The following is a 57,671-nucleotide window of genomic DNA, read 5'->3' as shown; positions in this document are numbered from 1 at the left end:
CGCCCAGCTGGAGGGCGCGCTTGAGGGCGGCCGCGGCGTCCGCGGGGCCGACGGTGAGGGCGAGGACCCGGTGACCGGCCTCCGCCCCGCCGGAGGCCTCGACGAGCTGGAGGGCGGCCTCGAGCGCGTACTCGTCGAGCTCGGAGAGGATCCCGGGGCCGCGCTCGAGCACGGGCGGGTCGCCGCTGAGGACGCGCTCGCCCTGGGCGTCGGGGACGTGCTTGACGGGGACGACGAGGGTCAGGGGCCGGTTCATGGTCTCCTCCGGACGGGGTGGGCGGGACACGGGCACGGGGGCTCAGCCGCCGGCGCGGCGCACGAGCCGCTCGGCGTGGCGGAGCAGGGGCTCGTCGACCATCCGCCCGCGGAACGTGAAGACGCCGGCGGCGTCCCGGGCGGCCGCGAGCAGCTCCCGGGCGGCGGCGACCTCCTCCTCGGCGGGGCGGTAGGCGGCGCGGACGGTCTCCACCTGGCCGGGGTGGATGCAGGCGGTGGCCGCGAAGCCGGAGGCCACGGCGTCGAGGGCCTCCTCGCGCAGCCCGTCGAGGTCGGCGATGTCGAGGTGCACGGCGTCGACGGCGGGCTTGCCGGCGGCGCCGGCGGCCAGCAGCACCGCGGAGCGGGCGTGCCGGGCGACGTCCCGGTAGGCGCCGTCCGGGTGGCGGGACGAGCTGCCGCCCAGGGAGGCGACCAGGTCCTCGGCGCCCCACATCAGCGCCACCACGTTGGGGGCGCGGGCGATCCCGGCCGCGTGCACCACGCCCTCGGCGGTCTCGCACAGGGCGATCACCCGGTCCAGGCCCAGCTCCGCGGCGACGGCGAGCCGTTCGGCGGAGGCGGCCTTGGGCAGCATCACGGTGGTGTACGCGGTGTGCCGCAGGGCGACGAGGTCGTGGGCGAAGTCCTCGGTGTCCTGGGCGTTGACCCGCACGACGGTGCGGGCCGGGTCCAGGGGCGTGGCCACGAGGGCGTCCCGGGCGGCGGGCTTGTCCGGCCCGGCCACGGCGTCCTCGAGGTCGAGGATCACGGTGTCGGCCCGCGCGGCGGCCTTGGCGTAGCGGTCGGGGCGGTCGGCCGGGCAGAACAGCAGGGCCGGGCCGAGGGCGGGGTCGTCGGTCACGGGCGGCTCCTTCGGTCGGGTGGCGCGGCGGGCGCGGGAGGGGTCTCGGGCGCCGGGGTCACTGCGGGGCGGCGTCGCGGGACCACATGAGCACGGAGCGGGTGCACTCGGCGACCACCACGCCGTCCTGGTTGCGCCCGACGTGCTTGAGGCGCACGATGCCCTGTCCGGGCCGGGAGGAGGACGGGCGGGCGCCGAGGATCTCGGAGGACGAGTACAGGGTGTCCCCGTGGTGCAGCGGGTGCGGGAACCGCACCTCCTCGAAGCCGAGGTTGGCGACGATGGTGCCCTGGGTCAGCTGCGCCACGGAGGCCCCCACGAGGGTGGAGAGCGTGAACATCGAGTTCACCAGCCGCTGCCCGAAGGGCTGGCGCCCGGCCCACGCGGCGTCGAGGTGCAGGGACTGGGTGTTCATGGTGAGGGTGGTGAACAGGACGTTGTCCGCCTCGGTCACCGTGCGGCCCGGGGCGTGCTCGTAGACGGTGCCCTCCTCGAACTCCTCGAACCACAGCCCGCGCTGGCGGACCACCTTGCGCGGTGCGCTCACGGCCGCCCCCTCACAGTCCCAGCTCGCGGGCGACGAGCATCAGCTGCACCTCGGTGGTGCCCTCGCCGACCTCGAGGATCTTGGAGTCGCGGTAGTGGCGGGCCACCCGGGACTCGTTGATGAACCCGTAGCCGCCGAAGACCTGGGTGGCGTCCCGGGCGTTGTCCATCGCGGCCTCCCCGGCCACGAGCTTGGCGATCGCGGCCTGCGTCTTGAACGGCCGGCCGGCGAGCATCCGGGACGCGGCGTCGTAGTAGGCCAGGCGGGCGGTGTGCGCGCGGGCCTGCATGCGGGCGATCTTGAAGGAGATCGCCTGGTTCTCCCCGATGGGCCGGCCGAAGGAGGTGCGCTCGCCCGCGTAGCGCACCGACTCCTCGACGCAGCCCTGGGCCGCGCCGGCGGCCAGGGCCGCGATGGCGATGCGGCCCTCGTCGAGGATGGACAGGAAGTTGGCGTAGCCGCGCCCCTCCTCGCCCAGCAGGTGGTCCTCCGGGACCCGCACGTCCTGCAGGGACAGCGGGTGGGTGTCCGAGGCGTTCCAGCCGACCTTGTCGTAGGCCTTCTCGGCGCGGAAGCCGGGGGTGTCCGTGGGGACGATGATCGTGGAGATCTCCTTCTTGACCCGCCCGTCCGGCAGCTGCGTGGTGCCGGTGACCGCGGTGACGTTGACCAGGCGGGTGATGTCCGTGCCGGAGTTGGTGATGAACTCCTTGGCGCCGTCGACCACCCACTGCCCGTCCTGCCGCCTCGCGGTGGTTCGGGTGCCGCCGGCGTCGGAGCCGGCCTCCGGCTCGGTGAGCCCGAAGCCGGCGAGCGCCCGGCCCGTCGCGAGGTCGGGCAGCCACTGCTGCTTCTGCTCCTCGGTGCCGAAGCGGAAGATCGGCATGGCGCCCAGCGACACCCCGGCCTCGAGGGTGATGGCCACGGACTGGTCCACCCGGGCGATCTGCTCCAGCGCCAGGCACAGGGCGAAGTAGTCCCCGCCCATCCCGCCGTACTCCTCGGGGAAGGGCAGGCCGAACAGGCCCAGCTCGCCCATCTGCGCCACGATGTCGTAGGGGAACGCGTGGTCCCGGTCGTAGCGGGCCGAGACGGGGGCGATCACCTCGTCGGCGAACTCCCGGACGGTGTCGGAGAGGTCCTGGTACTCCTCGTCGAGCTCGAAGTTCATGCGCTGTGCTCCTGACTGGTCGGATCGGTGGCCGGCGGGGTCCCGGGCCCGGGCGCCGCCGGGTCGGCACCGGGTGCGGCGGCGGGGGCGTCGGGCACCACGCGGGCGAGCAGCTGGTGCAGCGTGACCTGCTCCCCGGCCCGCACGGACAGCTCGACGGTCCCGGCGGTGGGGGCGGTCAGCCGGTGCTCCATCTTCATGGCCTCGACGACCACCACGGTCTGCCCCTCCGCGACCCGCTCCCCCTCCGCCGCGGGGACCGCGACGACGGTGCCGGGCATGGGCGAGTGCAGCTCGGGCGCGGCGGGCCCCGCCGTGCGCTCCAGGGCCGCCAGCGCCCGCTCGAGCCGCTCCTCGCGGGTCAGCACGTGGAGCTCGACGGCGAACCCGTCCTCGCCCACCCAGACGCTGCCCGCCCCGGCCGCGACGTGGACGACGCGGGCGGCCCCGCCGGCCTCCAGCAGGTGCGCGGCCGTCCGGCCGGGCAGGGGCACCAGGCGCACGCCGTCGTCGACGACGGTGCGGCGGGGCTGCTCCAGCCCGTGGGCGAGGTCCACGGCGGGCCGGGCCCGGCCGGTGGGCCGCCAGCCCTCGGCGCGGGCCCAGGGCCCGGAACCGGGCTCGGGCCCGGACTCAGGCGCGCCGGCCCGGGCCCGCAGGAAGGCGGCCGCGGCGGCGAAGTGGGTCTCGTCCGGGGCGGCGAACTCCAGCTCCGGCAGGCGCCGCTCGATGAGGGTGGTGTCCAGCGCCCCGGCGCGCACGGCGGGATCGGCGAGCAGGGCGCGCAGGTACTCGGTGTTCGTGCCCACCCCCAGCACCACGGTGTCCGCCAGGGCGGAGTCCAGCCGGTCCAGGGCCTGCTCGCGGTCCTCGCCCCAGGCGATCACCTTGGCCAGCAGGGGGTCGTAGTCGGAGCCCACCGTGAGGCCCTGGGCCAGCGAGGAGTCCACGCGGATCCCGGGGCCGGAGGGCTCCTCGAGCGCCAGCACGGTGCCGGCGGTGGGCAGGAAGCCGCGCGCGGGGTCCTCGGCGTAGACCCGCGCCTCCACCGCGTGGCCGGTGAGCACCACGTCCTGCTGGGCCAGCGCGAGCGGCTCCCCCGCGGCGACGCGGAGCTGGTGCGCCACGAGATCCACGCCGGTGACCAGCTCGGTCACCGGGTGCTCGACCTGCAGGCGGGTGTTCATCTCCATGAAGAAGAACTCCTCCGGCCGGTCCGCGGCCACGAGGAACTCCACGGTCCCGGCGCCCGCGTAGCCCACCGAGCGGGCCACCTGGCAGGCGGCCTGCCCGATCCGCTCCCGGGTGGCGGGGTCCAGCAGCGGCGAGGGCGCCTCCTCGATCACCTTCTGGTGCCGGCGCTGCAGCGAGCACTCGCGCTCGCCCAGGTGCACCACGGTCCCGTGCGTGTCGGCGAGGACCTGGACCTCGATGTGCCGGGGGGACTCGATGAGCCGTTCCAGGAACAGGGTGTCGTCCCCGAACGCGGCGGCCGCGACCCGGCGGGCCGTGGCGAGGGCCTCGGGCAGCCGCTCGGGGGCCTCGACCACGTGCATGCCCTTGCCGCCGCCCCCGGCCGAGGGCTTGATCAGCAGCGGGTAGTCCATGCCGGCGGCGGCGGCCACCAGGGCGTCGTCGTCGAGGCCCGGGTCCGAGACCCCGGCCACGGTGGGCACCCCGGCGGCGGCCACGTGCCGCTTGGCGCGGATCTTGTCCCCCATGATCTCCAGGGCCTCGGCGCCGGGGCCGACGAAGGCGATGCCGGCCGCGGCGCACGCGCGGGCCAGGCCGGCGTTCTCGGAGAGGAACCCGTAGCCGGGGTGGACCGCCTGCGCCCCGGTGGCGCGGGCGGCCTCGACCACGGCGTCGATGCGCAGGTAGCTCTGCGCCGGGGCGGCCGGGCCCACGCACACGGCCACGTCGGCCTCGCGCACGTGCACCGCGTCGCGGTCGGCCTCGCTGTAGATCGCGACCGAGCGGATGCCCAGCGCCTTGAGGGTGCGCAGGATCCGGCGGGCGATCTCGCCGCGGTTGGCGACGAGGACGACGTCGAAGCGGCGCGGGGGCGTGCTGGGAGTCACGGGGCTCACATCCTGAAGAGGCCGAAGCCGGGCTCGGGCAGCGGGGCGCGGGAGCAGACCTCGAGGGCCAGCCCGAGCACCTCGCGGGTGTCGGAGGGGGCGATCACGCCGTCGTCCCACAGCCGGGCGGTGGAGTACCAGGGGTTGCCCTGCTCCTCGTACTGCCGGCGGATGGGCGCCATGAACGCCTCGCGCTCCTCCGCGCCCCAGTCCTGCCCGCGGGCGGCCAGCTGATCGGCCTTGACGGTGGCCAGCACCGAGGCGGCCTGGGCGCCGCCCATCACCGAGATCCGCGCCTGTGGCCACAGGAACAGGAACCGCGGGGAGTAGGCGCGCCCGCACATGGAGTAGTTGCCGGCCCCGAAGGACCCGCCGATCACCACGGTCAGCTTCGGGACCCGGGTGGTGGCCACGGCGGTGACCATCTTGGCGCCGTGCTTGGCGATGCCGCCGGCCTCGTAGTCGCGGCCCACCATGAAGCCGGTGATGTTCTGCAGGAACAGCAGCGGGATCCCCCGCTGGTCGCACAGCTCGACGAAGTGGGCGCCCTTCATCGCCGACTCGGCGAAGAGCACCCCGTTGTTGGCCACGACCCCCACCGGGTGGCCGTGCAGGTGGGCGAAGCCGGTGACGAGCGTGGTGCCGTACTCCGCCTTGAACTCGGCGAAGCGGGACCCGTCCACGAGCCGGGCGATCACCTCGTGCACGTCGTAGCCGGCGTTGGGGTCCACCGGGACCGCGCCGGGCAGCTCGTCCTCGGCCACGGCCGGGGGCTCCGCCGGCCGGACCGGCCAGGCGCGGGGGGCGGGCGGGGGCAGGGTCGTGACGATGTCGCGGACGATCTCCAGGGCGTGCTCGTCGTTCTCCGCGAGGTGGTCGACCACCCCCGAGACGGCCGCGTGCAGCTCGCCGCCGCCCAGCTCCTCCGCGGTGACCTCCTCGCCGGTGGCGGCCTTCACCAGCGGCGGACCGCCGAGGAAGATCGTGCCCTGTCCGCGCACGATCACGGTCTCGTCGCTCATCGCCGGCACGTAGGCGCCGCCGGCGGTGCACGAGCCCAGCACCGCGGCGATCTGGGCGACGCCGGCGGCCGAGAGGTTCGCCTGGTTGTAGAAGATCCGCCCGAAGTGCTCGCGGTCCGGGAAGACCTCGTCCTGCATCGGCAGGAACGCCCCGCCGGAGTCCACCAGGTAGACGCAGGGCAGCCGGTTCTCGAGGGCGATCTCCTGGGCGCGCAGGTGCTTCTTGACCGTCATGGGGTAGTACGTGCCGCCCTTGACCGTGGCGTCGTTGCACACGACCATCACCTGCCGGCCGTGCACGAGCCCGATGCCGGCGATCAGCCCGGCCGCGGGGCACTCGTCGTCGTACATCCCCTCGGCCGCCAGGGCGCCGACCTCCAGGAACGGGCTGCCGGGGTCGAGCAGGTGGTCCACCCGCTCGCGCGGCAGCAGCTTGCCGCGGCCCACGTGCCGCGCCCGCGAGGCCGCCGGCCCGCCCTGCGCCACCCGGTCCAGGCGCTGCCCGAGCTCCGCGACGAGCCGGTGCTGGGCGGCCGCGTTGGCGCCGAAGTCCGGGCTGCCCGGATCCACCTGGCTGCTCAGCGCGCGCATCCGTTCCTCCGTCCCGATCCGGCCCCGGGTCCGGGATGCCATTTCGGTTAGTCTCGACTAACTTGGTCGTCAGGTTAGTGGCGACTCACTAAAATGTCCAGGAACGCCCCGCCCCGTCGCCGGAAGAAGGACCGCATGCCGCAGACCGACCGCAGACCGAGCCCGCCGCCCACCACGGTGCGCGGGCAGGCGAAGGCCCGGCGCCGGCAGGACCTGCTCGCCGCCTCCGCCACGCTCTTCGCCGAGCGGGGCTTCGCCGGGGTCTCGATCGACGACATCGGCGCGGCCGCGGGCGTCAGCGGCCCCGCGGTCTACCGGCACTTCGCGAGCAAGCAGGCCGTCCTGGGCGCGGTGCTGCTCGAGGTCAGCCACGACCTGCTCGAGCGCGGCCGCGAGGTGGCCCGGCACGCCCCGGACCCGCAGCGGCGGCTGCGGGACCTGATCCGCTTCCAGGTCGACTTCGCCCTGCACCGCCCCGCCGTGATCGTGGTGCAGGACCGGGAGCTGCCCAACCTCACGGCCGAGGACCGCCGCACGGTGCGCGTGCTCCAGCGCGGCTACGTGACCCTGTGGGTCGAGGCCCTGCGCGAGTTCGCCCCCGCGCGCGAGGTCGCCGACCTCACCCTGCGCGCCCAGGCCGCCTTCGGGCTGATCAACTCCACCCCGCACTCCCTGCGGGCCGCGCAGCGGCTGCGCACCCCGCAGGAGGCGGAGCGGCTCGACGCCGCCCGGGCCGCCCTCGAGGAGATGGCCTGGGCCGCGCTGCGCACCGCGTTCCACCCGGACCCCACCGGCGACCCAGGCCCCACCGGCGACCCGGATCCCACCAGCACAGGAGGCACCCCGTGACCCCCACCCCGGCCGTCCAGCCCTTCTTCGAGGAGGAGCACGAGGAGTTCCGCGACGTCGCCCGCGAGTTCGTGGCGCGCGAGGTCGCCCCCCACTACGCGCAGTGGGACGCCGAGCACCTGATGCCGCGCAGCATGTGGCGCGCCGCCGGCGAGGCGGGCCTGCTCGGCCTCGCCGTGCCGGAGGAGCACGGCGGCATGGGCCTGACCGACTACCGGTTCCGCGCCGTGCTCGACGAGGAGCTGGTCCGCGGCGGAGCCCTCGGCGTGGCCCTGGCGCTGCACCTCGGCGACGACTGGGTGCTGCCCCACCTGCTGGCCCACGGCACCGCGGAGCAGCAGCAGCGGTGGCTGCCGCGGATCCTCACCGGAGAGCTGGTCACCTCGGTGGCCTGGACCGAGCCGGGCGCCGGGTCCGACCTGCGCGGGGTGCGCACGAGGGCCGTGCGCGACGGCGAGGACTGGGTGCTCAACGGCCAGAAGACCTTCATCGGCAACGGGATCAGCGGGGACGCCGCCCTGGTGCTGGCCCGCACGGACGGACGCGCCGAGCGCGCCGGGGAGGACAGCTTCAGCCTCTTCCTGGTGCACAAGGCGGACTCCCCCGGCTACGCGGTCGGCAAGCAGCTGGACAAGATGGGCGTGCGGGCCTCGGACACCGCCGAGCTGTTCTTCGAGGACGTCCGCGTCCCCGGTGCGAACCTGGTCGGCGCCGAGGGCGGTGGGCTGCGGCAGATCCAGCAGCTGCTGCCCCAGGGGCGGCTGGCGGTCGCCGTGGCCGCGAGCGCCGTGGCGCGCGCGACGCTGGAGTCCACCCTGGACTACACCCGGGAGCGCACGGCCTTCGGCTCCCGGGTGCTGGACTTCCAGCACTCCCGGTTCGAGGTCGCGGAGCTGACGGTCGAGGTGGAGGTCACCGAGGCCTACGTCCAGCGGGCCGTGCACGCCTTCAACGCCGGGACGCTCGACGTCGTCGGGGCCTCCAAGGCCAAGTACTGGGCGAGCGAGCGGGCCAAGGCCGTCACGGACCGGTGCCTGCAGCTGCACGGCGGCTACGGCTACATCCTCGACTACCCGGTGGCCCAGGCCTACCTCGCCTCCCGGCTGCTGACGATCTTCGGGGGCACGAGCGAGATCCTGCGGGAGACGATCGGGCGGGACGCGGCCTCCACCGGGTGACGTCCGCGGCCGACCGTCCCGGTGGCCGCGGACGGCAGCGACGACGCCGACCGCGCCCACCGACGTCCGGCCGCAGTCGGCGTCCTCTCGTCGGCGGCCCGCCGCAGGGACTCCCCCTCGGCGCCGACGCCCGCTGCGGAGGGGCCCGGCCTGTCGAAGATCGCGGACCGCAGCACCGCCCGCGCCCGGGGCGGGAACAACGCCGTAAAACGCTTCCGCATTGCGTATATAGGTGATATATCTGTTGACGACAACGACGCAGCAGCTTCACGGGCCCCAGGAGCCATGAACCCAGGGCGGACCGTGGCGATCCAGGACCGGATCCGGCGGCCGTGCTCCGGCGGCAGCTCTCCTGATCCGCAGCGACGCCGATCGGATCGGCGCCGATCAGCAGATCGCCCCACCCATCGACAACGCCGACGCCACACCTCACGCGCCGGGTCCGGCCGATCGTGGCCCCTGCCCGCCTCGGGCCCCGCAGGATCCAGCACCCAGCTCCCGCAACGACACGACCGACCTCCGACCCAGCGCAGCCTAGGTGTTGTGGGGCATGAGGTTCTTGCCACGGGTGTGCCGGTGAGATGAGGAACGGGCTCCTCGCCACAGGATGGAAGTTCCTACACCGTCCGTCCGCAGCAAGAGAGCCCGTTCATGCCCCACGTTAACGCACCCCTGACCCCGACCGGCCGGCTGCGCATGGTCCTGCGCCACCTCGACGACGGGATCCCCAAGGCCCACGTGGCCACCGAGTTCCGCGTCAGCCGACCCACGGTGGCCACGTGGGTGGCCCGCTACCTCGAATCCGGCGAAGCTGGGTTGGCCGACCGGCCCTCGACTCCCCGGCGCAGCCCTCAGCGCACCCCGGCGGCCGTCGTGGAGCTCATCGAGTCCCTCCGGCGAGACCGGAAATGGTCCGCCCGACGCATCCACCGCCACCTGCTCGGTCTCGGCCATGAAATGCACCTGCGCACGGTCGGTCGCTGGCTGGCCCGCCTGGGCATCTCCCGGCTGCGCGACCTCACCCCGGCGGGGGACGACCTGCGACGCCCACCCCAGCGGATCCGTGCCGCCTGGCCCGGGCACATGGTCCACCTGGATGTGAAGAAGGTCGGGCGGATCCCCGACGGCGGCGGCTGGCGCGCCCACGGCCGCGGCAGTACGGCGGCGAAGGCGGCCAAGCGCGGACCCGGGGCGAAGGTCGGCTACACCTACCTGCACTCGGCCGTGGACGGCTTCTCGAGGCTGGCCTACACCGAGGCTCTGGCCGATGAGAAGGCGGTGACGACGATCGGATTCTTCTGCCGAGCCCGGGCGTTCTTCGCCGCCCACGGCATCACCCGGCTGCACCGGGTGGTCACCGACAACGGCGCCAACTACAAGGCCCGCGACTTCACCCGCACCGTGGAGGCCCTCGCCGGCCGGCACCAGCGCATCCGCCCCTACACGCCCCGGCACAACGGGAAGGTCGAACGGTTCAACCGGCTGCTGGCCGACGAGGTGCTCTACGTCCGCCCCTACGCCAGCGAGCAGGCCCGCCGGGACGCCATCGCGGTCTGGGTGAATCACTTCAATTACCATCGGCCCCACACCGCCTGCGGCGATCAGCCCCCGGCCTCACGCACCCCGGCCCGAGTCAATAACGTCACGCCCTCTTACACCTAGGAGCACGATTCCGATGACCCATGTTCTTCCGTTCACCGAGATCGACCTGTCCGACCTCCCGGAGGTGGGGGGCAAGAACGCCTCCCTGGGCGAGCTGATCCGCAGTCTGAGCAGCGCCGGGGTGGAGGTGCCCGGCGGCTTCGCCACCACGGCCACGGCCTTCCGGGAGTTCCTGGCGGCTTCCGGGCTGGAGACGCGGATCGCCGAGGTCCTGGAGGGCCTCGACGCCGGCGACGTGAGCGCCCTGGCCGCCGCCGGCGGCCGGATCCGTGCGCTGATCCGGTCCGCGCCGCTGCCGTCCGCCCTGGAGGAGGCGATCCGCACCGCGTACGAGCAGCTGTCCGCCGCCCAGCCCGACGGGGTGGAGGTGTCCTGGGCGGTGCGCTCCAGCGCCACGGCGGAGGACCTGCCGGACGCTTCCTTCGCCGGCCAGCAGGAGACGTACTTGAACGTGCGGGGGGTGGAGAACGTCCTGGCCGCGGTCAAGGACGTCTTCGCGTCCCTGTACAACGACCGGGCGATCGCCTACCGGGTCCACCACGGCTTCACCCACGCCGAGGTGGCGCTGTCGGTGGGGGTGCAGAAGATGGTGCGTTCCGACGTGGGCGCCTCGGGGGTGATGTTCACCATGGACACCGAGTCCGGCTTCACCGACGCGGTGTTCATCACCTCCTCCTACGGGCTGGGCGAGGCCGTGGTGCAGGGGGCGGTGAACCCGGACGAGTTCTACGTCCACAAGCCGGCCCTGGCCGCCGGCCGCCCGGCCGTGCTCAAGCGCGGGCTGGGGGAGAAGGCCCTGCAGATGACCTACACGGCCTCCCGGGAGCTGGGGGCCACGGTGGGCTTCGTGCCCGTGCCGGCGAAGCTGCGGGCCCGCTTCAGCCTCACCGACGCGCAGGTCGAGCAGCTGGCCCGCTACGCGGTGGCCATCGAGGCCCACTACGGCCGCCCGATGGACATCGAGTGGGGCCTGGACGGGACCGACGGGCGCCTCTACATCCTCCAGGCCCGCCCGGAGACCGTCGTCTCCCGCCGGGCGGCCGGTGCGGTCTCCCGCTACCGGCTCGAGGGCCACGGCACGGTGCTGGCCCAGGGCCGGGCGATCGGCCAGCGCATCGGCGCCGGACAGGTCCGCGTCCTGGGCTCCCACCAGGAGATGGCCTCCTTCCAGGCCGGGGACGTGCTGGTGGCCTCGATGACGGACCCGGACTGGGAGCCGATCATGAAGAAGGCCGCCGCGATCGTCACCGACCGCGGCGGCCGCACCTGCCACGCGGCGATCATCGCCCGGGAGCTGGGCATCCCCGCCGTGGTCGGGGCCGGGGACGCCACCGCGGTGCTGGCCGACGGGGACCCGGTGACGGTCTCCTGCGCCGAGGGCGAGGCCGGCCTGGTCTATGCGGGCCTGCTGGACTACACCGTGGAGGAGACCTCCCTGGAGGCGATGCCGGCCGCGCCGCTGAAGATCATGATGAACGTCGGCACCCCCGAGCAGGCCTTCGCCTTCGCTCAGCTGCCGAACCACGGAGTGGGACTGGCCCGGCTGGAGTTCATCATCAACCGCCAGATCGGCATCCACCCGCTGGCGCTGCTGGCCCTGGAGCGCGACGAGGCGAGCCTGCCGGCCGAGGTGGCGGGACAGATCCGGGAGCGGATCGCCGCCTACGACGGGCCGCGGGAGTACTACGTGCAGCGCCTGGCCGAGGGCATCGCCACGATCGCGGCGGCCTTCGCCCCCGAACCGGTGATCATCCGGCTGTCGGACTTCAAGTCCAACGAGTACGCCAACCTGCTCGGCGGCCCGATCTTCGAGCCGGACGAGGAGAACCCCATGATCGGGTTCCGCGGCGCCTCCCGCTACCTCTCCCCGGCCTTCCGGGCGGCCTTCGAGCTCGAGTGCGCAGCGGTGCGGCACGCGCGCACCGCCATGGGCCTGACCAACATCAAGCTCATGGTCCCGTTCGTGCGCACCGTGGCCGAGGCCCGGGGCGTGGTGGAGCTGCTGGCCGCCAACGGGCTGGCGCGCGGGGAGGACGGCCTGGAGATCGTCATGATGTGCGAGCTGCCCGCCAACGCGCTGCTGGCCGAGGCGTTCCTGGAGCACTTCGACGGGTTCTCCATCGGCTCCAACGACCTCACCCAGCTCACCCTGGGCCTGGACCGCGACTCCGCCCTGGTCGCCTCCTCCTTCGACGAGCGCGACCCGGCGGTCAAGAAGCTGCTGGGCCTGGCCATCTCCGCCTGCCGGGCGCAGGGCAAGTACGTCGGGATCTGCGGACAGGGCCCCAGCGACCACCCCGACCTGGCCGTCTGGCTGCTGGAGCAGGGCATCGACTCGGTCTCCCTGAACCCCGACGCCGTCGTGGACACCTGGCTGTCCCTGGCCCGCACCGCACCCCAGCCCAGCACCTGAGACGTCCCGTCCCGGCGCCCCGCGCGCCGGGACGGGACCGCGGTGCGCACGACGAGAGACAGGTACGCAAGCGCATGACCGACACCTGCCCCGTGGCGTTCTTCGTCTCGGACAGCACCGGCATCACCGCCGAGACCCTGGGCAGCACCCTGATCACGCAGTTCCCGGACCAGCCCTTCGAGCGCCACACCGTGCCGTTCGTCGTCACCGTGGAGCGTGCCCGGCAGGTGGCGGCCCGCATCGACGCCGTGGCCGCCACCGGGCGGGTGCCGGTGGTGTTCTCCACCGTCGTCGACCCGGACATCCGTGGCGTCCTCGCCGGCAGCCGCGGCTTCTTCGTGGACCTGTTCGGCACCCACATCCCCCAGCTCGAGACCGCGCTGCACGCCACGGCCAGCCTGCAGCCGGGCAGAGCCCACGGCCTGGGCGACGCCATCCACTACCAGAGGCGGATGTCGGCGGTGGAGTACGCCATGGAGCACGACGACGGCCAGTCCATCCGGGCCCTCGAGCGGGCGGACCTGATCCTCATCGCCCCGTCGCGCTGCGGCAAGACCCCCACCAGCATGTACCTGGCCCTGCAGCACGGCATCCGCGCCGCCAACTTCCCCCTGGTGGACGAGGACTTCGAGCAGCACTCCCTGCCCGCACCCGTTGCGCCCTACGCCGGCAAGTGCTTCGGGCTCACCTCCTCCCCGATGCGGTTGAGCCAGGTCCGCCAGGAACGACGACCCGCAACGGTCTACGCCTCCCTCGCGCAGTGCTCGTACGAGCTGCGCAACGCCGAGGAGATGTACGTCCTGAACGGCATCCCGCACGTCAGCTCCGCCTCCATGTCCGTCGAGGAGATCTCGGCCATGATCCTGCAGCAGATGCAGTTCGACGAGACCGGCCACGAGGAGAGCCGCCGTCACCGGTGACGCCGAGGCCGTCGCGCCTTCCGCGGGGCGGGCTGTCCGGACGCGGGCGGACCGGGCGCGGCGGCGGGCGCACCCGGAGGGGGCACGCCGACGCCGTCCCTTGACAGGAGGGGTCCTCTCGCGGAGACTTTCCCCACCCATGACGTTGCGTAATGCGCTACGTGTTGCAGAGGGTGAGCAGGTCGGAGCTTCCGGCCGATGCTCCTCGGCCACCGATGGCAGTGGCCGCCACCCAGGCAGAGAGGAAGACGCGATGCGCCGAGTCGACCGCGCGGTGTCCCCGGACAGGAGTCGGAGGTGGCGCAGGCAGACAGCCCCCGCGCCGGTTCCCGTGGCCGGCCGGCCCCAGGAGGCAGCACGATGAGCGCCGGCTGCGTGTCCGGGCAGCTTCCGGTGCCGGGCGCGGGCCGCGAGGAGCAGGGACCGGCCGCCACCCCTCCGGGCGGTGCGGCCGACTCCGCCGGGCGGACCCGGGTCGAGCGCCTGGTGACCTCCGGGACCTTCTCCCTGGACGGAGGCACGTGGCAGGTGGAGAACAACGTGTGGATCGTCGGCGACGACGAGCAGTGCGTCGTCATCGACCCCGCCCACGACGCCGACGCCGTGACCGCGGCCGTGGGGGCCCGTGACACCCGCGCCGTCCTCCTGACCCACGGCCACGACGACCACATCCGCTCCGTGCTCGAGGTGGCCGAGGCCCTCCGCGCGCCCGTGCACCTGCATCCGGCGGACGCGATGCTCTGGGAACAGGTCCACCCGGGCACCGGCTTCGACACCGAGATCGCCGACGGCGACTGCATCACGGTGGCCGGCACACGCCTGGTGGCCCTCCACACCCCCGGGCACTCCCCCGGCTCGGTGTGCTTCTCCGCCCCGGAGCTCGGGGGACACGGAGTGCTGTTCTCCGGCGACACCCTGTTCCGGGGCGGACCCGGAGCCACCGGACGGTCCTACTCCGACTTCGGCACCATCATCGAGTCCATCCGCACCCGGCTGCTCACCCTCCCGCCGGCCACCGAGGTCCTCACCGGCCACGGGGACCCCACCACGATCGGCGCCGAGGCCCCCCACCTGCAGGAGTGGATCGACCGCGGCCACTGACGCCCCGGGGCCGGCGCGACCCGCGGCGGCCCCCGGGGCGCACATCACCACGTCACCCGCCCCTCACCCCCACACCCCGAGAGGTCGGCCGCACGCCGCCACGGCGGCTGCGTCCGGCCTCACGACGAAGGAGAATCGTGTCCCACCATCCGATCCGAGTGGCCGTGGCCGGTGTCGGCAACTGCGCCTCGTCCCTGATCCAGGGCGTGCACTTCTACGCCGACGCCGACCCGGGCGAGACCGTGCCCGGGCTGATGCACGTGGTCTTCGGCGACTACCACGTCTCCGACGTGCAGTTCGTGGCCGCCTTCGACGTCGACGCCGCCAAGGTCGGGGTCGATCTGTGCGAGGCGATCACCGCCGGGCAGAACAACACCATGGTCTTCGCCCCGGTCCCGCACACCGGGGTGACCGTCCAGCGCGGGCCGACCCTGGACGGGCTGGGGGCCTACTACCGGGAGATGGTCCAGGAGTCGGACGCCGAGCCGGTGGACGTCGCGCAGGCGCTGCGGGAGGCGCAGGTGGACGTGCTGGTGTCCTATCTGCCGGTGGGCTCCGAGGCCGCCGACCGGTTCTACGCCCAGGCCGCCCTGGACGCGGGGGTGGCCTTCGTCAACGCCCTGCCGGTGTTCATCGCCTCCACCGAGGAGTGGGCGGAGAAGTTCACGGCCGCGGGGGTGCCGATCGTGGGGGACGACATCAAGTCCCAGATCGGGGCGACGATCACCCACCGGGTGCTGGCCAAGCTCTTCGAGGACCGCGGCTACGTGCTGGACCGGACCTATCAGCTCAACGTGGGCGGGAACATGGACTTCATGAACATGCTCGAGCGCACCCGGCTGGAGTCCAAGAAGATCTCCAAGACCCAGGCGGTGACCTCCAACGTGGTGCGGGAGTTCGGCACCCAGGACGTGCACATCGGCCCCTCCGACCACGTGCCGTGGCTGGATGACCGCAAGTTCGCCTTCGTGCGGCTGGAGGGCCACGGCTTCGGCAACGCCCCGATCTCCTTGGAGTACAAGCTGGAGGTGTGGGACTCCCCGAACTCGGCCGGGGTGATCATCGACGCGATCCGGGCGGCGAAGATCGGCCTGGACCGCGGGATCGGCGGGCCGCTGACCTCGGCGGCGGCGTACTTCATGAAGTTCCCGCCCGAGCAGCAGGCCGACGACACCGCCCGGGCGAACCTGGAGGCCTTCATCCGCGGCGACCTCGAACGCTGAGCACCCCTCCCGGGCCCGCGGATCACCTCACGGAGCACCTCGCGGAGCACCGCCGCACCGGTGACATGAGGTCCTCCTCGAGCTCCGTCGGCGTGCACCCGCTCATGCCGTCGACGCCGCCTTCCTGGGCCAGTGTGCTTCGCGCCCTCGACGCCGGAAGGAGCCGGGGAACGGGCAGACGTCCTGCCCTGTGCAACGTGGGTCACAGTGCGCAACATTGTCCGGCGGGTCCGCCGTGCTGTCGGGAATCGCGGCCTCCCCGGGACGCGCGCAGGAAAAGTCGACCGGAATGCTTGACAGGCCAATGTGGGACGCATCACGCTGAACCTCACAATATGAAGCACGTTGCGCAGTACGCGGCAACGAGCCGAGAGGTCCACCCGCCCGGCGCCGCACTGCTGTTCCCGCACCCACTGATCTGAAAGGGGTCCTTCATGGAGTCCCTCGTCATTGTCGGAGCCTCGCTGGCCGGTCTGTCGGCCGCGCGGGCGGCTCGCAGCCTCGGGTTCGGCGGGCGTGTGGTGATCATCGGTGATGAGCTGCAGCGTCCCTACGACCGTCCGCCGCTGTCCAAGGACTTCCTGGCCGGGCGGATCGAGGTTGCGGATCTGACCCTGGAGACCGACACGGAGGCCCTGGACGCGGAGTGGATTCTCGGGACCCGGGCGGTCTCCTTCGATCCGTCCACCCGCACGGTCCACCTGGCCGACGGCACCACCGTGCACGCCCCCGCCCTGGTGATCGCCACCGGCGCCTCCCCCCGGACCCTGCCCCAGATCGCCGACGCGACCAACGTGGTGAGCCTGCGCACCATCGCCGATGCGCAGAAGCTGCGCGAGCTGGTGCGCGCGGGTGGCCGGATGGTGGTGATCGGGGCCGGGTTCATCGGCGCCGAGGTCGCCTCCACCGCCCACGCGCTGGGCATGGAGGTCACCGTGCTGGAGAAGTCCCCCACCCCGCTGTGCGGGCCGCTGGGGGCCCAGCTGGGCGCGGTCGTCGCCGGGCTGCACGAGGCCGCCGGGGTCGAGCTGATCTGCGGGGCCGACATCGCCGACTTCACCCGCACCGACAGATCCGTCAGCGCGGTGCACCTGGCCGACGGGCGGGTGCTGCCCGCCGATGTCGTGGTCGTGGGCATCGGGGCGATCCCCAACACCGGGTGGCTGGAAGGCTCCGGGATCGAGCTGGGCAACGGTGTGGTCTGCGACGCGGTCGGGGGCACCAGCCTCCCGGGGGTCGTCGCGGTCGGTGACTGCGCCGCCTGGTGGGAGCCGGTCACCGGGCGCCACCAGCGGGTGGAGCACTGGACGGGGGCCGCCCAGCGCCCGGGCGTGGCCGTGTCCGCGTTGCTGGGCGCCGACCCGGCGACCCTGCCGGCGGTGAAGCCTCCCTACTTCTGGTCCGACCAGTACGGCACCCGCCTGCAGTTCGCCGGCGACGCCTCCCGCGCCGATCGGGTGGCCTACGAGCACGGCGGCCCCGGCGAGGACTCCCTGCTGGCCGTCTACTACGCCGGGGAGGAACCGGTCGCGGTGCTGGGCTGGAACCAGATCAAGCTCTTCGGCCGCTGGCGCAAGACCCTGGAGAAGATCTCCGCTGCCGCCCGCACCCCTGCCCCGCCGCACGAGGCTGCCCAGTCCGTGGCCGCCGCTGTCGCCGCCGCGTCCCCGGCCGCCGCCGCCGCCACCGCCACCGCCGCCTCCCCGACCGCGGCGGTCGCCGCGGCCGGGGCATGAAACCGTTCCACCCGCCCCACCCGTTCCGCAGTACGTCGTAAGGAGTACGAATTGTCGACCAATGTTGTCTCGGAGTCCCTGATCTCCACCCTGCCCGGATCCAGCTACGTGGACGAGGCCGTCTTCCGCGCCGAGCAGGAACGGATCTTCGAGCAGATGTGGTTCTGCGCCGTGCGCGCGGCCGACCTCGACAAGCCCGGAGCCTTCCGCACCGTGCAGATCGGCCGGGAATCGATCATCATCACCCGCAACCGCAAGCACGGCATCCGCGCCTTCTACAACATCTGCCGCCACCGCGGCGTGAAACTGTGCATGGAGGACACCGGACAGGCCAACCGCTCCTTCCAGTGCCCCTACCACGCCTGGACCTACGACCTCGACGGCAAGCTCATCGCCGCCCCCAACCTCACCAAGATGCCCGACATCGACCGCCAGGAATACGGGCTGGTCACCATCCCGGTGCGCGAGTACCTCGGCTACGTCTGGGTCTGCCTGGCCGAGAACCCCCCCTCCTTCGAGGACGACGTGATGGGCGACATCGAAGAACGCCTCGGCGACACCCAGGCCATCGAGGGCTACGACATCGCCAACCTCGCCCTGGGCCGGCGGATCACCTACGACGTGAAGGCCAACTGGAAGCTCATCATCGAGAACTTCATGGAGTGCTACCACTGCGCCACCATCCACCCCGAACTCACCGAGGTCCTCCCCGAGTTCGCCGACGGCCTCGCCGCCCAGTACTTCGTCGGCCACGGCGCCGAGTTCGGCGAGAACGTCGCCGGCTTCACCGTCGACGGCTCCGAAGGCCTCGACAAGCTCCCCGGCGTCGACGAGGACCACGACCGCCGCTACTACGCGATCACCATCAAACCCACCGTGTTCGTCAACCTCGTCCCCGACCACGTGATCATCCACCGCATGTTCCCGATGGCCGCCGACCACACCATCGTCGAGTGCGACTGGCTCTACCTGCCCTCGGTCGTGGAATCCGGCAAGGACGTCTCCGCCTCCGTGGAACTGTTCCACCGCGTCAACCAGCAGGACTTCGACGCCTGCGAACGCTGCCAACCCGCCATGGCCTCCAAGATCTACGCCACCGGCGGCGTCCTCGTCCCCTCCGAACACCACATCGGCGCCTTCCACGACTGGATCACCGAAAAAGTCGGCGACACCCTCCCGACCCAGTCCGCGCTGCAGAGCCAAGGGGGAGTCCGTTGAGCCACGACGACCACCACATCGATCCTTCGTCCGCCACCGGGGCCACGACCCCGCCAGGGGAGCCGCCCGCGATGCCGCCGGTGGACGACACGACGATGCTGCACGAGGCGGAGGCCGAGGAGACGAAGATCCTCGGGGAGCTCCGAGAGGGCGTGATCGAACGGCGAGGGTCCTTCCCCGCGGCCCTGCACGGGCTGAAGGGCTTGGACAAGGGCATCATGGTCGTGACCGGCGCCCTGGTCGTCGCCTTCGTGATCTGGGGCTTCGTCGGCACCGAGAACCTGTCCGCCGTCTCGACGACGGCCCTGGGCTGGGTGCTGGAGAACACCGGGTGGATCTTCGTGCTGCTGTCCTCCCTGTTCGTGGTCTACGTCCTGTGGCTTGCCCTGGGCCGCTTCGGCACCATCCCGCTGGGCAAGGACGGGGAGCGGCCCGAGTTCAGGACCGCCTCGTGGATCTCGATGATGTTCGCCTGCGGCATGGGGATCGGCCTGATGTTCTACGGAGTGGCCGAGCCCCTGTTCCACTACATCTCCCCACCCCCGTCCACGGTGGACGCCAGCACCGCCGAAGCCATCGAGACCGCGATGGCCACGTCCCTGTTCCACTGGACCCTGCACCCGTGGGCCATGTACGCGGTGCTGGGCATCGCCATCGCCTACAGCACGTTCCGGCTGGGCCGCAAGAACCTGCTCTCGGAGGCGTTCGTGTCGCTCTTCGGGCGCCGTGCGGTCGACGGGATCGGGGGGAAGGTCATCAACATCCTCGCCATCTTCGCCACCCTCTTCGGCTCCGCCGCCTCGCTGGGGCTCGGCGCCCTGCAGATCGGCAGCGGCCTGCAGTTCAACGGGGTCGTGGGACAGGTCGCCACCCCGATGCTGGTGCTGATCATCGCGGTGCTCACGTTCTGCTTCGTGGCCTCGGCGGTGTCCGGGATCGAGCGCGGCATCCAGTTCCTGGCCAACACGAACATGGTGCTGGCCGTGCTCCTGGCCGTGGTGATCTTCGTGGTGGGTCCGACCCTGTTCATCCTCAACCTCATCCCCTCGGCGATCGGCTCCTACTTCCAGCAGCTGCCGGAGATGGCGGCCCGCACCGAGGCGGTCGGCGACGAGTCGATGCGGGCGTGGCTGTCCAGCTGGACGGTCTTCTACTGGGCGTGGTGGATCTCCTGGACCCCGTTCGTGGGCATGTTCATCGCCCGCATCAGCCGCGGCCGCACCATCCGCCAGTTCGTCACCGGGGTGCTGCTCGTACCCTCCCTGGTGTCCCTGCTGTGGTTCGCCGTGTTCGGCGGCACCGCCATCCACATCCAGCAGACCGCGGAGGCCACCCCCGACACCGGGGACGGGATCGCGACCCTCGTGGACGGCGTTCCCACCATCTCCTTCGACGGGGCCATCTACGACATGTTCAACGGCCTCGGCGCCCCGCAGTTCCTCACCGTCGGGCTGGCCGTGCTGGCGATGGTCCTGACCGCGATCTTCTTCGTCACCGGCGCCGACTCCGCGTCCATCGTGATGGGCTCGCTCAGCTCCCGCGGCAGCCTGGAGCCGTCCAAGCCCGTCGTGATCTTCTGGGGCGTGCTGATGGGCGGGGTCGCGGCCGTGATGCTGCTGGCCGGCGGGAACACGCCTGCCGAGGCGCTGGGCGGACTGCAGCGGATGACCATCGTGGCCGCCCTGCCGTTCGTGCTGGTGATGTTCCTGCTCTGCATCGCCCTGACCCGCGATCTGGCCGCCGACCCGATGTGGCTGCGCCAGCGCCTGTCGGACTCCGTCATGCGGCGCACCGTGCGGACGGCCGTGGACCGGTACGGGCACCAGAAGTTCACCCTGGCCACCCAGGAGAGCACGGATCCGCCCACGGCCCAGTTCCGGGCCGTGGACGCCACCGCCGCCGGTCAGCCGATCTACGCCCCCCAGAACGGGCAGAACGGGCACACCAGCCGGGGCCGGAAGAAGGAGAGCAACCCGTCCTGACCATGTGCCGGCCCGGGGCACCAGACCGGCCCGGCAGCTCCTCGCACGACTCCGGCCGCCGAGACCGCTCGGCGGCCGGAGTCGCGCCCGGAGCGTGACATCTGCTATTGGCTACCATGGAGTCATGTCCTCCTCCGATCCCAGACCTCTGATCGCGTCCGATGCCTCGAAGGAGCAGACCACCACCGACGGGGTGACCCCGGGCGGTGTCCAGTCCGTCGACCGCGCCATCACGGTGCTCGAGGTCCTCGCCCGCACCGGCGGCTCCACGGTGACCGAGGTGGCCGCGGAGCTGGGCGTGCACAAGTCCACGGCGTCCCGGCTGCTCGGTGCGCTGGAGGCCCGGGGCCTGGTGCACCACCCCAGCGACGGCAGCCGGTACGAGCTCGGCTTCGGCATCCTGCGGCTGGCCCACGCGATTCCCGGCCGTCTGAGCGTGGTCGCCGAGGCACGCGACGAGATCCGCCGCCTCGCGAGAACCCACTCCGAGACGGTCAACCTGGCGGTGCTGCGCGAGGGCCAGGCCGTCAACGTGGACCAGGAGATGGGCCCCTCCTCGATCGCGACCCACGACTGGATCGGCAGCCTGACCCCGTTGCACGCCACAGCCAGCGGGAAGGTCCTGCTGGCCGGCCTGTCGTCCGACGAGCGAGCCCGTGTCCTCCGCACCCGGGGGCTGCCGGCCCTCACCGCCCGCACGATCACGTCGCGGAAGCAGCTGGAGCGGCAGCTGATCGATGTGGCCGCGCAGGGCTACGCCACCGTGTGCGAGGAGTTCGAGATCGGGCTGAACTCCGTCGCCGTGCCCGTGCGCGACCATCTGGGCACGGTCATCGCCTCGATCAGCGTCTCGGGTCCGGCGTTCCGGTTCACCGAGGAGAAGATGACCGACCTCGTCGAGGAGCTCAGGGAGGCCGGCGAGCGGGTCAGCGGGCGCATGGGCTACGTGCCCGTCGACAAGCCCGAGTAGGAGGGCCCGCGCCGTCGTCGTCAGGACGCCGGGGCGGGACCGCTCACCGGGTAGTCGAGCACCACGGCCCCGCCCGTGGCGTAGTGGGGCACGTCCGCGCCGACGGCGGCGCCCTCCGGCGAGGCCAGGGCCGCGCGCATGGCCTCGGCGTCCTCGAAGTCGGCCTCGAACACCGCGAAGTACGGTGAGCGGCCGCCGGCGGCGTCGACCTCCACGCTGTAGCGCCAGTCCAGCAGCCCGGGCAGCTGCTGGACCAGGGGCAGGTGGGTGGACTCGTAGTAGCTCACGAACGCCGCCCGGTCCTCGGGCTCGGGGTAGAGAACGATCATCTTGTGCACGGGAGGGCCTCTCGGGTCACGGGTGGCTGCGGTGCCACCGCCTGACCAGTGACCCTAGGCCATCCCGGGCCACGAGGTGTCGGTGCACGCCGGTCGCGGACCGGGTGCACGGGCCGATCCGGCCCGCAGGTCTCGCCCCGGCCCCGTCCATCGGTCCCGCGCTCCGGCGGCGCCCCCGGGCTCAGGCGCGGAACGAGGCGATCATCGCCTGGACCTGCCGGTGCTCCTCCGTCGCGGCGTACGCCTCGGCCGCCGCAACGGTGGGGAAGTCGTGGACGGAGCTGAAGATGACCGTGCGGTACGTGATGCCGTTGGGCGCGACCACCCCGGTCTCGACCAGCCCCAGGCCGTACAGGACGTGCGGGAGCATGGTGGTGGGCGGTGGGACGTCGGCGTCGGTCAGCGAGGTCGTCAGCCGCACGTGGTCCTGCCAGCCGTTGATCTCGCGCAGCCGGGGTGAGCCGGTCAGGTCCATGGCCACGGAGCGCACCACGAACGGCCCGCTGCTGGACAGCGGCACGGTGCCCGGGACGTCGCCGAGGTGGACCACAGCCGGCTGGGTGCAGTCGGGCCCGCACTCGGCGCCCCAGGCGACGAGGACCGACAGCTGGCCGACCGGGGTCCCGTCCGGTCCGAGCACCGTCACCGTGCCGCCGACGTCCGAGAACTGCCCGTCCACCGTCCAGGTCGCGGGCAGCTCGAAGGCGAACGCCGCGTCGGCGGCCGTGCCCGCGTACGTCACCAGCTCCCCCGGAGCGGCCGGTCCACCCGTGGGGCTGCCGGCCGTGGGGGTCTCGACCGGGGTCGCCGAGGCCGTCGGGCCTCCGGTGGGCGCCTCCGTCCCCGGGTCGGCCGGGGACCCTGACGCCGCGGGACTCTCCGCCGGGCCGGTCGTGGGGCCCTCCGAGGCGGGGCCCGGACCCGCCGGGGACTCTGCCGCGGTGGCCGTCACGCCGGCGGCCGGACCCGCGCCCTCCCCCGCCGGCTCCTCCCCCGCGGGGGCCCCGCAGGAGGCCAGGAGCAGGAGGGCCGCCGCGGCGCTCAGCGCCCGGGCCGGTCGTGGCGTTCTCGAGGACATCTGCCGAACCCCCGTTCGTGGAGCGCGTGCACCGCGGACGGTCTCGCCCGGCACGGCTCCGAGGACCGCAATCTACGCAGGCCCGGACACCGACGGCAACGGCTCGGCGGATGTCGTCGCCACATCGTTGTCGAATGCACATCCGGCACGGGCGCGACGACGACAAGGCCGGGCCCTGGGCGGTGTCGGGGCGGATCGGTACGCTCGGGGTCACGGCCCCGGCCCGGGCCCCTCGAGAGGGCAGGAGAACGACCATGGACCTGAACGGCGCACGGATCCTCGTGGTGGGCGCGACCGGCGTCCTGGGACAGCGGCTGTGCGAGCGGCTGAGCGAGCACACCGGCAATCTCGTGGTGACGGGCCGCTCCGCCGCCGACGCGGAGCAGCTGCGTGCCCGGCTCGGGGCACGCGCCGCCCACGCCCTGGACCTCGTGGACCACGACGCGGCCGCCGCGGTGGTGCGCACGGCGGCGGAGGAGCTCGGCGGGCTCGACGCCGTGGTGATCGCCACGGGCGTCGCCGCGTTCGGCCCGGCCGCCGAGGAGGACGAGGCGGTCGTGGAGGAGCTCTTCGAGGTCAACGCCCTCGGCCCGATGGCCGTGGTCCGCGCCGCGCTGCCGCACCTCGTGGACGGCGGCGCGGTGGCGGTCCTCACCGGCGTGGTCGCGGAGCTGCCGCTGGCCGGGATGGGCGCCTACGCCGCGAGCAAGGCCGCCATGGCCTCGTGGCTGGGCTCCCTGCGGCGGGAGCTGCGGTCCCGCCGGATCGCCGTGGTGGACGCCCGCCTGCCCCACATGGACACCGGCCTCGTGGACCGGGCGCTGGCCGGGCTCCCGCCCGCGCTGCCCCCCGGGCACAACATCGACGACGTCATCGCAGCCCTGGAGCGCGGTCTCGAGCGCGGGGCGCGCGAGGTCCGGATCGACTGACCCCCCCTCGTCACCCCGCCCCCTCATCACCCAGTCGTCCGCCACCCCCACCACCCACTCCGCACTCGGCCGTCGACGCCCCACCACCCCACCGCCGAGTCCCCCATGTGGCCGCCCAATCCCCCATCCCACGTCAATTCCCCCGGAACAATCAGGGGGAACCGACGCGGGACGGGGGACTCGGCGCATTGAGACCACGGGACTGGGGGACTCGGCGCATGCAGACCACAGGACCGGGAGGCTCGGCGGCTTCAGGTCACAGCACCAGGCGCGGCCAGTCCTTGGTGTCCCGCAGGAGCTGCCGGTCGTGGGTGGTCAGCACCACCGCGGCGGCCGTCGCGGCGAGCGCCGCGGTGAGCTCGTCCACCAGGGCCATCGAGAGGTGGTTCGTGGGCTCGTCCAGCAGCAGCAGGTGGGGCCGGGCGGCGAGCACTCGGGCGAGGTCCAGGCGCCGCCGCTGCCCGGCGGAGAGCTCGGCCGCCGGGCGCTGCCGGTCCCGGGCGTCGAGCAGCCCGAGCTCGGACAGCGGCAGCACCTCGGACTCGGCCAGCCGGCCGGCGAGCACGAGCCGGACGAGCTCCTGCTCGTACACCTCCTGCGCGGGCCGGGGGTCGGGCCGCGGGCCCTCCTGGTCGAGCAGGCCGATGCGCAGCCCGGGGGCGGCCGTGCGGGAGCCGGCGTCGGGCACCAGGTCACCGGCGAGGACCTGCAGCAGGGTGGACTTGCCGGCGCCGTTGGGGCCCCGGACCACCAGCCGGTCCCCGGAGCCCAGCCCCACGTCCACGGGCCGGGGCAGCCGCCCCGCCACCGTGACGCCCTGGGCCCGCACCAGCTCGGCGCCGGGCAGGGCCGGCAGCGCGGGCACGGACAGCGCCAGGGGCGGCTCCGGGACGTCCACGCGGTGCCGGTCGAGGTCCTCCTGCCGGCGGTGCACCGAGCGCACCAGCCCGGGGGCCCGGGTGGCGCGGGTGTGCTTGCCCGTGCCCTTCTCCGGTCGCCACCCGTCGACCAGCCGGGACCGGGCGCGGGCGAGGTCGGCGCCGAGCCGGGCGTGCTCGGCCAGCTGCTCCTGGTGGTCGCGCAGCCACCGCGAGCGCTCGGCGGTCCGCCCGGCCCGCCAGCCGGCCAGCCCGCCGCCGTACCAGCGCGGGCGGCCGTCCCGGCTGGGGTCGAGGTCCAGGACGGTGTCCACCACCTGGCCCAGCAGCTTGCGGCCGTGGCTGACCAGGACCACGCCGCCGCGGAACTCCCGCAGCGCCGCGCCCAGGTGCGCCAGTCCCGCGGCGTCGAGGTGGTTGGTGGGCTCGTCGAGCAGCAGGAGGTCGTGGACGGTGCCCAGCAGGCAGGCCAGGCGCACGCGGTAGCGCTGGCCCACGGAGAGGGTGGCGAGCACCCGGGAGCGGTCGGTCACCGCCCCCAGGGCCTGGAGGGCGAGGTCCACCCGCCGGTCGGCGTCCCAGGCGTCGAGGGCCTGGGCGTCCGCCAGGGCCCGGGCGTAGGCCTGGTCGGCGCCGGGGGCCCCGGCGGCCAGGGCGCGGGCGGCGTCCTGCACCTGGGCCACCGCGGCGTGCTCGGCGGCGAGCTCGAGGTCGAGGAGGTCGCCCACGGTGGCCTCGACGGGCACGGGCAGCTCCTGGTCCACCACCGCCAGCGTCCCGGTGCGGCGCACCGTGCCGGCGTCCGGGGCGAGGGCGCCGGAGAGCACGCCGAGCAGCGAGGTCTTGCCGCGGCCGTTCTCCCCCACCACCCCCAGCCGGGTGGTGGGGGTGACGGTGAGGTCGAGCCCGTCGAGCACGACCCGGGGGCCGCGGCGCAGGCGGACGCCCGTGGCGACCAGCTGGGCCTGCTCGCCCGCGGGCAGGGGAGGACGGTGGACGGGGGTGGCGGACATGCTTCCTCCGGGTGGCGGAGCCGCGCGGCCGGACGGGCCGGGCTCCTCAGGACGGGGACGGGTGGGCAGGGCGAGAGCCCGCCGCGGCGGGTGCGGCGGCGGGCACGCGGGACCCGTCAGCGGAAGAAGTGGTGGTGCCTGGTGCAGCCAGGATAGGCCCCCGATCAGTCCCGGGGCGAGGCCGCCGGCCCGTCGCGCAGCACCCCGGCCGTCAGCGCCGCGACGAGGGCGAAGACCGGCACCACCACGAGGGCGGCCCGCAGCCCCACGGCGTCGGAGAGCACCCCGATGGCCGGGGACAGGCTCAGGAAGCTGATCCGCATCAGCCAGCTGACCAGCGCCAGGCCCGTCCCGGTGCGCAGGCCCGGGATGTCGTCGGCGGCGTGGAAGGCGGCGGGCACGAGGGTCGCGCAGCCGAAGCCGGCCACCGCGAAGCCGGCCACCGCCACGGCCGGGACCGGGGCGAGGACCACCAGGAGCAGGCCGAGCGCGCTCAGGGCGGCGCCGGCCCGGGCCACGGCGACCCGGCCCCAGCGGTCGGTCAGGGGGTCCCCGAGCATCCGGCCCACGAACTGGGCGGCCATCAGCGCCACCAGGCCCAGCCCGGCGGTGGCCAGCGGGGCGCCGAGCTCGGCGTTGAGGTAGACCGCCGACCAGTTCATCCCCGCGTCCTCCACCATGACCCCGGCCATCGCGATCACGGCCACGGGCAGGAGGCTGACGACGACGATGCGCCCCGCCGACCGGTGCCCGGTCCCGGCGCGCCGCTGCTGCCGGTGGGGCGCGGCGTCCGCCGGGTCCCCGGTCTCCGGCTCCGCCGGGAGGTCCACCGTGCGCAGGGCCGTGCCCTCGGCTGGGGTCAGGGCGGAGCGCAGCGCCACCAGGGCGACCGCGCTCCAGACGAGCCCGCTCACCGGGAGGTGCCACCCGAGCGGGACGCCGAGGGCCAGCGCGGCGGCGCCCATCAGCCCGCCGAGCACCGCGCCCAGGCTCCAGAGGGCGTGCAGGGAGTTGATGATCGAGCGGCCCCGGGCCCGCTGCACCTCCATCCCCTGGGCGTTCTGGGCGGTGTCCACGTGGGCGTCCAGCGCCCCGCCCAGGAACATGGCCGCGAGGAACACGACCACCCCGGCCTGCGTTCCGGCGCCCAGGCCGGCGCCGGCCCCGGCGGCGGCCAGGCACACGGAGAGCAGCACGGTGCCCAGCGCCGCGACGTGCCCGGAGCCGAAGCGGCGGATGGCCCGGGCCGGGAGGGCGCCCACCAGGATCGCCCCGAGGGGGAACGCCACCACGAGGAACCCGTACAGGGTGTTGGAGAGGCCGAACGCCTCCTTGACCTCCGGCAGGCGGGGCAGGAGGTTCGCGTAGAGGGCGCCGTTGGTGAGGAAGAAGGCGGACACCGCGATCCGGGCGCGCCGGACCCGCGCGGGGTCGAAGGTGGTGGTCTGGAGGGTCACGCCCTGAACTCTATGGGCTGTCCGCCCCGGTGCGGCCACCATCCGGCCGGAAAGCCTTCTACCGTGGACCCATGAGCACCCCACCCATCATCAGCGCCCGGGGGCTGAGCAAGAGCTTCCGCGGGCCCGGCGGCCGGATCGTCGACGCGGTGCGCGACCTGACCATGGACGTGGCGCCCGGAACGCTGACCGCGTTCCTGGGGCCCAACGGGGCGGGCAAGTCCACGTCCCTGCGCATGCTCACCACGCTGCTGCGGCCCACCGGCGGCACCGCCACCGTCTGCGGGTTCGACGTCGCCCGGCAACCGGCGGAGGTGCGCGCCCGCATCGGCTACATCGGGCAGAAGAACGGGGCCGGGCAGTACCAGCGGGTGGGCGACGAGCTGCTCAGCCAGGGCGCGTTCTACGGGCTGGGCCGGGCGGAGACCCGGCGCCGCGTGGACGAGCTCGTGGAGGTGCTCGGCCTCGGGGAGCTCGTCCGCCGGCCCACCATGAAGCTCTCCGGCGGCCAGCGCCGGCGCGTGGACATCGCCCTGGGCCTGATCCCCGGCCCCCAGCTGCTCTTCCTCGACGAGCCCACGACCGGGCTGGACCCGCAGTCGCGGGCGAACCTGTGGGAGCACATCCTCGAGCTGCGCCGGCGCTACGGCTCCACCCTGTTCCTCACGACCCACTACCTGGACGAGGCGGACCAGTTCGCCGAGCGGGTCATGGTCGTGGACCGGGGCCGGATCATTGCCGACGACACCGCGTCCCGGCTGAAGAGCGACCTCGCCGGCGACCGGATCACCCTGACCGTGGACGCCGCCCCGGACGCGGCGACGGCGGTGGTCCGGGCCGCGGCCCGCGCCGCCGGGGCCGCCGCCGCCGAGCCGGAGGCGACCGCGTCCGGGGCGGGCACGCGCGTCGTCGTCGCCGTCGACCACGGCGAGCGCGTGCTGCCGGGCCTGCTGCGCGAGCTCGACCGCAACGGCCACCCGGCGCGGACCGCGGAGCTGGCCCGTCCCACCCTCGACGACGTCTTCCTGCGGCTCACCGGCCGGAGCCTGCGCGAGGAGGACCCGAGCCCGCCCGAGGCCGACCCGGCCGCCGAGGCCCCGAGCGTGGGAGCGACCCCGTGACCGCCGTTCCGCCTCCCCGCGAGCCGTCCGCCGGCGCCTCCGCCGGCGTCACCGGCGGCACCGCCCAGGCCCGCCCGGCCGGGGTGCTGCACGACTCCGTCAGCGTCTTCGTCCGCGAGCTGCGCCCGGTGGTCCGCGACCCCTTCAGCGTGGTCTTCTCGCTCGTGCAGCCGCTGATGTTCCTGGCCCTCTTCGGCCCGCTCCTGGGCGGGATGACCGGGCTGCCCCTCGACCAGGCGTTCCAGTGGTTCGTGCCGGGCATCGTGGTGATGATCGCGCTGTTCGGCACCGCGATGACCGGATCGAACCTGCTGTTCGAGATCCAGTCCGGGGCGCACGAACGGATGCTCGTGGCCCCGGTGACCCGCTCGTCCCTCATGGTGGGGCGGGCGTGCAAGGAGATGGTGCCGCTGGTGCTGCAGGCCCTGGTGCTCTGCGGGGTGGCCGCGCTCTTCGGCTTCCGCCCGTCCCTGCCCGGGATGATGGTCGGCCTGGCGATCCTCGCGGTCTTCGGGGTGGGGCTGGGCGCGCTGAGCTACGCCCTGGCCATCGTCTCCAGGAACCGGGACTGGATGTTCTGGACCGTGCAGCAGGGGCTGCTGTTCCCGCTCATGCTGCTCTCCGGGATGCTCCTGCCGCTCGAGGCCGGCCCGCGCTGGATGCAGGTGCTCTCCCGGTTCAACCCGCTCACCTACATGGTCGACGCCGAGCGGGCCCTGTTCAACGGCCGGTTCGCCGACCCCGCCGTGGCGGCGGGCGCGCTCGCGGCGGCCGCGCTGGCCGCCCTGGGGCTGGCCGTGGGGATCCGCGCGATGCGCCACAGCATCTGAGGCCCGCCGTGCGCGCGCCGGGACGGTCCCCCGGCGCCGTTCACAGCCACTTCTTCCACTTGAACACCCCGTAGAGCGCCACGCCCATGCCGAGCATGGCCAGCAGCGCGAACGGATAGCCCAGCGGCCACGCGAGCTCCGGCATGTGCTCGAAGTTCATGCCGTACACCGTGCCCACCAGGGTGGGGGCGAAGAGGATGGCCGCCCAGGAGGAGATCCGCTTGACCTCCTCGCTCTGCGCCAGGGCGGACTCGGTGAGCCGCTGCATCTCGTCGTTCTGCCGCTGCCCCACCAGGGTGGCGTGCACCGTGAGGGCGTTCTGCAGCAGCGCACGGAACGAGTCGGCGCGGTCCGCGGCGCGGATGGCGTGGTCCTGCACGTCCCGCAGCCGGGTCTGCAGCTCCGCGTCCAGGCCGTACTTCTCGGAGCCGCGCTGCAGGGCGTCGAGCATGTGCACCAGCGGGTGCACGGCGCGCTGGAACTCGATCACCTCGCGGGAGAGCTCGTAGATGCGGCGGGAGACGTCCTGGTCCGCGGCGAAGATCTCGTCCTCGATCTCGTCGATGTCGTTCTCCAGCCCCGCCAGGACGGGCAGGTAGCGGTCGACCACCTCGTCGAGGATCCCGTACAGCACCGCCTGCGGCCCCATCCGCAGCAGCTCCGGCGAGGTCTCCAGCCGGTGGCGCACCGCGGCCAGGTCGGGGGACTCGGCGTGCCGGACGGTGACCACGAAGTCGGCGCCCACGAAGACGTGCAGCTCCCCGAACTCCACCTTCTCCACGTCGTCCAGGTAGCGGGCCGGGCGCAGCACCACGAAGAGGGTGTCCCCGAAGCGCTCCAGCTTGGCGCGCTGGTGGCCCTTGAGGGCGTCCTCGACGGCGAGGGGGTGCAGGCCGAACTCCTGGGCCACGGACTGCACCTCGGCGGTCCCGGGGCGGTAGAGACCGATCCACGCCATGCCGCCGCGGGCGCGCAGGGCCGCGTAGGTCGCGTCGAGGTCGCGCGGGCTGGAGGTCCGCACCCCGCCCACGTACACCGCGTTGTCCACCAGCGTCACCGCGCACCGCCTTCCGTCCGTTCCGGGTCCCGCCCCATCATGGCAGGGTCCGGGCTCAGCCCTTCACGGCGCCGCCGGTGAGCCCGGAGACGATGTAGCGCTGCAGGAACAGGAACAGCACGACCACCGGGATCGCCGCCAGGATCGCCCCGGCGGTGAACACGCCCCAGTTCTCCCCGAACTGCACGGAGACGAACTGGTAGAGCCCCACGGCCAGCGTGTACTTCTCCGGGTCCTGCAGCACGATCTGGGCGAGCAGGAAGTCCGAGAAGGACGCGATGAAGGACAGCATCCCGACCACCACGAGGATGGGGGTGACCAGCGGCAGGATCATGGTCCAGTAGATCTGGGCGTGGGAGGCGCCGTCGAGCTCCGCGGCCTCGTCCAGGTCCCTGGGGATCGTGTTGAAGAAGCCGTACATGAGGAACGTGTTGGCCCCCAGCGCCCCGCCCAGGTAGACGGCGACCAGGCCCAGCCGGGAGTTCAGGCCCAGGACCGGGTAGACCTCGGAGATCGCGAACAGCAGCAGGAAGATGGCCACGAACGCCAGCAGCTGCGGGAACATCTGGATCACCAGCAGGGCCAGCAGCCCGCCCCGGCGGGAGCGGAAGCGGAAGCGGGAGAACGCGTAGGCCGCGGCCGCGCCCATCAGCACCGTGCCCACGGCCGTGCTGACCGAGACGAACAGCGAGTTCCCGAACCAGGTCAGGTAGGGGTTCTGCGGGTCGCTGAGCAGGTTGGCGTAGTTGGCCCCCGTGATGTCCGAGAACAGCTGGTTGGACCCCAGCAGGGACCCCGAGGCGGACAGCGACGCGGAGAAGGCGTAGACCAGCGGGAAGAGGGCGAAGACGCACGCGGCGACCGCGGCCAGGTGCTTCCACCCGCCGCGGGCGAAGCGCCGGCCCGCGGAGAGCTTCGGGCGCGGGGGCGTGGTGGGTGTGGTGGGTGTGGTGGGGATGGGCATGTCAGCTGATCTCCTCGAGAGCCTTGCTGCGGCGGAACGTCAGCGCGGAGACGACGGCCACCATGATGAAGATGAGGATGGACAGGGCCGAGGCCAGACCGTAGTCGTTGGTGCCCCCGGCGAACGCGATCTTGTAGACGAACGAGATGAGGATGTCCGTGGCGCCCACCCCGGTGGTGGACTCCAGGTCCTGCGGGCCGCCGCCGGTGAGCAGGTAGATCACGTTGAAGTTGTTGAAGTTCATGGCGAAGGACGCGATGAGCAGCGGACCCACGGCCACCATGAGCATCGGCAGGGTGATCGAGCCGAACTGGCGCACCGGGCCGGCCCCGTCCATCTCCGCCGACTCGTAGAGCTCCCCGGGGATGGCCTGCAGGGCCCCGGTGGTCACGAGGAACATGTACGGGAAGCCCAGCCACAGGTTGACCAGCAGCAGCGAGAGCTTGGCCAGCCAGGGGTTCTCCAACCAGGGCACCCCCGTCCCGCCCAGCAGGACCTCGTTGACGAAGCCGAAGTCCGTGTTGAGCAGGCCGGCCCAGATGAGGATGGACAGGAACGCGGGGAAGGCGTACGGCAGGAAGACGATCGCGCGGTAGACGTTGCGGAACCTCAGCTTCTCGTCGTTGAACAGGATCGCCAGGAGCAGGCCCAGGAAGAAGGTCAGCGCCACCGAGAGGACGGCGAAGGCGAAGGTCCACAGGGTCACGGCGACGAACGGCCCGCCCAGGACGGCCGGGTCGAAGATCGCCCCGAAGTTGTCCAGGCCCACGAACACCCGCCAGCCGGGGCGCAGGGCCTCGCCGTCGGGACCGGCGAACGCGCCCTCGCCGTTGTCGGCGTAGACGGTGCCGTCCGCGGCGACCATCGCGTCGGCGGCCTCGTCGTAGGTGAGCGTGGGCTCGTAGGCGTAGGCGGTGCGGCCGTCGTCGGTGCGCAGCGCACCGTCCTCGGCCTGCCCGCTCACCGGGACCCGCAGCTCCCCGAGCTCGTCCTGGGCGCCGACGACCTCCCCGTAGGAGAGCACCTCGTAGCCGGGCGCCTCGACGACGCGCCCGTCCGTGACCGCGGCCCCCTCGAGCGGGGCCAGTGGCCGGTCCGCCGCGCCCACGAGCACCCGGTCGTCCTGCACGGCGGCCAGCGCCAGCCCGTCGGGGCCCTCGAGCACCGTGACGGCGTACGCCTCCGAGCCCTCGACCCGCTGCTCGTACGTGGTGGTGAGCTGGGTGATCGCCGCGTCCTTGGTGGCGTTGTGCCCGTCCCCGTAGTTCGTGAACGCCGTGGCGGCGGTGTAGACCAGCACGAAGACCTGGAAGACCAGCAGGAAGACGAGCCCGGGGAACAGGTACTTGGCGGGCAGCAGCTTCCGGGCCGGCAGGAAGTACACGAGATCGGCGGCGAGGAGGGCCGCGACGAGGAACACCAGGATGCCCCAGCTGCCGGCGGCCCAGGCCGCCAGGATGCCGAAGAGGCCGATGGCGTTGATCAGCGCCATCAGGACCAGCTTGACCACGAAGCCCGGGCCGAACCCCCGGGAGTGGGCGTGCCGGCGCTCGCGGGGGGCGCCGGGCCCGGTGTCCCCGCCGGTCGTCCCGGCGGCGGCCGTCCCGTCCCGGGTGGTGGTGCTCGTGCTCATGAGATCTGTCCTTCGATGTTGTCGATCATGCGGTCCCACAGCTGCACGGGGTCCCCGCGCCCGTCCACGACGGCGTTCTCGGTGGTGCCCCAGAAGCTCCACACGGCGCCCATCTCGGGAATGGCCGGCATGGGCAGGCCCGACTCGGCGATCCGCGCGTAGGCCGAGCGCAGGGGGTCGCCCTGCATCCGGTCGACGGCCACCTGGCTGGCCGGCGGCCGGCCCGTGCTCTCGTACAGGGCCGTCTGGGCCTCGGGGCGGGTGAGGTAGTTGGCGGCGAAGTCCTGGGCGGCGACCGGGTTGGCGGCGTGGGCGTTGACGAAGAACGCCTGGACGCCCACGAACGGGCGGGACTGCTCGTCCCCGGCCGGGGGCACGGGCAGGACGCTCACGTCCATCCCGGCGGCCTCGACGTCGGTCAGCTCCCAGGGCCCGCCCAGGTGGAAGGCGGACTCCCCGGTGAGGAAGGACTCCTTGGCGATGTCCGGGCTCATGGACGTGCGCAGGTCCCCGGTCTCCCCGAGGTCCTGCAGGTAGCGGGCGAAGGCGTGCCCGTCCGCGCCGCCCATGGTCAGGGTGCCGGTGTACTCCCCCTCCTCGGTGCGCTCGAACACCTCGGCGCCGAAGGAGGTCTGCAGGGCGTACAGGTGGTACGGGTCCCCGGCCTCCGCGGACTGGCTGACCGTGAACGGGTACTCGATGCCCTGCTCGTCCATGAGCCGGTGGCCGACGGCCCGCAGCTCGTCGAAGCTGGCCGGGTCCTCGGTGGTGAGCGCGTTGTTGCGCAGCAGCGCCACGTTCTCGATCGCGTAGGGCACCCCGTAGCTGACGCCGTCGTAGACCACGGCGTCGCGGGCGTTCGCCGAGAAGTCCCCGGCGCGCTCGCCCAGCTCCACCGGGACCACCACGCCGTTGGAGGCCAGCTGGCCGAGGTTGTCGTGCGGCGAGACGATGATGTCCGGGGCCTGCCCCGTGGGCGACTGGGAGATGAAGTTGGAGATCGCCTGCGCGTTGACCTCCCGCTGGACGAACTCCACCTCCACCCCGGAGTCCGCGGTGAAGTCCGCGGCGATCTCGCGCAGGGCCGGGATCTCGTCGTCGCCGGCCTGGATCCTGATGCTGCCGGGCCCGCCGGCCAGACCGGCGACTCCGGCCGTGGGCGCGGAGGAGCACCCGGCGAGCAGGAGCACGGCCGCGGCCGCGACGGCCGTCCGGGGGATGCGTTTCATGGTGGGGGTTCCTCGGGGTCGGGCGCGATCGGGGCGTCCGGTCGGCGACGGGGCGGCGCGGGCCGGGAGCTGCCGGTCACCGGGGCTCCGGTGCGGCGCTCGCACCGCGCTGAGTGAGACAGGTCACTACTGTAAGCGATATCACGATCTCTGTCCACAGCACTCGGTCCCGCCACTGGCCAGCACAGAACGTGTGCAAGCGTTTCCACAACGGCGCTCCGGACCGTAAGATGCCTCACATGCTGACGACCTCAGGTGCGCTGCCGTCCCTGCGCCTCACCCCTCTCCACGACCGCGACCGGGAGCCGAAGTGGTGGCGCTCCTCGGTGATCTACCAGGTGTACCCGCGCTCCTTCCGGGACCTCGACGGGGACGGCCTCGGCGACCTCGCCGGCATCACCGCCGAGCTGGGGCAGCTGGCCGAGCTCGACATCGACGCCCTGTGGCTCTCGCCCTTCTACCCGTCCCCGCAGCGCGACGGCGGCTACGACGTGAGCGACTACTGCGACGTCGACCCCGCCCTCGGGACCCTGGCCGACTTCGACGCCCTGGTGGCCGCGGCGGACGCGCTGTCCGTGAAGGTGATCGTCGACCTGGTCCCCAACCACTGCTCCACCGAGCACGTGCTGTTCCAGCGGGCCCTGGCGGCGGGGCCGGGCAGCCCCGAGCGCGGACTGTTCGTCTTCCGGGACGGCCGGGGCGCGTCCGGGGAGCTGCCCCCGAACAACTGGCAGTCCCACTTCGGGGGCCCGGCCTGGACCCGGGTGACGGAGCCCGGCGGAGCCCCCGGACAGTGGTACCTGCACCTGTTCGACTCCTCCCAGCCGGACTTCGACTGGGACAGCGAGCTCGTCCGGCAGGAGTTCGAGCGGATCCTGCGCTTCTGGCTCGACCGCGGTGTCGCCGGCTTCCGGGTGGACGTGGCCCACGCGCTGATCAAGGCGAAGGGCCTGCCCGACTGGGGCGGGCGCGCCGACGGCGGCAGCGTCCCCGGCTACCCCTTCACCGACGCCCCGATGTTCGGCCAGCCGCAGATCCACGACATCTACCGCCGCTGGCGCGAGGTGCTGGCGGAGTACGACGGCGAGCGGATCCTCTGCGCCGAGGCCAGTGTGGAGCCGCTGAGCCGGCTGGCCGACTGGGTGCGCCCGGACCAGATGCACCAGACCTTCAACTTCTCCTACCTGGCCGCGCCCTGGGACACGGCGCAGCTGCGGCGGATCATCACCTCCTCCCTCGAGGCCTTCGACGCCGTCGGGGCCCCGACCACCTGGGTGCTGTCCAACCACGACGTGGTGCGCCACGCGACCCGTCTCGGTCTGGGCGGGAACCCGGCCCGGCCCGGCGACGGCATCGGCCCCGAGGACGAGCAGCCGGACCACGCCCGCGGTGCCCGGCGGGCGGACGCCGCCTCCCTGCTCATGCTCGGGCTGCCGGGCGGCGTCTACCTGTACCAGGGGGAGGAGCTCGGGCTGCCGGACCACACGGGCCTGCCCGCCGAGGTCCGCCAGGACCCCACCTACCACCGCACCGGCGGGGCGCGGCTCGGCCGCGACGGCTGCCGGGTGCCGCTGCCGTGGACCCGCTCCGGCGCGTCCCTGGGCTACAGTGCCAACGGCAGGTCCTGGCTCCCGCAGCCCGAGGGCTGGGCGGAGCTCTCGCGCGAGGCGCAGCGGGAGGACCCGGCCTCCACGCTGTCCCTCTACCGCGCCGCCCTGGCGCTGCGGCGGGCGCACGGGCTCGGGTCGGGCTCGCTGGCCTGGGTGGAGGACCTCGGCGGGCCGGGCTGCCTCGGCCTGGTCAACAACGACGTCCTGGTGATGCTGAACACCGGGGCCACCGCGGTGGAGCTGCCGGACCTGCCGGTGCTGCTGCGCAGCCGTCCCGGGACGTCCGCGCCCCACGTCCTGAACCCGGAGGAGTGCATATGGCTGCAGACGGAGGACCACGGCACGACGGGTCCGTGAGCCCCCCGCGGCTCCAGGACGTCGCCGCCCGGGCCGGGGTGTCCACGGCCACGGTCTCCCGCGCCCTCAGCGGCAAGGGCCACGTGTCCTCCCGGGCCCGGGCGCGGGTGCAGCAGGCCGCCCACGAGCTGGGCTTCGTGGTGTCCTACCACGCCTCCAGCCTGGCCAGCGGGCGCAGCCGCAACATCGGGGTGGTGCTGCCCTACGTGGACCGGTGGTACTTCTCCACGGTGCTCGAGGGCGTGGCCGGGGCGCTCATGGAAGCCGGGTACGACCTGTCCCTCTACAACTTCGAGGGCGACCGCTACCGGGAGACGGTGCTGACCGACTTCCTGCTGCGCAAGCGGCTCGACGCCGCCGTGGCGATCTCCCTGCACCTGAACCCGGCCGAGACGCGGCAGCTGTTCGCCGCCGGGATCCCCGTGCTCGGCGTGGGCGGGCCCCTGGTGGGCGCGCCCACCATCAGCATCGACGACCACGACGTCGGGCGCCGCGCGACCGAGCACCTGATCGCGCTCGGCCACCGCCGGATCGCCCACCTCGGCGGCGCCGAGGAGTTCGGCAGCCACTTCCCCATGTCCAGCGACCGCCGCGCCGGTTGGGAGGGGGCCATGGCCGCCGCCGGGCTGGCGGTCGACCCGGCCTGGTCCGTCGTCGCGGACTACACCTTCACCGACGCCTACCAGCGGGCCAAGAACCTGCTGGCCGACCCCGCCGACCGCCCCACCGCGATCTTCGCGGCCTCCGACGAGATGGCCGCCGGGACGATCCTGGCGGCGCGCGACCTCGGCCTGACCGTGCCCGGGGAGCTGTCCGTGATCGGCGTCGACGCCCACCCCATCGGGGAGGCCTTCGGGCTGACCACCATCGACCAGCACGCCCGGGAGCAGGGGGTGCACGCCGTCGAGCGGCTGCTGGAGCACCTGGGCGGGACGAACCGCGAGCCGGTGCACGAGGTGCTCCCGGCGCACTTCGTCGTGCGCTCCTCCACCGGTCCGGTCCCCGGCTCCGCCGGCCCCTGACCCCGGCCCGGCAACGCCCCGGCGGGTCCCCCGGGGCGCCGGGGCGCTCGGCCCGGACGGGCCGGGGGACGGTCAGGCCACCGTGAACGTCCGCTCGTGCCACCCGGAGGCCCCGTCCGGGGCCGGCGGGGGCCTGCTCGGCGGTCTGGACGGTCCCGTCCCGGTCCACCGCCCGCACCCGCGCGGTGTGCCGGCCGCCGGGCAGCCCGGTGCGCAGCACCCACTGCCGCCAGGTGTCGTCGGAGGGCACCTCGCCCAGGTCCGCCTCCTGCCAGGGTCCGCCGTCCACGCTGACCTGCACGGCGGCGATCCCGGTGTCCTGGGCCCAGGCCGTGCCGGCGAGGACGACCTCCCCGGCGTCCACGCGGTCCCCGTCCCGGGGCACCTCGATCCGGGAGGCGGTCTTGATCGGCCCGCGCGCCGACCAGCCGCGCGGGGTCCAGTAGCCCTCGTCGCGGTCGAAGCGGGTGACCTTCAGGTCCACCAGCCACTTGGTCGCGGAAACGTAGCCGTAGAGGCCGGAGACCACCATGCGCACCGGGTAGCCGTGCTCGAACGGCAGGGGCTCCCCGTTCATGGTCACCGCCAGCAGGGCGTCGCGGCCCGGGTCCAGCAGCGCCTCGAGCGGGGTCCCGGCGGTGAACCCGTCCTGGGAGGTGGACAGGACCATGTCCGCGCCCGGCTGCACGCCGGCCTCCGCCAGCAGCTCCTGGAGGGGCACGCCCGTCCACACCGCGTTGCCCACCAGGTCCCCGCCCACGGGGTTGGACACGCACGCCAGCGTCACGGCGCGCTCGAGCAGCGCCCGTCCGGTGAGGTCCTCGAAGCGCAGCGTCAGCTCCCGGTCGACCATGCCGTGGATCCGCAGCTCCCACTCGGCCACGTCGATCCGCGGGACGGCCAGGGCGGTGTCGATGCGGTAGAAGTCCTCGGCGGGGGTCAGCCACGGCTCCACGCCCGGGACCCCGAGGTCCGTGCCGGCGGGGATCGTCTCCGGCACCGCCGGGGCGGGGATCCGCAGCATCTCCCGCGCCGCGGGCACCCGGGCGGCCGCGGCGGAGGCCCAGCGCCCGGTGACCCCGGCGGCCGCGCCCAGCCCGGCCACGGCCGCGGAGACCCGGACGAAGCCCCGCCGGTCGAGGCTGCCCCGGGTGCCCTCCGGCGCCTCGGCCCGGCGGCCGAGGACGGTGAGGAACAGCGCCCCGGCGGCCGTGCCGACGACGACGGGGACCGTGTCCGCGGCGGACGCCCCCGCCCGGGTGAGCACCGCCAGCAGGCCGAGGAGCCCCAGGACGCCGAGCAGCACCGCGCCCATCGGGCGGTTGGCGCGCTGGGCGGCCCCGATGCCGGCGCCGACCGCCACGAGGCCGGCGGCCATGACGAGCAGGAGCACGAGCTTGTCCGCGGTGCCGAACAGGGCGATCGCCGCGTCCTTCACGGGGGCGGGGACGGTGTCCACGATCACCCCGCCCACGGCGGTGAGCGGCGCGCCGACCGCCCCGGTGACCCAGGCCAGCAGCTCCGCCAGCCCCACGGCGAGGGCCGTCGCGGCCACACCGGCCAGGACCCACGGGCCGGGCCCGGCGGGGCGTCGTCGTCCCGCTCCGGCGTCCGGGCGGGTGGAGGTGGTGGTCATGGGGCCAGGATCTCAGCCGGCCCTGTGCCCCGCCTGGGCGAGCGCCGCCGCGAACCGTTCGAGCGCCTCCTCGCCCACCACGTCCCCCGGCAGCAGCGGGACCTGCAGCAGCGGCAGGTCCGGCAGCGCCTCGCGCAGGGTCGCCACGTGCGTCTCCTCGAGGGCGCGACGCTCGGCGAGGAAGGCCCCGGCGTCGGCCGGGGAGCGCTTGTTGACCACCAGCGCCCCCACGTGCACCCCGGCGCGGACCAGCTGCCCGTGCAGCTCGACCGTCTCCAGCACGGGCAGCCGCTCGGCGGCCAGGACGATCACGAAGGCGCAGCGCCGGGGATCCACCAGGACCTCGCGCAGCGCCTCGAAGCGGGCGCGCCGGCGCAGCAGGACGCGCCGGATCTCGAGGTCGCGCTCCTCCCGGGGGTCCCGGGGGCGCTCGGTGCCCACGATGCTCTCGCCCGCGTCGTCGCGGTCCTCGAGCCCGCGCAGCGCGGCGCCGAACCGCTCCGCCCGGACCCGGCGCCGCAGCAGGCCCTCGGTCCAGGCGGACATGATCTCCGGCAGGGCCATGAGGCGGGCGGTGTGCCCGGAGGGCGCGGTGTCGAAGACCACGAGGTCGTAGTCCTCCAGGCCCGTCTCCACCAGCTCGGCGACCCGCTCCAGGACGGCGGACTCGTGGGTGCCGGGCGAGTCGCGGGCGAGCCGCATGTGCTTGTCGACCTCCCCGGCGAGGTGCTCGGGCATGAGCCGGCGGACGGTGGCGCCCACGGCGGCGAGGTGGTCCTCGGTCGTGGCGAGCGGGTCCACCTCGATCCCGTCGAGCAGGCCGCCGCCGGGAACCCGGACCAGCGGGGTGATCCGGTCCCCCACCGGGCGTTCCCAGAGGTGCCCGAGGTTGTGCGCGGGGTCGGTCGAGACCACGAGCACCCGGCGGCCGGCCCGGGCCTGGGCGAGGGCCGTGGCGGAGGCGACGGCGGTCTTGCCGACGCCGCCCTTGCCGCCCACGAACAGGACCCGGCGGGTCGCGGCGAGCTCTAGCAGCATGAGATGTGCTCCAGGGGCGAGCGCTCCATGCCCATCCGCCGGTGCCAGTCGTGGAACCGGTCGTAGACCACGGGGAGCAGCTCCACGGTGTAGTAGCTGGCGGGGTTGGGCACCCCGAGCGCCTCGGAGAGCACCAGCATCATGAACAGGTCCTCCTCGTCGCGCTGGGCGCGGGCGAAGGTCCGGCGGTAGGGGGCCGCGTAGAACTCGCGCAGGCCCGCCCCGAGGCGGGCCCGCGCGGTGCGCCACCGCTCCGGGAGGCTCACCGGCTCACAGGGAGCGGTCCCGCCCGGCCGTGCTGGGCAGCGGCTCCTCGTCGAGCTCCGGCGGGTTCTTCCGGGCCTGGGACATCGCGATCGCGGACTCGAAGATCACCCACACGGCCGCGATCAGGATGATCACGTCGAGCACGAGCAGGAACCAGTTCTCCGCGGCCCAGAACTGCCCCAGCTGCACGATCAGCGCGTAGACGGACATCACGAGCAGGAACACCAGCGGCACCAGCACGGGCAGGACCGGGCGGCCCTTGCGCAGCAGGATCACCGCGATCATGGACAGCGTCAGGCCGGCCAGCAGCTGGTTCGAGGTGCCGAACAGCGGCCAGATGAGCATGCCGCCGGAGCCGTCCGCACCGGCGCTGAAGGTCAGCCCCATGGCCACCGCGAGGACGATCAGGGTGGCGACCACCTTGCCGATGGTGACGCCCATGATGTGCCCGGCCTCCTGCACCACGAAGCGCTGCAGGCGGATGCCGGTGTCCATGGTGGTGGCCGCGAACAGCACGGCCATCGTCGCGAGGATGGTCGCGCTCAGCGACGGGGGGATGCCCAGGCCGGAGTTGACGACCGAGGCGCCGCCCTGGACGAACGCGGCCACGCCGCCCTGGCCGAACGCGCTGTACACGGCCTCCCAGTCGGCGATCGTGCGGAAGCCGGCGGTCGTGGCGATGATCGCGCCCAGCGCCAGCAGGCCCTCGCCGACGGCGCCGAAGTAGCCGACGAAGCGGGCGTCCGTCTCCTTGTCCAGCTGCTTGGAGGACGTCCCCGAGGCCACGATGCCGTGGAACCCGGAGATCGCACCGCACGCGATGGTCACGAACAGCAGGGGCACGATGCTGGGTGTGCCCGCGGGCACGGACTCGTTGAAGGCCGGGGCCACCACGGTCGGGGCGGAGATCAGCACCGCGCCGTAGAGGATGCCCAGGGCGATGAACAGCTGCAGGCCGTTGATGTAGTCGCGGGGCTGCAGGAGCATCCAGACGGGCAGCACGGACGCGATGCCCGCGTAGACGAAGAGCACCACGATCCAGAACGCGTTGGCCGGCAGGCCCAGGACCGTCTCCGGCAGGACCACCGGGAAGCGGTCGCCGAGCAGGATCAGGGCGTAGAGGGCCACGACGCCCACCACGGACACGACGGCGAGGTTCCACCGGTAGCGGTAGACCGCCTGGCCGATGAGCAGCGCCACGACGATGGCGCCCCACGTCGGGATCACCGAGGTGGGCGTGCCGACCAGCAGGTTGGAGATCACCACGGCGAACGCGGCGTTGACCATGAGCAGCACGAGGAAGATCACGACCAGGAACAGGTTCCGTCCCCGGTGGCCGATGTACTTCCCGGACAGCGACCCGATGGACTTGCCCTGGTGCCGGTTGGACGCCCACAGGGCCCCGAGGTCGTGGACGCCGGCGAAGAAGACGGTGCCGAGGGTCACCCAGAGGAAGGCGGGCACCCATCCCCAGATCACCGCGATGGCCGGCCCCACGATGGGCGCGGCCCCGGCCACGGAGGTGAAGTGGTGGCCCCACAGCACGTACTTGTTGGTGGGGACGTAGTCCACACCGTCGCCCAGCTCGTGGGCCGGGGTGACGAAGGAGTCCTGGAGCTTGTAGATCCGGCGGGCCACGAACTTCGAGTACAGGAGATACCCGAGGATCATCATGGCCACACCGACGACGGCGAGGACGATGGAGTTCATCTCGCTCCCTATCTCTGCGGAAGTGGCGGTGGATGTCTGCTGGGTCACAATGCTACCGCCGTCCCACCACCCCTCCAGGACGGGGCGCTATCCCGGCGCCATGAGCGCGAAGGACTCCCGGTCCGGGCCCGCCACCACCGCGAGCCGCCCGTAGGGGAAGTCGAACGGCTCCTCCACGACCGATCCGCCGGCGGCGCGCACGCGCTCCGCGGCCGCGTCGACGCCCTCCACCTGGAAGCACACGGACCAGACCGAGGGCGCGTCCTGCGCGGCGGGGTCCGTCCCGCCGATCCCGCCCGCCGGGCGGTCCCCCCGCGGCACCGTGAACGTGGCGTAGGGGACGCCCTCCCCGCCGGTCTCCTCGTAGTGGTAGCCGAACACCGTCGCGTAGAAGTCCCGGGTGGTGTGGTGGTCGGGCGTCGTGAGGTCGCACCACACCACGGCGCCGGGGACGTCGACGGCCGCGAAGCCGGTGTGCGCACCGGACTGCCACATCCCGAAGACGGCTCCGGCGGGGTCCCGCCAGAGGCCCATCCGGCCGAGCGCGCCGACCTCCGTGGGACCCGTCAGCTGCGTGCCCCCGGCGTCCAGGACCCGCTGCGCGCACAGCTCGAGCCGGTCCGCGGCCAGGTACACCTGCCACACGGGGGGCGCACCGGCCCGGTCCGGGTCCGCGGGCGACAGCCCGGCCACGGGCGCCCCGTCCACGAGGGCGTTGCAGTAGCCGCCGTGCTCGGGCTGCGGGTCGTCGTACTGCCAGCCGAGGACCTGCCGGTAGAACTCCTGCGTCCGGGCCAGGTCGGAGGCGACGAGGTCCGCCCAGCAGGGCGTTCCCGCAGGCCACGGTTCGGTGTGCTGCGTCATCATGGGCTCCTTCCGACACGGTCAGGGTACGCCGGGCCCCGCGCCCCCTGACCGCCCCGCCCGAGGATCGTTACCCACCCGTCCCCGTCGCTCCCCTCCCCCCTCCTCCCCCTCCTCCCCCTCGGGTCGCGAGGTTGCGGACGTCGGCCACCGCGCCCGGCCGCGTGGCCGACGTCCGCAACCTCGCGGCCTGTTCGGACCCGGCATCAGTGGGGCGGCCCTGTGGGGAGCCACTCCCCCCGACGCATCACGGCGCTCAGTTCGAGGTCCTGCCCGACGACCAGAAGATCCGCGAGCGCCCCCGCCCGGAGGCTCCCGACCTCGCCGGACAGGCCCAGGACACGGGCCGGGACCACGGTCGCCGAGCGCAGCGCATCGTCGAAGGACACTCCTGCGGCGACCGTTTGCCGGAGCACGTCGAGCATCGTGGCCGTGCCACCGGCGATCGAGCCGTTGGAGACCAGCGAAGCCACACCGTCCTGGACCCGCACCTCGGCCGCGCCCAACGTATACGTGCCGTCCGAGAGCCCGGTGGCGGCCATCGCGTCGGTCACCAGCGCGATGTTGTCCGCGCCCGCGAGCTGGAACGCCCACGCGACGATGAAGGGGTCCAGATGGGTGCCGTCCCCGATGAGCTCGACGACGGCCCGGCCCTCCGCCGCGGCGCGCAGACAGGCCGGCACCGGCCCGGGCGCGCGGTGATGGATCACGGGCATGGCGTTGAACAGGTGGGTGACCGTGGGCACCCGCGGCGCGCCGCCGCCGGGGACGGCGCTCAGCAGGGCCTCCAGGTGGCGCAGCGCCGCGTCGGTCGTCCCCGTGTCCGCGTCGGTGTGGCCCAGCGAGGGGACCACACCGCGGGCGACGAGCAGTTCGGCCAGCTCGCGGGAGCCGGGCAGCTCCGGGGCGAAGGTCATGGTGCGGAGCGTTCCCGCCGCGGCGTCGACGAGTTCGGCCGCCAGAGCGAGGTCCGGCTCCCGCATCCAGGCGGGATCCTGCGCCCCGCACCGAGCCGTGGACAGGAACGGGCCCTCGAGGTGGATGCCGGCGACCAGCCCCTCCTCGGTGAGCGCCGCCAGCCGTGGCGCGGCGCTCAGCAGGTCCTCGCGCGAGGCGGTGACCAGGCTCGCCACCAGCGTCGTCGTGCCCTGGCGGTGGAAGGAGCCGAGGGTGGCACGGATCGGTCCTTCCGCCGAGGAGGAGAAGTCCGCCCCGAAGCCGCCGTGGCAGTGCACGTCCACGAGCCCGGGCAGGACCGTCTGCCCGGGCGCCAGGACGCGGCGCTCCCCCGGGCCGCCGCCGGGGTGGCCCGATCGCGGCCCCGCGTAGTGGACGCGGCCGTCCTCGACGACTACGAGACCGTCCTCGTGCGCGGCGTACCCGGTGTGCACGCGGCCCGAGAGGACCGTTCTGCGCGGGGAGTCCTCGGCAGCCATGTGCCTCCTTGTGCTGGTGCGGACGTGGGACGTGGCCGGTCCTACCGGACCTGTCCGTTCGGGGACCGTGGGATCTCGAGGTCCACCACGATCGGCAGGTGGTCCGACGCCGATGTGGGCACCACGTGCGCGGCCCTCAGCCGCACGCCCTCCGACACCAGGACGTAGTCGATGCGCAGGCTCGCGTCCTCGACCGGGGCCCCGTCCGGGGCGAAGGTGTGGTCGTCGTCCTGGCCCAGGGCCGCGAAGGTGTCCGTGAACGCTGCGAAGAGGCCCTGCAGCTCCGGGGCGCCGGGCTCGGCGTTGAGGTCCCCGACGACCACCGCCGGGCGCCGGCTCTGCCCGGTGATCTCCACGATCTCCTGGGCCTGCAGCTCACGCTGCTCGGCGCGCTGGTGGTCGAGGTGGGTGCTGTAGAAGCCGACGTGGTGGCCCTTCACGTTGATCACCGCCTCCAGCAGGCCGCGCTGCTCGGTGGGCAGCTCCGGGTACTCGATGCTGGTCAGCAGGTGGTTCTCGGAGTCGATGATCGGGTACTCGCTGAGGATGGCGTTGCCGTACTGGCTGTTCCCGGCTCCGCCGTCGGAGCGGGCGAGGTCCAGATTCGGGCCGTACACGTAGTGCATGTCGAGGATGTCGGCCAGACGGGCGGTCTGGTCCTCGAAGTCGCTGCGGGAGGACCAGGCGTTGTCGACCTCCTGCAGTCCGATCACCTCGGCGCCCGACGCCTCGATGACGGCCGCGGTGCGCTCGAGGTCGAGCACGTCGCCGCTGTCCGCGCCGTGGTGGATGTTGAAGGACATGACGCGCAGGTCGGTGCTCCGGTCCGGGGCCTTGCCCGGGGCCGCCGCAGCGGGGGCCGCGCCGAGCACGCCGGCGGTCACCAGCAGTGCGGCCGCGGAGCCCGTGGCCATCAGTTCCTTGATCATGTCGTACTCCTCGTGGAGGGGGTGGATGTGGGTGTTTGGTGGTGCAGGAGGAAGCGACGGTCCACGGTCAGGAGGTCTGCCAGCGGTACGGGGTCGGCGATCTCCCCGACGAAACGCCCGTCCACGCTGTTCTGGAAGCCGAAGACGACCCACTGGCCGTCGCGCTGGCGGAACAGCTGGGCGGCGTAGACGCCCGGGAGGAAGAAGCTGGAGCTCCGTTCGAGCTCCCACGGCCCGAGCCGGCCGGCACCGGGTGCGATCCAGGTCCCCGTGCTCGTCTCCGAGAAGGGGATGCCGGGGGCCAGGTGCGGGAGGCAGGAGAAGATCAGCACGCCTTCGCCGTCCACGTTGTGGGACTGGATGACTTCCATCTCGCCGAAGCCCGCGGGTCGGCTCAGCGGGGGGCGGACGGACCAGTGCTCCAGGTCGTCGCTCACGGCGTGGCCGACCACTGCGCGGGCTGCCGGGTCTCCGGTGGCGGCCCGTGCGGTGACGAGCATCTGCCACCGGCGGGTGTCGTCGTCGTAGAAGACGAACGGGTCACGCCATGCTTCGTCGGACCAGGTGCCCTGCCCGAGCTTCTCGTACCAACGGGGGTCTGCCTCGAGCGGTCCTGCGGTGGTACGTTCCCAGACGAGCAGGTCGTCGGAGACGGCGGAGCCGATGCGCTGATGCAGTCCGCCCTCGGCGCGGCTGACGCCGGTGTAGAACAGGTGCCACCGGCCGTCGTGGCCGCGGACGGTGCTGCCCGTCCAGGTGGCAAGGTCGTCCCAGGACGGCTCGTCCCCAGCCACGAGGGCGTCGGGCAGCAGGGTCCACGTCCGCAGGTCCGGTGACATGGCGTGCCCGATCGAGGCCCGGTGGTGACGCTTGTCGGGATCCCGCAGGGCCCGGCTGGCCCGCAGGAAGAACAGGTGGTAGTCCTGCCCGTCGTCGGCCACCCAGCTGTCCCAGACCCAGTGGTCTGCGAGGCGGAACGTCATGCGTCCTCCTGTCGCAGCCGGTGCTTCGCCTCGGCCACGAAGCGGTAGTAGTCGATCAGGGCGAGGTCGCCGGCCGCCGCCTCGTCCATCACCACGGTGACGCTGCGGTGGAGCTGCAGCACGGACGCCGGGCACATGGCCGCCACCGGGCCCTCCACGGCGGCGGCCACGGCGGCGGCCTTGCGCTTCCCCTGGGCGACCAGGAGCACCTGCCGGGCCTCGAGGATGGTGCCGAGCCCCTGGGTGACGCAGTGGGAGGGGACGTCGGCGGGGTCGTCGAAGAACCGGGCGTTGTCGGCCCGGGTCCGGGCGGACAGCGCCTTGACCCGCGTGCGGGAGGACAGTGAGGAGGTCGGCTCGTTGAAGCCGATGTGGCCGTTGGCCCCGATGCCGAGGAGCTGGAGGTCGATCCCACCTGCTGCGCCGATGGCCTCCTCGTAGTCCCGGCAGGCCTGCTCGAGGTCCCGGCGGGAGCCGTCGGGCACCCGCACGCGGGAGGGCGGCAGGCCGAACGGGCCGGCGACCTCGCGGCCGAGGACCTCGGCATAGGCGGCCGGGTCAGACGCCGGCAGACCGACGTACTCGTCCAGCGCGAAGCACAGGAGCTTCGAGAGGTCCAGCGACCCCTCCGTCTGTCGGCGGGCCAGTTCGCGGTAGGTGCCGAGCGGGGACGAGCCCGTGGCCACACCGAGCACGGTGTCCGGCCGGTGCACCACCTGCTCGGCGACGAGGTCGGCCGCGCGGACGTCGACGTCGGCGGCCGTCGGCAGGACGATCACTTCCATGGGGACTCCTTCCGGTGATGGGCGGGACAGGCCGGTTCAGCCCTTGACGGCCGAACTGGCCACGCCCTCGATGAACCACCGCTGGAAGGCGAGGAACACGATGACGACGGGCACGACCAGCAGCACGCCGAAGGCCATCACCTGGCCCCAGGCCGGGGGCAGCTGGCCCGCGAAGACGCTGATCTGCAGCGGCAGTGGCCGCAGGTCGGGTTCGGAGATCATCAGGACCGGCCACAGGAACGAGCCCCACTGCGTGAGGAAGGTCAGCACCGCCACCGATGCGTAGGCGGGCTTGCTCATGGGCGCGATGATCTGCCAGAACACCCGCAGGGGTCCCGCCCCGTCCATCCGGGCGGCCTCGTCGATGCTGCGGGGGATGCCGGAGAAGAACGAGTAGAACAGGAAGATGGACAGCGCGTTGCCCACGAAGGGCACGATCTGGATCCACAGCGTGTTCCGGGCGTCGTTGTAGAGGTAGAACATCGGGACGGCCACGGCTTCGAACGGCACGATCAGCAGCAGCAGAATCCCGAGCAGCACCAGGTTCTTGCCCGCCCAGCGCAGCCGTGACAGCGCGAAGGCCGCCATCGAGTTGACCACCAGACCGAGCCCGACCACGGAGACGGTGACCGTGAAGGACACGAAGAAGAACCGCCACAGGTGCCCCGTGCTGTCCGAGGACAGGCTCGCGAAGACCCCGGTGTAGTTGTGCAGCCCCCACCTGCGGGGGTCGAACACCTCGAAGCCCGCCAGGGTCTTCGAGGCCGGGGCCAGAGAGGCAGCGGCCATGTAGGCTACCGGCGCCAGGAAGAGGACGCCGGTGACGACGAGCGCCGCGTAGCGGGCTGCGTCCGGCCGGCGCCGGCGCCCGGTGGAGGCAGCGGGTCCGTTCTGCGTCATGTCAGTCCTCCCGTTCGCGAGTGGCGCGGCGCTGGATCAGGGACAGGACCACCACGATCACGAAGAACACCACCGAGATGGCGCTCGCACGCCCGATGTTGTTCTCGTCGAAGGCGGAGGTCACGGCCTCGTACATCACGGTGCGGGTGGCGTCCTCGTTGAGCCCGCCGCCGGAGCGCGCCAGGACGTAGATCTGGTCGAACACGCGCAGGGACAGGATCATCGTGTACAGCGCCACGAAGACGAGGGTCGTGTTGATCCCGGGCAGGGTGACGTGCACGAACCGCTGCCACCCGTTGGCCCGGTCGAGGCGGGCCGCCTCGTAGAGATCGGCCGGCACCTGCTGCAGGGCCGCCAGCAGGATGACCATCTGGAAGCCGACGCCCTGCCAGATGGACAGGACGATGACCGAGGCCAGCGCCGTGAGCTCCGAGCCCAGCCAGTCCTGGGCACCGAAGTTCCCGCCCGAGAAGAACGCGAGGAGGGAGTTCAGCAGGCCGTCGTCCCCGCGGGCGAGGATCAGCCGCCAGATCAGCGCCACCAGAGCGATGGGGAAGACCACGGGGAGGAAGAAGACCGAGCGGAAGATCCCGATCCCGGGCACGCTCTTCTGCACGAGCATGGCCAGGGCGAGTGCCAGGGCGGTCTGCACCGGGACAACCACGGCCGCGAACACCAGGTTGTGGAGCAGGGCGCTGAGGAAGCGGCCGGACACGTCGGGGTCGGTGAAGATCCGGGCGTACTGGGTCAGCCCCATGAAGGCGGGGTCGCGCGGGTCTCCGAGTCGGACGTTGTAGAAGGAGAAACCGACGGCCGCGAAGAACGGGACCGCGACGAAGAGGACGAGCAACAGGACGGCGGGACCCGCCATCAGGGGCCCGGCCAGGTTGTCCCGCCGGAGTCCCCTCCGGGGCGCCGCTCCGCCCGGGCCCGCCGGGGCGGGCACGGGGGACGGTGGGGCCGCGAGGCCCGGTGTGGTGGTCATGGTGCACTCCTCGCACGTGCGCGGCGGGGCCGACGGGCGGCCCCGCCGCGTGGATCACTCGTCCTGGTAACCGTTGTTGTCCTCGAAGTCGGCGTCGATGGCCCGGGCCGCCCGGTCGAGCTCCTCCTGGGGGTCGGCCCCGCCCCAGATCGCCGCGAGCGCGCCGCCGTAGGAGCTCGTGACCGTGGGGTAGCCCGGGGTGATGGGCCGCGCCACCGCGATGCACTCCTGCGTCACGTTCTCCGAGCCGCAGGCCGAGGCCAGGTTGTCCGCGAACAGTTCCAGCGGGCCACCCGCGCCGTAGAGCTCGCTGCCCTCGAGGGCGCTCGTGGTGCCGGGCACCGCCGCGTTGGCCTCGACCATCCTGGCGATGCTCTCGTCGGAGTGCAGGAAGTCGAGGAAGGCCCCGGCCGCGGCCTGGTCTCCCCCGGCCGCCGGCGTCACACCCCACTGCCAGGACCCGTGGCCCGCCTTGGTGCCGTTGCCGAGGTCCGGCAGGGGCATGAGCACGAGGTCCTCACCGAGGGCCTCGCTGAACGTGGGGTACATCCAGTTGCCCGTCCACGTCAGCGCGACGTCCCCGTCGGGGAAGGCTGTGCCGCTGGTGTTCGGGTCCGTGTGCTCCTTCCAGGAGGCCCACTCCTCCATCGCCTCGACGTTCTCGGCGCTGTTGAGCACTCCCTCCGCGGCGCCGTCCCGGATCAGCGTGCCGCCGTTGGACCACAGGATCGGGCTGGTGGTGAAGGTGCCCCACTCGGCGGCGAAGCCGTTGGCCTCCCCCAGGTCGATCGCGTTGCCCGACGGGCTGGCCTCCGCCAGCTTCTGCAGGTTCTGCTCGAACTCCTCCGCCGTCCACGCCTCGTCGGCGGTTGCCGGAGCGTCCACACCGGCGGCGTCGAGCAGCTGCTGGTTGCCCCACAGCCCGAGACCGACGTCGAACATCCCGACGGCGTAGGTCTGGTCCTGGTACGTCCCGCTCTCCCGCACGCCCTCGATCCGGTTGTCGAGGGTCTCCTGCGCGACCACGCCGTCGAGGGGGACGAGCTTGCGGTCGTAGACGAAGGACGCCATCGTCGGGGCGTCCATCTCCATCACGTCGGGCAGGTCCTCCGCGGCGGTCGCCTGGACGGTGCTGGTGTAGTCCGCCTCCGGGATGAGGGTCAGCTCGACGCTGACGTCCTCCTGCGAACCGTTGTACTGCTCCACCAGAGCCTCGAGCGCCTCGGCCTCGGCCGCCTGACCACTGTGCGCCCAAACCTCGACGACGCCGTCACCCTCCGTGTCACCTGCGGCGCTCTCCCCGCCCCCCGCGCAGGCGGACAGCACCATGGTCATCGACAGACCGGCCCCCAGGACCACGGCCCGCGATCGACGCCTCGTTCGTGCACTCATGTGCATGTCCCCTTCCCTTCGCCGCACCGTTCACTTTTGTCACGGGTTGCGCTGCCCCCAGCTTGGACTAGACCAATTTGGGTGTCAATGGTCACACCCGGGCAGCCGGTCCCCGCAGTGCCGGGCGAGCCGCCCGATATGCTGGCCCGATGAGCGCGGAGCCGCGGACCGTCCCGAAGTACTACCTGCTCAAGGAGCAGATCCGGGCGCTCGTGCGAGACGCGGCCCCCGGCACGCTCATCCCCACGGAGCGTGCGCTCGCCGAGCAGTACGCCACCTCCCGGACCACGGTCCGCCAGGCCATCGGCGAGCTCGTGGCCGAGGGCGTCCTGGGCAGGGCCCAGGGCCGCGGGACCTTCGTGGCCCCGCCGCGGTTCACCTACGTGCGCCAGCTGACCTCGTTCAGCGACGACGCGGCCGCCCAGGGCCTCGCGAGCTCCTCGAGGGTCCTCGGCGTGAGCCGCACGGCCGCCGACGACGACGCCGCGGCCCGCCTCCGCGTGCCCACCGGCACCGAGCTGGCGCGGGTCGAGCGGATCCGGTTCATCAACGGCGAGCCCCTGGCGCACGAGATCGCCCTGCTCACCGGCCCCTTGCCCGACCTGGCGGAGCGCCTCGACCGGACCGGGTCCCTGTACACCGCGCTGCGGGAGGACTACGGCATCGAAATCGTCGAGGCGGAGGACACCGTGGAGACCCAGCTCGCCGGTCCCGACGACGTCCGGCTCCTGGACATCGAGATGGGAGCTCCCCTGCTGCTGATCCACCGACTCGGGTTCACGGCGGACGGCTCCCCCATGGAGTGGACCCGCTCGGTGTTCCGCGGCGACCGCTTCCGCTTCCTCGCCCGCATGCGGGGCCCCCGGAGCTGACCCGCGAGGTTGCGGACGTCGGCCACCGCGCCCGGCCGCGTGGCCGACGTCCGCAACCTCGCGGGGCCGGGGACGGGGCGGGGGTCCGGGGGCATGATGGGAGCGGACCGTCGTCGCCGAACGCCCGGGAGGCCTCCCATGACCACACTGCACGACTTCACCGCGACCACCCTGGACGGGCGCGAGCAGCCGCTGTCCGCCTACGCCGGGAAGGTGGTGCTCGTGGTCAACACGGCCAGCCAGTGCGGGTTCACGCCGCAGTACGAGGGCCTCGAGCAGCTGTGGCGCGACTTCAAGCAGGAGGGCTTCGTGGTGCTCGGATTCCCCTGCGACCAGTTCGGCCACCAGGAACCGGGCACCGAGGAGGAGATCGCCGACTTCTGCAGCCGCAACTACGGCGTCACGTTCCCGATGTTCGAGAAGGTCGACGTCAACGGCCCCGGCGCCCACCCGCTGTGGGCCTGGCTGCGCGGGGAGCGCAGCGGGGTCATGGGCGACGCCATCAAGTGGAACTTCACCAAGTTCCTGGTGGGCCGGGACGGCCGGGTGATCCGCCGCTTCGCCCCGCGCACCGCACCGGCCCAGCTGGCCGGCAGCATCGAGTCCGCCCTGGCCCACGACGAGGCGCCCGGCCACGTCGGGTGAGCGGGCGGCTCAGCGGGCCGCCATCTCCCGGAGCACGGCGGCCAGGGCGGCCAGGCCCCGCTCCAGCTCCTCCTCCGTGATCACCAGCGGCGGGCTCAGGCGCACGGTCGCGCCGTGGGTGTCCTTGGCGATCACCCCGTGCGCCACCAGCCGCTCGCAGCACTCGCGGCCGGTGCCCAGGCGCGGGTCGATGTCGATCCCGGCCCACAGTCCCCGCCCGCGCACGGCGGTGAGGCCCAGCGGGGCGAGCTCGGCGAGACCGGCGTGCAGCCTCTCCCCCCGCTCCCGCGCCGCCCGCTGGGGCTGCCCGGTGGACAGCAGGCCGACGACGGCGCGGCCCACGGCGCCGGCGAGCGGGTTGCCGCCGAAGGTGCTGCCGTGCTGGCCGGGCCGCAGCACCGACAGGACCTCTCCGCGGCCCACCACCGCGGAGACCGGCAGCACGCCTCCGCCCAGGGCCTTGCCCAGCAGGTAGAGGTCCGCCTCCACGCCCTCGTGCTCGCAGGCCAGCGTCCGGCCCGTGCGGCCCAGCCCGGACTGGATCTCGTCGGCGACGAGCAGGACGCCGCGCTCGGCGGTGCACCGCCGGACGCCCGCCAGGTAGCCCGGCGGCGGCACGATCACCCCGGCCTCGCCCTGGATCGGCTCCAGCAGCACCGCGACGGTGTCCTCCGTGAGCGCGGCCTCGAGCGCGGCGAGGTCCCCGAAGGGCACGGTGTCGAAGCCCGGGGTGTAGGGGCCGTAGTTGCGGTGCGCGTCGTCGTCGTCGGAGAAGCTGACGACCGTGGTGGTGCGGCCGTGGAAGTTGCCCGCCGCCACGACGATCCGCGCCCGCCCGGGGGCCACCCCCTTGCGCTCGTAGCCCCACTTCCGGGCGAGCTTGATCGCCGACTCGACGGCCTCGGCGCCGGTGTTCATCGGCAGCATCATGTCCTGGCCGAGCAGCTCGCACAGCTCCCGGGCGAAGGGCCCGAGCTGGTCGTTGTGCACGGCACGGCTGGTCAGGGTCACCCGCTCCAGCTGGGCCCGGGCGGCCGCCAGGACCGCCGGGTGGCCGTGCCCGAAGTTCAGCGCCGAGTAGCCGGCGAGGAAGTCCAGGTACTCCCGGCCCTCCACGTCCGTGAGGGTGGCACCGTGCGCCCGGGCGACGACGACCTCCAGCGGGGAGTAGGTCCGGGCCGTGTACCGATCGGCCGCGGCCACGAGCTCCTGCGAGGCGCTCGCCCGGCCGGCGAACTGGACGGGGGCGTGGTTCATGGGGGTGTCTCCCGGTCGCGTCCTGGTGTTTCCTTGAGCATGTGCGCTCCGGCCCGCCGGGACAACCCCCGGGGCCGCGCCGTCCGGGCCCGCCCCGGGCCCGCTGTGCCGATCCGACCGCCAGGAGGAACCGTGCTCGCCGACTTCGCACCCCAGGACGTCCCCGTCCCCGACGGCGTGGTCCACGCCCGCACGGGCGGCGACGGCCCACCCGTGCTGCTGCTGCACGGCTTCCCGCAGACGCACGCGATGTGGCACGCCCTGGCCCCCGTGCTCGCCGAGGAGTTCACCGTCGTCGCGGCCGACCTGCGCGGCTACGGCCGCTCCTGGACGGACAGCGAGGACTTCACCTTCCGGGCGATGGCCGCCGACCAGATCCGGCTCATGCGCGCCCTGGGGCACGAGCGGTTCCACGTCGTCGGGCACGACCGCGGCGCCCGGACCGCCCACCGGATGGCCTTCGACGCCCCCGAGGCGGTGCTCTCGGTCGCCCTGCTCGACATCCTGCCCACGCTGGAGGTGTGGCGGTCGATGGATGCCTGGCTGGTGCAGAAGTACTACCACTGGGCCTTCCTCGCCCAGGGCGGCGGGCTGCCGCAGACCCTGATCGGCCACGACCCCGTGTACTTCGTGCGCGCGACGCTGCAGGGCCTCAGCGGCACCGAGGTCGCGTTCCACCCCGCCGCGCTCGCCGCCTACGAGGAGGCCGCGCGCGACCCGTCCGTGGTCGACGCCTGGTGCCGCGACTACCGCGCCGCGGCCGGCCCCGACGTGGAGATCGACCGGGCCGACGAGGACGCCCGGCTCGAGACCCCCGCGCTGGTGCTGTGGGGCGCCCGCGGCCGGGTGGGCGCCCGGGAGGACCCGCTCGAGCTGTGGCGGCGCCACTTCCCCCGGGCCACGGGTCGCGCCGTGGACGCCGGCCACTTCCTCGCCGAGGAGCGCCCGGAGGAGGTCACCGCCGCGGTCCTGGCGCACCTGCGCGCCGCCCGGAGCCCGCTGCGGCGTCCGGCCTAGGGCGGACGCCGCCGGACGGCGATCGGCGCCGGCCCCGCCGGCGCGGGCGTGGAGGCCGCCCGCGTGGGGAACGTCCGCGGCGGGGTGCTGCTCGTGGCCTGCCGCGCGTACGACGACGCCGGGCACCGCCCCACCCGCTGACGTGGGTCCGGCCCCCCACCGATTCTTCAGCTCACTTACCTTTTCGGGCCGGACCCCGTAGCGTGGGACCAATGCGGTCCGCACCGGGCACGCCGACAGGCGTGCCGCGGACCCGCCCGGATCCCCTCCGGCGCACGGAGGGCGGCTCCCGGGAGGAACAACGGAAGGAGCAGCAGCATGCGCAAGATCCTCTTCATGGTCGGCACCGCCGTCTTCAGCCGCGTCATGGCGAAGCGGCGCGAGAACAAGGGCGGCCGCCGCTAGACGGCCGTGTCCGCCACGGCCCCGGCAGGGCGCCGCGGCAGGCGACGACGGAGGGGCCCGCCCGGCAGCATGCCGGGCGGGCCCCTCCGTCGCTGCCGCGCCGCTACTTCAGGGCGTTGGAGGCCCGCCGCTTGTTGAAGACGTCGAAGCCGACGGCGAGCAGCAGCACCAGGCCCTTGATGAACTGCTGGTAGTCGATCCCCACGCCCATGAGCGACATGCCGTTGTTGAGCACGCCCATGATCAGTCCGCCGGTGATGGCGCCGATGATGGTGCCCACGCCGCCGGTCACGGCGGCGCCGCCGATGAACGCCGCGGCGATCGCGTCCAGCTCGAAGAGGTTGCCGGCCCCGGGGCCGGCGGAGTTCAGGCGGCCGGTGAACACGAGGCCCGCCAGGGCGGCCAGCACCCCCATGTTGACGAACAGCAGGAAGTCGACGCGCTTGGTGTTCACGCCCGAGAGCTGGGCCGCCTGCAGGTTGCCGCCGCGGGCGTAGACGTGCCGGCCGAAGACGGTCCGGTTCATCACCGCACTGTAGGCGACCACCAGCACGCCGAGCACCACGAGCACGATCGGGGTGCCGCCTCGGGAGCTGGCGAGCAGGAAGGTCAGACCCAGGACGACGACGACGCCGAAGACCAGCCGGGTGAGGAACCAGGCGCGGGGCTCGTCGTCCAGGCCGAGCTTGGCCCGGGTGGCCCGGCCGCGCAGCTGGCTGACGACCAGCAGGGCGGTGGCGAACAGGCCCAGGCCCACCGTGGTCCAGTCCAGGATGTTGGTCTCGGGCGGGAACAGGCCCGGGAAGAGGGACCCGCCGCCGAGCTGGCGGTACTCCGTCGGGAACCCGGTGATGCGCTGGTTCTCCAGCACGATCTGGGTGAGGCCGCGGAAGACGAGCATGCCCGCGAGGGTGACGATGAAGGCCGGGATGCCGATGTAGGCCACCCAGAAGCCCTGCCAGGCCCCCACGAGGGCGCCGACCGCGAGGGACGCCACGAGGGCCACCCACCACGGCAGGCTCCAGTCCCGGATCATGATCCCGGACATGGCGCCCACGAACGCGGCCACGGAGCCCACCGAGAGGTCGATGTGGCCGGCCACGATGATCATGACCATCCCGATGGCCAGCAGCAGGATGTAGCTGTTCTGGACGATGATGTTGGAGACGTTGTCCGGCTGGAGCAGGGCGCCGCCCGTGAGCACCTGGAACAGCGTCACGATGACCAGCAGGGCCAGGAAGATGCCGATCTGGCGCAGCCGGCTGGTGAGGAACCGCCCGGCGTCGGCCACGGTCGAGGGCTTCTTCGGGCTCCTGGTGCTGAGGACCCGGTCCTCGTCGGCGAGGGTGGAAACCATGGTCAGTCCTTCTCCTTGGTCATGTGCTGCATGAGTCGTTCGGGGGTGGCCTCGGCGATGGGGACCTCGGCGGTGATCCGGCCCTCGGCGAGCGTGTAGATGCGGTCGCAGATCCCCAGGAGCTCCGGCAGCTCGGAGGAGATCACCAGGACGGCTTTGCCCTGCGCGGCCAGCTGGTTGATGATCGTGTAGATCTCGTACTTCGCGCCCACGTCGATGCCGCGCGTGGGCTCGTCGAGGATCAGCACGTCCGGGTCGGCGAACATCCACTTGGACAGCACGACCTTCTGCTGGTTGCCGCCGGAGAGCTTGCCGGTGACGGCCGCCACGGACGGCGCCTTGATGTTCATGCTCTTCCGGTAGCCCTGGGCGACGAGTGTCTCGCGGCCGCCGTCCACCCACCCCGCGGAAGCCAGCTTGGGCAGGGCGGCGGCGGAGATGTTCCGCTTGATGTCGTCGATGAGGTTGAGCCCGTAGCGCTTGCGGTCCTCCGTGGCGTAGGCGATCCCGTGCCGGATGGCCTCCTGCACGGTCCGGCAGCTGATCTCCCGGCCGTTCTTGTACAGGGTCCCGGTGATGCCGGACCCGTAGCTGCGCCCGAAGATGCTCATCGCCAGCTCGGTCCGCCCGGCGCCCATGAGCCCGGCGATCCCGACGATCTCGCCGGCCCGCACGGACAGGTGCGCGTCGTCCACGACCACCCGGGAGTGCTCCTGGGGGTGGTGCACCGTCCAGTGCTCCACGCGCAGCACCTCCTCCCCGATCTCGGGGGTCCGCTCCGGGTACCGGTTGGTGAGCTCACGGCCGACCATGCCCTTGATGATCCGGTCCTCGGTAACCGAGCCGTCGTGCAGGCTGAGGGTCTCGATGGTCCGGCCGTCGCGCAGAATGGTCACGGAGTCGGCGATCGCCCGGATCTCGTTGAGCTTGTGGCTGATGATGATGCAGGTGATCCCGTCCTCCCGCAGGCCCCGGACGAGTCCCAGCAGGTGCGCGGAGTCCTCGTCGTTGAGCGCGGCGGTGGGCTCGTCGAGGATCAGCAGCTTCACGTCCTTGGACAGCGCCTTGGCGATCTCCACGAGCTGCTGCTTGCCCACCCCGATGTCCCCGGCCCGGGTGACCGGGTTCAGGTCCAGGCCCACGCGCCGGAGCAGCTCGGCGGCCCGGACATTGGTCTCGTTCCAGTCGATGACCCCGCGGGTGGCGCGCTCGTTGCCCAGGAAGATGTTCTCGGCCACGGACAGGAACGGGGACAGCGCCAGCTCCTGGTGGATGATCACCACGCCGCTGCGCTCGCTGTCCTTGATGTCGCGGAAGGAGACGGTCTGCCCGTCCAGGACGATGTCGCCCTCGTAGGTGCCGTGCGGGTAGACGCCGGAGAGCACCTTCATGAGGGTGGACTTGCCGGCGCCGTTCTCCCCGCAGATCGCATGCACCTCACCGCGGGCGACGGCGAGGTTGACGTCCTGCAGCGCCTTGACGCCGGGGAAGGACTTGCTGATCCGGCGCATCTCGAGCACGTGCTCGCTCATGCGGGTCTCCTTGTCTGGGGCTGGAGTGGTGATGGAGCGGGAGTGGTGGCGGGCTGGGGTGACGACCGGCCGGGCGGAGGGGCCGCCCGGCCGGTCCGATGGTGCCTACTCGAGCTCGGAGGCCTCGTAGTAGCCGCTGTCCACGAGGACCTCCTGGTAGTTGTCCTTCGTGACGATCTGGGACTCCAGCAGGTAGGCGGGGACGACCTTCACGCCGTTGTCGTAGGTCTCCTCGTCGTTGACCTCCGGCTCCTCGCCCTTCATCAGGGAGTCGACCATCACGACCGCGCGCTCGCCGAGCTCGCGCACGTCCTTGAAGATCGTGGAGTACTGCTCGTCGTTGACGATCGACTTCACGGAG

48 protein-coding genes and 1 pseudogene (2 of these 49 only partly in view) are annotated in these 57,671 nt (G+C 73.0%); 19 read left to right on the top strand and 30 right to left on the bottom strand.

What is annotated here, in order from left to right; translation table 11 throughout:
• The 6 genes in view from AYX06_RS12235 to AYX06_RS12210 are tightly spaced (at most 58 nt apart) and all read right to left on the bottom strand, a layout consistent with a single transcriptional unit that may run on beyond the window.
• Nucleotides 1-256, bottom strand: the beginning of a protein-coding gene (locus AYX06_RS12235) for an electron transfer flavoprotein subunit beta/FixA family protein (protein ID WP_186815659.1). It extends 569 nt beyond the left edge of the window; only the first 256 of its 825 coding nucleotides appear in the window; it begins with the start codon at nt 254-256; its stop codon lies beyond the left edge, outside the window.
• A 42-nt stretch (nt 257-298) separates the two neighbouring features.
• Complete coding sequence (locus AYX06_RS12230) at nt 299-1,120, bottom strand: HpcH/HpaI aldolase/citrate lyase family protein (protein WP_062736003.1); 822 nt, start codon at nt 1,118-1,120, stop codon at nt 299-301.
• A 58-nt stretch (nt 1,121-1,178) separates the two neighbouring features.
• Nucleotides 1,179-1,667: a MaoC family dehydratase gene (locus AYX06_RS12225; protein WP_062736002.1), complete on the bottom strand. Its 489-nt coding sequence runs from the start codon at nt 1,665-1,667 to the stop codon at nt 1,179-1,181.
• A gap of 10 nt (nt 1,668-1,677) precedes the next feature.
• Nucleotides 1,678-2,838 (bottom strand): acyl-CoA dehydrogenase family protein, encoded by a 1,161-nt coding sequence (locus tag AYX06_RS12220; RefSeq protein WP_062736001.1) that lies wholly within the window; start codon nt 2,836-2,838, stop codon nt 1,678-1,680.
• Nucleotides 2,835-4,928 carry an acetyl/propionyl/methylcrotonyl-CoA carboxylase subunit alpha gene (locus AYX06_RS12215; RefSeq protein ID WP_062736000.1) on the bottom strand — a complete coding sequence of 698 codons (2,094 nt, stop codon included), beginning with the start codon at nt 4,926-4,928 and terminating at the stop codon, nt 2,835-2,837. Before AYX06_RS12215 ends, AYX06_RS12220 begins: the two co-directional genes overlap by 4 nt.
• Nucleotides 4,925-6,532 (bottom strand): carboxyl transferase domain-containing protein, encoded by a 1,608-nt coding sequence (locus AYX06_RS12210; RefSeq protein ID WP_062735999.1) that lies wholly within the window; start codon nt 6,530-6,532, stop codon nt 4,925-4,927. Before AYX06_RS12210 ends, AYX06_RS12215 begins: the two co-directional genes overlap by 4 nt.
• A 135-nt stretch (nt 6,533-6,667) precedes the next feature.
• Between AYX06_RS12210 and AYX06_RS12205 the strand changes: the two genes are divergently transcribed.
• From AYX06_RS12205 to AYX06_RS12155, 11 genes are all read left to right on the top strand, one after another.
• On the top strand, nt 6,668-7,381 hold the full coding sequence (locus AYX06_RS12205; protein ID WP_062735998.1) for a TetR/AcrR family transcriptional regulator: 714 nt from the start codon (nt 6,668-6,670) through the stop codon (nt 7,379-7,381).
• Nucleotides 7,378-8,559, top strand: coding sequence for an acyl-CoA dehydrogenase family protein (locus tag AYX06_RS12200; protein ID WP_062735997.1), 1,182 nt, complete (start codon nt 7,378-7,380; stop codon nt 8,557-8,559). The genes AYX06_RS12205 and AYX06_RS12200 overlap by 4 nt, the downstream gene beginning before the upstream one ends.
• Nucleotides 8,560-9,210: 651 nt before the next feature.
• Complete coding sequence (locus AYX06_RS12195) at nt 9,211-10,221, top strand: IS481 family transposase (RefSeq protein WP_062735996.1); 1,011 nt, start codon at nt 9,211-9,213, stop codon at nt 10,219-10,221.
• A 13-nt stretch (nt 10,222-10,234) separates the two neighbouring features.
• Nucleotides 10,235-12,634 (top strand): phosphoenolpyruvate synthase, encoded by a 2,400-nt coding sequence (ppsA, locus tag AYX06_RS12190; protein ID WP_062735995.1) that lies wholly within the window; start codon nt 10,235-10,237, stop codon nt 12,632-12,634.
• Nucleotides 12,635-12,708: 74 nt separating this feature from the next.
• On the top strand, nt 12,709-13,554 hold the full coding sequence (locus tag AYX06_RS12185; protein WP_062735994.1) for a pyruvate, water dikinase regulatory protein: 846 nt from the start codon (nt 12,709-12,711) through the stop codon (nt 13,552-13,554).
• A 360-nt stretch (nt 13,555-13,914) separates the two neighbouring features.
• Nucleotides 13,915-14,655, top strand: coding sequence for an MBL fold metallo-hydrolase (locus AYX06_RS12180; RefSeq protein ID WP_084271609.1), 741 nt, complete (start codon nt 13,915-13,917; stop codon nt 14,653-14,655).
• Between the two features lie 137 nt (nt 14,656-14,792).
• Nucleotides 14,793-15,878, top strand: a complete 1,086-nt coding sequence (locus AYX06_RS12175) for an inositol-3-phosphate synthase (RefSeq protein ID WP_062735993.1) — start codon at nt 14,793-14,795, stop codon at nt 15,876-15,878.
• 434 nt (nt 15,879-16,312) lie between these two features.
• On the top strand, nt 16,313-17,614 hold the full coding sequence (locus AYX06_RS12170) for an NAD(P)/FAD-dependent oxidoreductase (protein WP_084271608.1): 1,302 nt from the start codon (nt 16,313-16,315) through the stop codon (nt 17,612-17,614).
• Nucleotides 17,615-17,665: 51 nt separating this feature from the next.
• Nucleotides 17,666-18,832, top strand: a complete 1,167-nt coding sequence (locus AYX06_RS12165) for an aromatic ring-hydroxylating oxygenase subunit alpha (protein ID WP_062735992.1) — start codon at nt 17,666-17,668, stop codon at nt 18,830-18,832.
• Between the two features lie 71 nt (nt 18,833-18,903).
• Nucleotides 18,904-20,814: a BCCT family transporter gene (locus AYX06_RS12160; protein WP_371860071.1), complete on the top strand. Its 1,911-nt coding sequence runs from the start codon at nt 18,904-18,906 to the stop codon at nt 20,812-20,814.
• Between the two features lie 124 nt (nt 20,815-20,938).
• A complete protein-coding gene (locus tag AYX06_RS12155) occupies nt 20,939-21,784 on the top strand; it encodes an IclR family transcriptional regulator (protein WP_084271607.1) in 846 nt (281 codons plus the stop codon).
• Between the two features lie 20 nt (nt 21,785-21,804).
• Here AYX06_RS12155 and AYX06_RS12150 read toward each other — a convergent pair whose 3' ends face one another.
• Together AYX06_RS12150 and AYX06_RS19840 are read right to left on the bottom strand one after the other, a co-directional pair.
• Nucleotides 21,805-22,113 carry an EthD family reductase gene (locus AYX06_RS12150; RefSeq protein ID WP_232319303.1) on the bottom strand — a complete coding sequence of 103 codons (309 nt, stop codon included), beginning with the start codon at nt 22,111-22,113 and terminating at the stop codon, nt 21,805-21,807.
• A 190-nt stretch (nt 22,114-22,303) separates the two neighbouring features.
• Nucleotides 22,304-22,864, bottom strand: coding sequence for a hypothetical protein (locus tag AYX06_RS19840; protein ID WP_147017637.1), 561 nt, complete (start codon nt 22,862-22,864; stop codon nt 22,304-22,306).
• A gap of 590 nt (nt 22,865-23,454) precedes the next feature.
• Between AYX06_RS19840 and AYX06_RS12140 the strand changes: the two genes are divergently transcribed.
• Nucleotides 23,455-24,129: an SDR family NAD(P)-dependent oxidoreductase gene (locus AYX06_RS12140; protein ID WP_062735988.1), complete on the top strand. Its 675-nt coding sequence runs from the start codon at nt 23,455-23,457 to the stop codon at nt 24,127-24,129.
• Nucleotides 24,130-24,385: 256 nt separating this feature from the next.
• Here the strand turns inward: AYX06_RS12140 and AYX06_RS12135 are convergent, their stop codons facing one another.
• Together AYX06_RS12135 and AYX06_RS12130 are read right to left on the bottom strand one after the other, a co-directional pair.
• Nucleotides 24,386-26,020 carry an ATP-binding cassette domain-containing protein gene (locus AYX06_RS12135; RefSeq protein WP_062735987.1) on the bottom strand — a complete coding sequence of 545 codons (1,635 nt, stop codon included), beginning with the start codon at nt 26,018-26,020 and terminating at the stop codon, nt 24,386-24,388.
• Between the two features lie 164 nt (nt 26,021-26,184).
• Complete coding sequence (locus AYX06_RS12130) at nt 26,185-27,477, bottom strand: MFS transporter (RefSeq protein WP_062735986.1); 1,293 nt, start codon at nt 27,475-27,477, stop codon at nt 26,185-26,187.
• Nucleotides 27,478-27,548: 71 nt separating this feature from the next.
• Between AYX06_RS12130 and AYX06_RS12125 the strand changes: the two genes are divergently transcribed.
• The gene (locus tag AYX06_RS12125) at nt 27,549-28,598 is read left to right on the top strand and encodes an ABC transporter ATP-binding protein (RefSeq protein WP_186815644.1); all 1,050 of its coding nucleotides are present in this window, start codon (nt 27,549-27,551) and stop codon (nt 28,596-28,598) included.
• Complete coding sequence (locus AYX06_RS12120) at nt 28,595-29,428, top strand: ABC transporter permease (RefSeq protein ID WP_198161400.1); 834 nt, start codon at nt 28,595-28,597, stop codon at nt 29,426-29,428. Before AYX06_RS12125 ends, AYX06_RS12120 begins: the two co-directional genes overlap by 4 nt.
• Nucleotides 29,429-29,468: 40 nt before the next feature.
• On the opposite strand, the gene AYX06_RS12115 is transcribed toward AYX06_RS12120, so the two are convergent.
• From AYX06_RS12115 to AYX06_RS12100, 4 genes are read right to left on the bottom strand one after another with little or no spacing between them, the layout of a single operon-like run.
• Complete coding sequence (locus AYX06_RS12115) at nt 29,469-30,485, bottom strand: magnesium and cobalt transport protein CorA (RefSeq protein ID WP_062735985.1); 1,017 nt, start codon at nt 30,483-30,485, stop codon at nt 29,469-29,471.
• Nucleotides 30,486-30,540: 55 nt separating this feature from the next.
• Nucleotides 30,541-31,449 carry a sugar ABC transporter permease gene (locus AYX06_RS12110; RefSeq protein WP_232319302.1) on the bottom strand — a complete coding sequence of 303 codons (909 nt, stop codon included), beginning with the start codon at nt 31,447-31,449 and terminating at the stop codon, nt 30,541-30,543.
• 1 nt (nt 31,450) lies between these two features.
• A complete protein-coding gene (locus AYX06_RS12105) occupies nt 31,451-33,082 on the bottom strand; it encodes an ABC transporter permease subunit (protein WP_062735984.1) in 1,632 nt (543 codons plus the stop codon).
• Complete coding sequence (locus AYX06_RS12100; protein WP_062735983.1) at nt 33,079-34,311, bottom strand: sugar ABC transporter substrate-binding protein; 1,233 nt, start codon at nt 34,309-34,311, stop codon at nt 33,079-33,081. Before AYX06_RS12100 ends, AYX06_RS12105 begins: the two co-directional genes overlap by 4 nt.
• A 239-nt stretch (nt 34,312-34,550) precedes the next feature.
• Here AYX06_RS12100 and AYX06_RS12095 point away from each other — a divergent pair, with 239 nt between their 5' ends.
• Together AYX06_RS12095 and AYX06_RS12090 are read left to right on the top strand one after the other, a co-directional pair.
• Nucleotides 34,551-36,278: a glycoside hydrolase family 13 protein gene (locus tag AYX06_RS12095; RefSeq protein ID WP_062735982.1), complete on the top strand. Its 1,728-nt coding sequence runs from the start codon at nt 34,551-34,553 to the stop codon at nt 36,276-36,278.
• Nucleotides 36,275-37,300, top strand: a complete 1,026-nt coding sequence (locus AYX06_RS12090; protein ID WP_084271605.1) for a LacI family DNA-binding transcriptional regulator — start codon at nt 36,275-36,277, stop codon at nt 37,298-37,300. The genes AYX06_RS12095 and AYX06_RS12090 overlap by 4 nt, the downstream gene beginning before the upstream one ends.
• A gap of 499 nt (nt 37,301-37,799) precedes the next feature.
• On the opposite strand, the pseudogene AYX06_RS20875 reads toward AYX06_RS12090, so the two are convergent.
• From AYX06_RS20875 to AYX06_RS12035, 12 genes and pseudogenes are all read right to left on the bottom strand, one after another.
• Nucleotides 37,800-38,153 (bottom strand): annotated as a pseudogene (locus AYX06_RS20875) (molybdopterin-dependent oxidoreductase); the annotation flags it as partial.
• Between the two features lie 795 nt (nt 38,154-38,948).
• On the bottom strand, nt 38,949-39,974 hold the full coding sequence (locus AYX06_RS12085; RefSeq protein WP_062735980.1) for an ArsA family ATPase: 1,026 nt from the start codon (nt 39,972-39,974) through the stop codon (nt 38,949-38,951).
• Nucleotides 39,965-40,240, bottom strand: a complete 276-nt coding sequence (locus AYX06_RS12080) for a cory-CC-star protein (protein ID WP_062735979.1) — start codon at nt 40,238-40,240, stop codon at nt 39,965-39,967. The genes AYX06_RS12085 and AYX06_RS12080 overlap by 10 nt, the downstream gene beginning before the upstream one ends.
• A 4-nt stretch (nt 40,241-40,244) precedes the next feature.
• Complete coding sequence (locus AYX06_RS12075) at nt 40,245-41,951, bottom strand: carbon starvation CstA family protein (protein ID WP_062735978.1); 1,707 nt, start codon at nt 41,949-41,951, stop codon at nt 40,245-40,247.
• 87 nt (nt 41,952-42,038) lie between these two features.
• On the bottom strand, nt 42,039-42,818 hold the full coding sequence (locus tag AYX06_RS12070) for a VOC family protein (RefSeq protein ID WP_232319301.1): 780 nt from the start codon (nt 42,816-42,818) through the stop codon (nt 42,039-42,041).
• Between the two features lie 203 nt (nt 42,819-43,021).
• Complete coding sequence (gene nagA, locus AYX06_RS12065) at nt 43,022-44,251, bottom strand: N-acetylglucosamine-6-phosphate deacetylase (RefSeq protein WP_062735977.1); 1,230 nt, start codon at nt 44,249-44,251, stop codon at nt 43,022-43,024.
• A 41-nt stretch (nt 44,252-44,292) separates the two neighbouring features.
• Entirely contained in the window at nt 44,293-45,180 is an 888-nt protein-coding gene (locus AYX06_RS12060) for an endonuclease/exonuclease/phosphatase family protein (RefSeq protein ID WP_062735976.1), read from the bottom strand.
• Nucleotides 45,177-46,163, bottom strand: coding sequence for a glycoside hydrolase family protein (locus AYX06_RS12055; protein WP_062735975.1), 987 nt, complete (start codon nt 46,161-46,163; stop codon nt 45,177-45,179). The genes AYX06_RS12060 and AYX06_RS12055 overlap by 4 nt, the downstream gene beginning before the upstream one ends.
• On the bottom strand, nt 46,160-46,948 hold the full coding sequence (gene nagB, locus AYX06_RS12050) for a glucosamine-6-phosphate deaminase (protein WP_062735974.1): 789 nt from the start codon (nt 46,946-46,948) through the stop codon (nt 46,160-46,162). Before nagB ends, AYX06_RS12055 begins: the two co-directional genes overlap by 4 nt.
• A gap of 36 nt (nt 46,949-46,984) precedes the next feature.
• Nucleotides 46,985-47,848 carry a carbohydrate ABC transporter permease gene (locus AYX06_RS12045; protein ID WP_062735973.1) on the bottom strand — a complete coding sequence of 288 codons (864 nt, stop codon included), beginning with the start codon at nt 47,846-47,848 and terminating at the stop codon, nt 46,985-46,987.
• A gap of 1 nt (nt 47,849) precedes the next feature.
• A complete protein-coding gene (locus AYX06_RS12040) occupies nt 47,850-48,833 on the bottom strand; it encodes a carbohydrate ABC transporter permease (protein ID WP_062735972.1) in 984 nt (327 codons plus the stop codon).
• Nucleotides 48,834-48,887: 54 nt separating this feature from the next.
• The gene (locus tag AYX06_RS12035) at nt 48,888-50,225 is read right to left on the bottom strand and encodes an ABC transporter substrate-binding protein (RefSeq protein ID WP_232319300.1); all 1,338 of its coding nucleotides are present in this window, start codon (nt 50,223-50,225) and stop codon (nt 48,888-48,890) included.
• Between the two features lie 149 nt (nt 50,226-50,374).
• Here AYX06_RS12035 and AYX06_RS12030 point away from each other — a divergent pair, with 149 nt between their 5' ends.
• Nucleotides 50,375-51,097, top strand: a complete 723-nt coding sequence (locus AYX06_RS12030; RefSeq protein ID WP_062735970.1) for a GntR family transcriptional regulator — start codon at nt 50,375-50,377, stop codon at nt 51,095-51,097.
• A gap of 138 nt (nt 51,098-51,235) precedes the next feature.
• Nucleotides 51,236-51,742, top strand: coding sequence for a glutathione peroxidase (locus AYX06_RS12025; protein ID WP_062735969.1), 507 nt, complete (start codon nt 51,236-51,238; stop codon nt 51,740-51,742).
• A 9-nt stretch (nt 51,743-51,751) separates the two neighbouring features.
• Here AYX06_RS12025 and rocD read toward each other — a convergent pair whose 3' ends face one another.
• Entirely contained in the window at nt 51,752-52,999 is a 1,248-nt protein-coding gene (gene rocD, locus AYX06_RS12020; protein WP_084271603.1) for an ornithine--oxo-acid transaminase, read from the bottom strand.
• Nucleotides 53,000-53,131: 132 nt separating this feature from the next.
• Between rocD and AYX06_RS12015 the strand changes: the two genes are divergently transcribed.
• Nucleotides 53,132-54,016, top strand: a complete 885-nt coding sequence (locus AYX06_RS12015) for an alpha/beta fold hydrolase (protein ID WP_062735968.1) — start codon at nt 53,132-53,134, stop codon at nt 54,014-54,016.
• Between the two features lie 508 nt (nt 54,017-54,524).
• Here the strand turns inward: AYX06_RS12015 and mmsB are convergent.
• From mmsB to chvE, 3 genes are all read right to left on the bottom strand, one after another.
• Entirely contained in the window at nt 54,525-55,778 is a 1,254-nt protein-coding gene (mmsB, locus tag AYX06_RS12010) for a multiple monosaccharide ABC transporter permease (protein WP_062735967.1), read from the bottom strand.
• A gap of 2 nt (nt 55,779-55,780) precedes the next feature.
• A complete protein-coding gene (gene mmsA / locus AYX06_RS12005; RefSeq protein ID WP_062735966.1) occupies nt 55,781-57,310 on the bottom strand; it encodes a multiple monosaccharide ABC transporter ATP-binding protein in 1,530 nt (509 codons plus the stop codon).
• Nucleotides 57,311-57,415: 105 nt separating this feature from the next.
• Nucleotides 57,416-57,671 carry the 3' portion of a multiple monosaccharide ABC transporter substrate-binding protein gene (gene chvE / locus AYX06_RS12000; RefSeq protein ID WP_062735965.1) on the bottom strand. Its footprint extends 863 nt past the window's final position, so 256 of the gene's 1,119 nt are visible here — the last part of the coding sequence; its start codon lies beyond the right edge, outside the window; its stop codon occupies nt 57,416-57,418.

Origin of the sequence: Kocuria turfanensis (assembly GCF_001580365.1) — a bacterium.
Taxonomy (GTDB): Bacteria; Actinomycetota; Actinomycetes; order Actinomycetales; family Micrococcaceae; genus Kocuria; species Kocuria turfanensis.
The sequence above is the reverse complement of the archived record's forward strand: the minus strand, read 5'-3'. Positions and strand labels throughout refer to the sequence as shown.

Bases quoted from the DNA above. Each gene is read 5' to 3' on its own strand.
- AYX06_RS12220 (WP_062736001.1), bottom strand. From the start codon at position 2,838: ATGAACTTCGAGCTCGACGAGGAGTACCAGGACCTCTCCGACACCGTC.
- AYX06_RS12210 (WP_062735999.1), bottom strand. From the start codon at position 6,532: ATGCGCGCGCTGAGCAGCCAGGTGGATCCGGGCAGCCCGGACTTCGGC.
- AYX06_RS12205 (WP_062735998.1), top strand. From the start codon at position 6,668: ATGCCGCAGACCGACCGCAGACCGAGCCCGCCGCCCACCACGGTGCGC.
- AYX06_RS12195 (WP_062735996.1), top strand. From the start codon at position 9,211: ATGCCCCACGTTAACGCACCCCTGACCCCGACCGGCCGGCTGCGCATG.
- ppsA (WP_062735995.1), top strand. From the start codon at position 10,235: ATGACCCATGTTCTTCCGTTCACCGAGATCGACCTGTCCGACCTCCCG.
- AYX06_RS12185 (WP_062735994.1), top strand. From the start codon at position 12,709: ATGACCGACACCTGCCCCGTGGCGTTCTTCGTCTCGGACAGCACCGGC.
- AYX06_RS12180 (WP_084271609.1), top strand. From the start codon at position 13,915: ATGAGCGCCGGCTGCGTGTCCGGGCAGCTTCCGGTGCCGGGCGCGGGC.
- AYX06_RS12170 (WP_084271608.1), top strand. From the start codon at position 16,313: ATGGAGTCCCTCGTCATTGTCGGAGCCTCGCTGGCCGGTCTGTCGGCC.
- AYX06_RS12160 (WP_371860071.1), top strand. From the start codon at position 18,904: ATGCCGCCGGTGGACGACACGACGATGCTGCACGAGGCGGAGGCCGAG.
- AYX06_RS12155 (WP_084271607.1), top strand. From the start codon at position 20,939: ATGTCCTCCTCCGATCCCAGACCTCTGATCGCGTCCGATGCCTCGAAG.
- AYX06_RS12150 (WP_232319303.1), bottom strand. From the start codon at position 22,113: ATGATCGTTCTCTACCCCGAGCCCGAGGACCGGGCGGCGTTCGTGAGC.
- AYX06_RS12140 (WP_062735988.1), top strand. From the start codon at position 23,455: ATGGACCTGAACGGCGCACGGATCCTCGTGGTGGGCGCGACCGGCGTC.
- AYX06_RS12135 (WP_062735987.1), bottom strand. From the start codon at position 26,020: ATGTCCGCCACCCCCGTCCACCGTCCTCCCCTGCCCGCGGGCGAGCAG.
- AYX06_RS12125 (WP_186815644.1), top strand. From the start codon at position 27,549: ATGAGCACCCCACCCATCATCAGCGCCCGGGGGCTGAGCAAGAGCTTC.
- AYX06_RS12110 (WP_232319302.1), bottom strand. From the start codon at position 31,449: ATGCCCATCCCCACCACACCCACCACACCCACCACGCCCCCGCGCCCG.
- AYX06_RS12105 (WP_062735984.1), bottom strand. From the start codon at position 33,082: ATGAGCACGAGCACCACCACCCGGGACGGGACGGCCGCCGCCGGGACG.
- AYX06_RS12100 (WP_062735983.1), bottom strand. From the start codon at position 34,311: ATGAAACGCATCCCCCGGACGGCCGTCGCGGCCGCGGCCGTGCTCCTG.
- AYX06_RS12095 (WP_062735982.1), top strand. From the start codon at position 34,551: ATGCTGACGACCTCAGGTGCGCTGCCGTCCCTGCGCCTCACCCCTCTC.
- AYX06_RS12085 (WP_062735980.1), bottom strand. From the start codon at position 39,974: ATGCTGCTAGAGCTCGCCGCGACCCGCCGGGTCCTGTTCGTGGGCGGC.
- AYX06_RS12075 (WP_062735978.1), bottom strand. From the start codon at position 41,951: ATGAACTCCATCGTCCTCGCCGTCGTCGGTGTGGCCATGATGATCCTC.
- AYX06_RS12070 (WP_232319301.1), bottom strand. From the start codon at position 42,818: ATGATGACGCAGCACACCGAACCGTGGCCTGCGGGAACGCCCTGCTGG.
- nagA (WP_062735977.1), bottom strand. From the start codon at position 44,251: ATGGCTGCCGAGGACTCCCCGCGCAGAACGGTCCTCTCGGGCCGCGTG.
- AYX06_RS12060 (WP_062735976.1), bottom strand. From the start codon at position 45,180: ATGATCAAGGAACTGATGGCCACGGGCTCCGCGGCCGCACTGCTGGTG.
- AYX06_RS12055 (WP_062735975.1), bottom strand. From the start codon at position 46,163: ATGACGTTCCGCCTCGCAGACCACTGGGTCTGGGACAGCTGGGTGGCC.
- nagB (WP_062735974.1), bottom strand. From the start codon at position 46,948: ATGGAAGTGATCGTCCTGCCGACGGCCGCCGACGTCGACGTCCGCGCG.
- AYX06_RS12045 (WP_062735973.1), bottom strand. From the start codon at position 47,848: ATGACGCAGAACGGACCCGCTGCCTCCACCGGGCGCCGGCGCCGGCCG.
- AYX06_RS12040 (WP_062735972.1), bottom strand. From the start codon at position 48,833: ATGACCACCACACCGGGCCTCGCGGCCCCACCGTCCCCCGTGCCCGCC.
- AYX06_RS12035 (WP_232319300.1), bottom strand. From the start codon at position 50,225: ATGAGTGCACGAACGAGGCGTCGATCGCGGGCCGTGGTCCTGGGGGCC.
- AYX06_RS12030 (WP_062735970.1), top strand. From the start codon at position 50,375: ATGAGCGCGGAGCCGCGGACCGTCCCGAAGTACTACCTGCTCAAGGAG.
- AYX06_RS12025 (WP_062735969.1), top strand. From the start codon at position 51,236: ATGACCACACTGCACGACTTCACCGCGACCACCCTGGACGGGCGCGAG.
- rocD (WP_084271603.1), bottom strand. From the start codon at position 52,999: ATGAACCACGCCCCCGTCCAGTTCGCCGGCCGGGCGAGCGCCTCGCAG.
- mmsB (WP_062735967.1), bottom strand. From the start codon at position 55,778: ATGGTTTCCACCCTCGCCGACGAGGACCGGGTCCTCAGCACCAGGAGC.
- mmsA (WP_062735966.1), bottom strand. From the start codon at position 57,310: ATGAGCGAGCACGTGCTCGAGATGCGCCGGATCAGCAAGTCCTTCCCC.